At 64.9% G+C, this 56,482-nt stretch carries 48 protein-coding genes and 2 pseudogenes (2 of these 50 running past the window's edge); 21 read left to right on the top strand and 29 right to left on the bottom strand.

From position 1 onward, the window contains the following. A protein-coding gene (locus AC3RCP_RS13575; RefSeq protein WP_492569958.1) for a TRAP transporter small permease crosses the window boundary here: on the bottom strand, window positions 1-386 show its 5' portion. The gene continues 247 nt to the left of window position 1, outside the view; 386 of the gene's 633 nt are visible here — the first part of the coding sequence; the start codon lies at window positions 384-386; its stop codon lies off the left edge, out of view. A gap of 89 nt (window positions 387-475) precedes the next feature. After that, a complete protein-coding gene (dctP, locus tag AC3RCP_RS13570) occupies window positions 476-1,465 on the bottom strand; it encodes a C4-dicarboxylate TRAP substrate-binding protein DctP (RefSeq protein ID WP_492569956.1) in 990 nt (329 codons plus the stop codon). 251 nt (window positions 1,466-1,716) lie between these two features. On the opposite strand from dctP, the gene AC3RCP_RS13565 reads away from it, so the two are divergent. Both AC3RCP_RS13565 and AC3RCP_RS13560 read left to right on the top strand, forming a co-directional pair. Next, on the top strand, window positions 1,717-3,306 hold the full coding sequence (locus AC3RCP_RS13565) for a phospholipase effector Tle1 domain-containing protein (protein ID WP_492569954.1): 1,590 nt from the start codon (window positions 1,717-1,719) through the stop codon (window positions 3,304-3,306). Next, window positions 3,306-3,959, top strand: a complete 654-nt coding sequence (locus AC3RCP_RS13560; RefSeq protein WP_101337648.1) for a DUF2931 family protein — start codon at window positions 3,306-3,308, stop codon at window positions 3,957-3,959. The genes AC3RCP_RS13565 and AC3RCP_RS13560 overlap by 1 nt, the downstream gene beginning before the upstream one ends. A gap of 24 nt (window positions 3,960-3,983) precedes the next feature. On the opposite strand, the gene AC3RCP_RS13555 is transcribed toward AC3RCP_RS13560, so the two are convergent. From AC3RCP_RS13555 to AC3RCP_RS13535, 5 genes are all read right to left on the bottom strand, one after another. After that, entirely contained in the window at window positions 3,984-4,799 is an 816-nt protein-coding gene (locus AC3RCP_RS13555; RefSeq protein ID WP_492569952.1) for an HpcH/HpaI aldolase/citrate lyase family protein, read from the bottom strand. Between the two features lie 181 nt (window positions 4,800-4,980). Then, entirely contained in the window at window positions 4,981-6,186 is a 1,206-nt protein-coding gene (locus tag AC3RCP_RS13550; RefSeq protein WP_492569950.1) for a CaiB/BaiF CoA transferase family protein, read from the bottom strand. Between the two features lie 20 nt (window positions 6,187-6,206). Next, window positions 6,207-7,556 carry an MmgE/PrpD family protein gene (locus tag AC3RCP_RS13545; protein ID WP_492569949.1) on the bottom strand — a complete coding sequence of 450 codons (1,350 nt, stop codon included), beginning with the start codon at window positions 7,554-7,556 and terminating at the stop codon, window positions 6,207-6,209. Window positions 7,557-7,566: 10 nt separating this feature from the next. Next, complete coding sequence (locus tag AC3RCP_RS13540; protein WP_492569947.1) at window positions 7,567-8,730, bottom strand: acyl-CoA dehydrogenase family protein; 1,164 nt, start codon at window positions 8,728-8,730, stop codon at window positions 7,567-7,569. Between the two features lie 40 nt (window positions 8,731-8,770). Further along, entirely contained in the window at window positions 8,771-9,610 is an 840-nt protein-coding gene (locus tag AC3RCP_RS13535) for an HTD2 family dehydratase (RefSeq protein WP_492569945.1), read from the bottom strand. Window positions 9,611-9,747: 137 nt separating this feature from the next. Here AC3RCP_RS13535 and AC3RCP_RS13530 point away from each other — a divergent pair, with 137 nt between their 5' ends. Beyond that, the gene (locus AC3RCP_RS13530; RefSeq protein WP_007931251.1) at window positions 9,748-10,635 is read left to right on the top strand and encodes a LysR family transcriptional regulator; all 888 of its coding nucleotides are present in this window, start codon (window positions 9,748-9,750) and stop codon (window positions 10,633-10,635) included. A gap of 134 nt (window positions 10,636-10,769) precedes the next feature. Next, the gene (locus AC3RCP_RS13525; RefSeq protein WP_007931250.1) at window positions 10,770-11,336 is read left to right on the top strand and encodes a GNAT family N-acetyltransferase; all 567 of its coding nucleotides are present in this window, start codon (window positions 10,770-10,772) and stop codon (window positions 11,334-11,336) included. A 7-nt stretch (window positions 11,337-11,343) separates the two neighbouring features. Here the strand turns inward: AC3RCP_RS13525 and AC3RCP_RS13520 are convergent. After that, a pseudogene (locus tag AC3RCP_RS13520) lies at window positions 11,344-11,448 on the bottom strand (double zinc ribbon domain-containing protein); the annotation flags it as partial. Window positions 11,449-11,501: 53 nt separating this feature from the next. On the opposite strand from AC3RCP_RS13520, the gene AC3RCP_RS13515 reads away from it, so the two are divergent. From AC3RCP_RS13515 to AC3RCP_RS13505, 3 genes are all read left to right on the top strand, one after another. Then, entirely contained in the window at window positions 11,502-11,987 is a 486-nt protein-coding gene (locus AC3RCP_RS13515) for a GFA family protein (RefSeq protein WP_101337641.1), read from the top strand. Between the two features lie 104 nt (window positions 11,988-12,091). After that, window positions 12,092-12,337: a hypothetical protein gene (locus AC3RCP_RS13510; RefSeq protein ID WP_053260775.1), complete on the top strand. Its 246-nt coding sequence runs from the start codon at window positions 12,092-12,094 to the stop codon at window positions 12,335-12,337. 5 nt (window positions 12,338-12,342) lie between these two features. Next, a complete protein-coding gene (locus AC3RCP_RS13505) occupies window positions 12,343-13,158 on the top strand; it encodes a MipA/OmpV family protein (protein WP_492569942.1) in 816 nt (271 codons plus the stop codon). Window positions 13,159-13,202: 44 nt separating this feature from the next. Here AC3RCP_RS13505 and AC3RCP_RS13500 read toward each other — a convergent pair whose 3' ends face one another. The 3 genes from AC3RCP_RS13500 to AC3RCP_RS13490 form a co-directional block, all read right to left on the bottom strand. Further along, a complete protein-coding gene (locus AC3RCP_RS13500) occupies window positions 13,203-14,477 on the bottom strand; it encodes an ATP-binding protein (RefSeq protein ID WP_101337639.1) in 1,275 nt (424 codons plus the stop codon). Then, window positions 14,478-15,185, bottom strand: coding sequence for a winged helix-turn-helix domain-containing protein (locus tag AC3RCP_RS13495; RefSeq protein ID WP_007923858.1), 708 nt, complete (start codon window positions 15,183-15,185; stop codon window positions 14,478-14,480). A 172-nt stretch (window positions 15,186-15,357) separates the two neighbouring features. Beyond that, a complete protein-coding gene (locus AC3RCP_RS13490) occupies window positions 15,358-15,963 on the bottom strand; it encodes a MiaE family protein (RefSeq protein ID WP_007923860.1) in 606 nt (201 codons plus the stop codon). Window positions 15,964-16,202: 239 nt separating this feature from the next. Here AC3RCP_RS13490 and AC3RCP_RS13485 point away from each other — a divergent pair, with 239 nt between their 5' ends. Further along, window positions 16,203-17,066, top strand: coding sequence for a universal stress protein (locus AC3RCP_RS13485; RefSeq protein ID WP_007923862.1), 864 nt, complete (start codon window positions 16,203-16,205; stop codon window positions 17,064-17,066). 109 nt (window positions 17,067-17,175) lie between these two features. On the opposite strand, the gene AC3RCP_RS13480 is transcribed toward AC3RCP_RS13485, so the two are convergent. Beyond that, window positions 17,176-17,646, bottom strand: a complete 471-nt coding sequence (locus AC3RCP_RS13480) for a DUF1289 domain-containing protein (RefSeq protein ID WP_009043436.1) — start codon at window positions 17,644-17,646, stop codon at window positions 17,176-17,178. Window positions 17,647-18,320: 674 nt separating this feature from the next. Here AC3RCP_RS13480 and acnB point away from each other — a divergent pair. The 4 genes from acnB to AC3RCP_RS13460 all read left to right on the top strand — a co-directional run bounded on the left by acnB (window position 18,321) and on the right by AC3RCP_RS13460 (window position 23,280). After that, window positions 18,321-20,921, top strand: coding sequence for a bifunctional aconitate hydratase 2/2-methylisocitrate dehydratase (gene acnB / locus AC3RCP_RS13475; protein WP_007923866.1), 2,601 nt, complete (start codon window positions 18,321-18,323; stop codon window positions 20,919-20,921). 359 nt (window positions 20,922-21,280) lie between these two features. Then, on the top strand, window positions 21,281-21,523 hold the full coding sequence (locus AC3RCP_RS13470; RefSeq protein ID WP_492569939.1) for a hypothetical protein: 243 nt from the start codon (window positions 21,281-21,283) through the stop codon (window positions 21,521-21,523). 341 nt (window positions 21,524-21,864) lie between these two features. Continuing rightward, complete coding sequence (locus AC3RCP_RS13465; protein WP_087087868.1) at window positions 21,865-22,590, top strand: autoinducer binding domain-containing protein; 726 nt, start codon at window positions 21,865-21,867, stop codon at window positions 22,588-22,590. Between the two features lie 30 nt (window positions 22,591-22,620). After that, window positions 22,621-23,280 carry an acyl-homoserine-lactone synthase gene (locus tag AC3RCP_RS13460; RefSeq protein ID WP_492569937.1) on the top strand — a complete coding sequence of 220 codons (660 nt, stop codon included), beginning with the start codon at window positions 22,621-22,623 and terminating at the stop codon, window positions 23,278-23,280. On the opposite strand, the gene AC3RCP_RS13455 is transcribed toward AC3RCP_RS13460, so the two are convergent. The 5 genes from AC3RCP_RS13455 to AC3RCP_RS13435 form a co-directional block, all read right to left on the bottom strand. Further along, window positions 23,262-24,542, bottom strand: a complete 1,281-nt coding sequence (locus AC3RCP_RS13455) for a serine/threonine transporter (RefSeq protein ID WP_007923872.1) — start codon at window positions 24,540-24,542, stop codon at window positions 23,262-23,264. The two genes, AC3RCP_RS13460 and AC3RCP_RS13455, sit on opposite strands and share 19 nt — an antisense overlap. 386 nt (window positions 24,543-24,928) lie before the next feature. Continuing rightward, a complete protein-coding gene (locus AC3RCP_RS13450) occupies window positions 24,929-25,156 on the bottom strand; it encodes a formate dehydrogenase subunit delta (protein WP_007923873.1) in 228 nt (75 codons plus the stop codon). After that, window positions 25,153-28,029, bottom strand: coding sequence for a formate dehydrogenase subunit alpha (gene fdhF, locus AC3RCP_RS13445; protein ID WP_492569935.1), 2,877 nt, complete (start codon window positions 28,027-28,029; stop codon window positions 25,153-25,155). Before fdhF ends, AC3RCP_RS13450 begins: the two co-directional genes overlap by 4 nt. Beyond that, entirely contained in the window at window positions 28,026-29,585 is a 1,560-nt protein-coding gene (locus AC3RCP_RS13440) for a formate dehydrogenase beta subunit (RefSeq protein ID WP_101337635.1), read from the bottom strand. Before AC3RCP_RS13440 ends, fdhF begins: the two co-directional genes overlap by 4 nt. Further along, window positions 29,579-30,061 carry a formate dehydrogenase subunit gamma gene (locus AC3RCP_RS13435; RefSeq protein ID WP_038579753.1) on the bottom strand — a complete coding sequence of 161 codons (483 nt, stop codon included), beginning with the start codon at window positions 30,059-30,061 and terminating at the stop codon, window positions 29,579-29,581. Before AC3RCP_RS13435 ends, AC3RCP_RS13440 begins: the two co-directional genes overlap by 7 nt. 619 nt (window positions 30,062-30,680) lie before the next feature. Between AC3RCP_RS13435 and AC3RCP_RS13430 the strand changes: the two genes are divergently transcribed. From AC3RCP_RS13430 to AC3RCP_RS13405, 6 genes are all read left to right on the top strand, one after another. Continuing rightward, window positions 30,681-31,220 (top strand): cysteine hydrolase family protein, encoded by a 540-nt coding sequence (locus AC3RCP_RS13430; RefSeq protein ID WP_492569932.1) that lies wholly within the window; start codon window positions 30,681-30,683, stop codon window positions 31,218-31,220. A gap of 280 nt (window positions 31,221-31,500) precedes the next feature. Further along, window positions 31,501-32,451 (top strand): 2-hydroxyacid dehydrogenase, encoded by a 951-nt coding sequence (locus AC3RCP_RS13425; protein WP_007923879.1) that lies wholly within the window; start codon window positions 31,501-31,503, stop codon window positions 32,449-32,451. 253 nt (window positions 32,452-32,704) lie between these two features. Further along, a complete protein-coding gene (locus AC3RCP_RS13420) occupies window positions 32,705-33,772 on the top strand; it encodes a phosphotransferase family protein (RefSeq protein WP_009043417.1) in 1,068 nt (355 codons plus the stop codon). A gap of 37 nt (window positions 33,773-33,809) precedes the next feature. Then, window positions 33,810-34,577: an SDR family oxidoreductase gene (locus tag AC3RCP_RS13415; RefSeq protein ID WP_025809412.1), complete on the top strand. Its 768-nt coding sequence runs from the start codon at window positions 33,810-33,812 to the stop codon at window positions 34,575-34,577. Between the two features lie 503 nt (window positions 34,578-35,080). Continuing rightward, window positions 35,081-38,812 carry an autotransporter domain-containing protein gene (locus AC3RCP_RS13410; RefSeq protein WP_492569930.1) on the top strand — a complete coding sequence of 1,244 codons (3,732 nt, stop codon included), beginning with the start codon at window positions 35,081-35,083 and terminating at the stop codon, window positions 38,810-38,812. A gap of 197 nt (window positions 38,813-39,009) precedes the next feature. Continuing rightward, a complete protein-coding gene (locus tag AC3RCP_RS13405; protein WP_101337630.1) occupies window positions 39,010-40,116 on the top strand; it encodes a Gfo/Idh/MocA family protein in 1,107 nt (368 codons plus the stop codon). A gap of 106 nt (window positions 40,117-40,222) precedes the next feature. On the opposite strand, the gene AC3RCP_RS13400 is transcribed toward AC3RCP_RS13405, so the two are convergent. The 11 genes from AC3RCP_RS13400 to AC3RCP_RS13350 all read right to left on the bottom strand — a co-directional run bounded on the left by AC3RCP_RS13400 (window position 40,223) and on the right by AC3RCP_RS13350 (window position 51,518). Then, on the bottom strand, window positions 40,223-41,659 hold the full coding sequence (locus tag AC3RCP_RS13400; RefSeq protein ID WP_101337629.1) for an FAD/NAD(P)-binding protein: 1,437 nt from the start codon (window positions 41,657-41,659) through the stop codon (window positions 40,223-40,225). Window positions 41,660-41,673: 14 nt separating this feature from the next. Then, window positions 41,674-42,441 (bottom strand): ABC transporter ATP-binding protein, encoded by a 768-nt coding sequence (locus AC3RCP_RS13395; RefSeq protein WP_007923885.1) that lies wholly within the window; start codon window positions 42,439-42,441, stop codon window positions 41,674-41,676. 3 nt (window positions 42,442-42,444) lie between these two features. Beyond that, the gene (locus AC3RCP_RS13390) at window positions 42,445-43,785 is read right to left on the bottom strand and encodes an ABC transporter substrate-binding protein (protein ID WP_101337628.1); all 1,341 of its coding nucleotides are present in this window, start codon (window positions 43,783-43,785) and stop codon (window positions 42,445-42,447) included. Between the two features lie 25 nt (window positions 43,786-43,810). Continuing rightward, a complete protein-coding gene (locus tag AC3RCP_RS13385) occupies window positions 43,811-44,860 on the bottom strand; it encodes a branched-chain amino acid ABC transporter permease (protein ID WP_101337627.1) in 1,050 nt (349 codons plus the stop codon). Window positions 44,861-44,864: 4 nt separating this feature from the next. Then, window positions 44,865-45,746, bottom strand: a complete 882-nt coding sequence (locus tag AC3RCP_RS13380) for a branched-chain amino acid ABC transporter permease (RefSeq protein ID WP_087087895.1) — start codon at window positions 45,744-45,746, stop codon at window positions 44,865-44,867. Then, complete coding sequence (locus AC3RCP_RS13375; protein WP_102680094.1) at window positions 45,746-46,522, bottom strand: ABC transporter ATP-binding protein; 777 nt, start codon at window positions 46,520-46,522, stop codon at window positions 45,746-45,748. The genes AC3RCP_RS13380 and AC3RCP_RS13375 overlap by 1 nt, the downstream gene beginning before the upstream one ends. Next, a complete protein-coding gene (locus tag AC3RCP_RS13370) occupies window positions 46,519-47,508 on the bottom strand; it encodes an AMP-binding protein (protein WP_253363726.1) in 990 nt (329 codons plus the stop codon). Before AC3RCP_RS13370 ends, AC3RCP_RS13375 begins: the two co-directional genes overlap by 4 nt. 166 nt (window positions 47,509-47,674) lie before the next feature. Then, window positions 47,675-49,093: an LLM class flavin-dependent oxidoreductase gene (locus AC3RCP_RS13365; protein ID WP_053260751.1), complete on the bottom strand. Its 1,419-nt coding sequence runs from the start codon at window positions 49,091-49,093 to the stop codon at window positions 47,675-47,677. Next, the gene (locus AC3RCP_RS13360) at window positions 49,093-49,569 is read right to left on the bottom strand and encodes an acyl-CoA dehydrogenase (protein WP_101337623.1); all 477 of its coding nucleotides are present in this window, start codon (window positions 49,567-49,569) and stop codon (window positions 49,093-49,095) included. The genes AC3RCP_RS13365 and AC3RCP_RS13360 overlap by 1 nt, the downstream gene beginning before the upstream one ends. 10 nt (window positions 49,570-49,579) lie before the next feature. Then, window positions 49,580-50,782, bottom strand: coding sequence for an SfnB family sulfur acquisition oxidoreductase (locus AC3RCP_RS13355; protein ID WP_101337622.1), 1,203 nt, complete (start codon window positions 50,780-50,782; stop codon window positions 49,580-49,582). Window positions 50,783-50,954: 172 nt separating this feature from the next. After that, window positions 50,955-51,518, bottom strand: coding sequence for a helix-turn-helix domain-containing protein (locus AC3RCP_RS13350; protein WP_009043403.1), 564 nt, complete (start codon window positions 51,516-51,518; stop codon window positions 50,955-50,957). A gap of 15 nt (window positions 51,519-51,533) precedes the next feature. Here AC3RCP_RS13350 and AC3RCP_RS13345 point away from each other — a divergent pair. Then, a pseudogene (locus tag AC3RCP_RS13345) lies at window positions 51,534-52,551 on the top strand (DMT family transporter). Window positions 52,552-52,623: 72 nt separating this feature from the next. On the opposite strand, the gene AC3RCP_RS13340 reads toward AC3RCP_RS13345, so the two are convergent. Then, window positions 52,624-53,067 (bottom strand): hypothetical protein, encoded by a 444-nt coding sequence (locus AC3RCP_RS13340; protein ID WP_492569926.1) that lies wholly within the window; start codon window positions 53,065-53,067, stop codon window positions 52,624-52,626. Between the two features lie 245 nt (window positions 53,068-53,312). Here AC3RCP_RS13340 and AC3RCP_RS13335 point away from each other — a divergent pair, with 245 nt between their 5' ends. Next, window positions 53,313-56,216, top strand: coding sequence for a monovalent cation/H+ antiporter subunit A (locus tag AC3RCP_RS13335; protein WP_007932811.1), 2,904 nt, complete (start codon window positions 53,313-53,315; stop codon window positions 56,214-56,216). Then, window positions 56,216-56,482, top strand: the 5' portion of a protein-coding gene (locus AC3RCP_RS13330) for a Na+/H+ antiporter subunit C (RefSeq protein WP_003202835.1). Its footprint extends 78 nt past the window's final position; the window shows 267 of its 345 coding nt (coding positions 1-267); the start codon lies at window positions 56,216-56,218; the stop codon falls past the right edge of the window. The genes AC3RCP_RS13335 and AC3RCP_RS13330 overlap by 1 nt, the downstream gene beginning before the upstream one ends.

Here is a 56,482-nt window from a genome sequence, read left to right as displayed (position 1 = left end):
AACAGCCCGGCGTAGACCATGCAGCACAGGCAGGCGATCACCGCCAGCAGGCGCTGGGCCGGGCGCGAGGCCAGCTTGACCAGCGCGTCCACCCCCAGGTGCCCGGCGGTGCGCACGCCGTAGGAAATGCCGAAGAAGATCAGCCAGCCAAACAGCATCTTGGTCAGCGCCACGCTCCAGACCATGTCCTGGGCCAGCTCCATGAGGAAGTCGCCGATTCCCAGGAACAGCGCGCTGCCCCCTTCCCAGGCATCGCCGATGGCGTAGAACAGCGGGTAGAGGTTGTTGAGCACCACGTAGACGAAAGTCACCAGCGTCATGGCCGCCAGCAGGAAGGCGATGAACGCCTCTTCAAAATGTTCCCAGAACCGCCTCAGCCTGTGCATTGAGGTTCTCCGCGAAAGTGCCAGTGGAGTGCAGCCCGATAGCGGCTGCCGATGGGCCGCTGCGAGCGCAGCGGCCGGGATGCAGGTGGTTATTGCGCCTGGTTGGCGGCTTCGGCGGCCTGGATCAGGTCGGCGCCGATATCGCTCTCGAACTTCTTCCACACCGGGCGCATGGCCTCGCGCCACTCGTTGCGCTGCTCGGGAGTCAGGGCGACGATTTCGCTGGTCTTGGCGTCGATAATCTTCTGCCGGGACGTCTGGTTCAGGGCTTCGGCCTGCTTGTTCACTTCCACCGAGACCTCGGCCATGATTTTTTCCAGCTCGCCGCGCACATCCGCCGGCAGGCCGGTCCAGAACTTGGCGTTGGTGATCACCATGTAGTCGATCAGGCCGTGGTCGGTCTCGGTGAAGTACTTCTGCACCTCGTGGACCTTCTGGCTTTCATAGTTCGACCAGGTGTTCTCGGTGCCGTTGACCACGCCGGTCTGCAGGCCCTGGTAGACCTCGGCGAAGCTCATCTTGCGCGGGTTGGCGCGCACCGCCTTGAACTGCTCCTCAAGCACGCTGGAAGCCTGCACGCGGAACTTCAGGCCGCGGGCGTCCTTGGGTTCCACCAGTTTCTTGTTGGCCGACAGCTGCTTGAGGCCGTTGTGCCAATAGGCCAGGCCGAGGATGCCTTTGTCCTGCATGGCGGTCAGCAGCTGCTTGCCCTCGGCGTGCTGGAAGCGGTCGACGGCGGCGAGGTTGTCGAACAGGAATGGCAGGTCGTAGATCTGCACCTTCTTGGTGTACTGCTCGAACTTGGCCAGGGACGGCGCGAGCAACTGCACGTCGCCCAGCAGCAGCGCCTCCATTTCCTTGCCGTCGCCGAACAGCGAGGAGTTCGGATACACCTCGACCTTGACCCGGCCCGGCAGGCGCTCCTCGGCGAGCTTCTTGAACAGCAGGGCGCCCTGGCCCTTGGGGGTGTTTTCCGCCACCACGTGGGCGAACTTGATCACGATAGGGTCGGCGGCCTGCGCAAGACCGGCGCCCAGCAATGCGGCGGCACAGAACAACGCCCGGGAGAGCTTGAACATGGACTTCACCTTCTTATTGTTGTGGTTGATCGCAGAGTGCCTAAGGGCACGCGTATTGAGAATTTTGAATTTTTGATACCTGCGTTCGCCTGGGCCGAACGCCGCGCGCTACCGGCGATAGGCGCCTGAAGTTCCATCCCCCTACGATGGAATCAGCCGCAACCGAGCCTGTTGCAGATTCCTCCTAAATCCCTGCCCCTCCCTTCCCGGTACGGTTTTCAGCACCCTCTTCGACCGCACCAGGAACACCCATGGCCAACAACGGACCCGGGCCGATGCCCCGCCTTCTACGGCCCGCCATTCCCAATCAGAGCCCCAACCAACCACCCGTCGAACGCGCCGCCGAAACCGCACAGCCCGGCTACGGCGAACAGCTCTGGGCGCAGTACGAGAAGTACGCCAAGGAACCTGCGCCGCCGCCCGAAAAGGTTCAGGTAGCGCTGCGTATCGGGGTGTTCTTTGATGGCACCGGCAACAATGCCGGCAACTCGGCGATGGGTGAGTTGTGTGGGGCTCAGCATCCTGTTGAGGCATCTGATATCGATGGCAGTTGCAAACCGTATATGAGGGATCCGGAGAGTAGTTATGGGAATGGGGTGAGCAATATTAAAAAGCTGAGTGATCTGTATCACTCCGCTCAGCAAGCTGAGGGTGAGGGCCCGCAAAAGCGTGCCTTTCGTTCAATCTATGTCGAAGGTATTGGCACACGGACTGGCGAGAAGGACAGTCTGATTACTTCGGGGACAGGACGTGGCGGCACTGGAATCTCAGGGTGCGTGCAGAAAGCATTTCGTGCGATCGAGCAGCGTATCAATGAGGTCCTCGAAGAGTATCCGGAAACTGAAATCACCTCATTGACCTTCGATGCCTTCGGCTTTAGCCGAGGCGCGGCAGCGGCCCGGCATTTTGCCAATGAAGTCGTGCGCTGGCTTGGACCGCTGCAACTGATTTTTCACAGCCACTCCAAGGCCTTCAGCCCCAATTTCAACCGACAATACGGTCACGATGTCGATATGGGATTTATCGGCCTGTTCGATACGGTGCCGTCGGTTGCCGGGCTAAGCAATCTGGGTAATGTGCGCGGCGCCACTGCTCCGGGTATCAAGCTCCACCTCGACCGCCGCTACTTTCGCTCGGTGGTGCAACTGGTCGCCCGCGACGAGTACCGGGCTAACTTCGCGCTGAGCCGGGTCCAGCCCGATCATCTGGAAATCGCCCTGCCCGGCGCCCACTCGGATATCGGCGGTGGTTATCTGGATGAGGTGCAGGAGTGTGTACTCGTCAGTCCGATGCAAGCGCTGGAAGTCTCGATCAACACCGACGTGATCCACACCTCGATTTACCGGGATGCGGTCCAGGCAAGAACACGCTGGCTGGCCAAGGGTTGGCCCGCGCAGTGGCTGGAAATCGTCACACCGGAGCCGCTGTTGCTGCCCCAGGACCCACAGGACCGCCTCGTACCACGAAGAAAACGGGTGTATGCCGGCCTGCAACTCAAAAGGCCAATGACTAATAAGCTGGCGGGCGTGTATCTGCGCGTCATGTATGAGCAGGCCAAGCAGAACGGTGTGCGTTTTAACGTGATTGACGAACAGGACCCGGACTACGCACTCCCGCAAGAACTTCAAAGCCTTTGTGACAGGTTTGTCGCTGGGAACTACAGTACGACGCCAGCCGAAGAGACGATGCTCAAGCTGCGCTATATCCATCTCTCGGCCCACTGGAACCACCCGCTGGGCAAACAGGACGGCGGCAGCCTTAAAGTCGTCTATATCAATGCCCCCACGGCGGATGCCGTGCGTGTGCAACATCCTCACGTACCTGATTGGACGCTTTGGTAATGAGAATATTCATCGCCCTGCTGGGCGCCCTGCTATTAAGTGGCTGCTTAACCACGGACCCACTATCCGGAAAAAGCGACCCCAAAGATCCCTGGTGGGAAATGGGCTTCACCCAGCCGTACTACATGAAAGTCTGGGTCGAAGACACGGCTGTTGAAGACATCAACGGACGACTCTTCCGACATACCGGGCGTGGCTCCGCAGCAGATGGCGACCCGGGTTTGAAGAAGGAATGGGCTCGAGGCTGGAGCGGAGTTGGAGGCAATGGCAAGTCAGTGATAGGTGCCGACCTTCCCAAACGCATTTTCGTGCGCTGGCAGTCGGTCGTGGAACCACAGACTTATCGAGCCTGGGTAGATGTCCCGGAAGAAGCCCGGAAAATCATGACCACCTCGACGAATCGACGCTGCCCGGAAACTCCGCACCAGACTGCCCGCTATATGGCATCGGTCTATCTGGGCCTCGCTCCTGGCGGCATCGTACAAGTCTGGGTCAGGGACGAATGCCATCACCCGGTCAAAGTCGCCCGCGCCCAGGGTGAGATCGAGCCACTGGGCCCACACCTGGGCAAGTCCAACGGCCACTATTACCCCCTGTCCGAAAACTCCAAACGCTACATAGAGCAATACGGCATTCCCTATGGCAGTTGGTAACGCGCGCCTGCGCGATTGCAGTATTCAGGGACTCAGCGCCAGCAAGCGCTGGGCCCGCAGCAACACCGGCGCATCGACCATCTGGCCGTCGATCTGGTAGGCCCCGGCGCCGTGGCTGCCGGCGTCCACCACCCGTTGCGCCCAAGCCAGGTCTTCGGCGCTGGGGGCCAGGGCCTGGTGGATCACCGGCACCTGTTTCGGGTGAATGCACAAGGCGCCGGCAAAACCCATTTCATAGGCGTGGCGAATGGACTGGCGCAAACCCTCGGGGTCGTCGATGGCCGGGTGCACGCCATCCAATGGCGGCACCAGGCCGGCGGCGCGCGAGTGCAGGATCAGCGCCAGCCGCGCCTGGTCCAGGGCGAACTGCGCCGCCGCCGAACCGCTGCACAGGTTGAGGTCCAGCGCCAGGTCCAGGCCGCCGAAAGACAGGCGCTGCACCGCAGGAGCCCGGGCGATTTCCGCCAAAGCCAAGAGCCCGCGCGCGCTTTCGATGATCGGCCAGATCTGCTTGCCGGTGGCCGCCACGGTCGCCACCTGGGCGGCGCTTTCGACCTTGGGCAGCAGGATGCCGACCACCCCGGCCTGGGCTTTGCAGAACCCCAGGTCGGCGGCATGTTCGGCATGTTCCGGGGCATTGACCCGTACCCACAACCGCACTTGGGGCTGGCTGTTGAGGAACTGGCCGAGGTTGTCCCGGGCCTGGCGCTTGAGCGGCTCTTCCACGGCGTCCTCGAAGTCGACGATCACCACGTCGGCGCCGCTGGCCAGGGCCTTGCCGAAACGCTCGGGACGGCTGCCCGGGACAAACAAGGCAGAGCGGACAATAGGGTTGGGCATGTTGAATTCCTTGTAAGTGATGCGGGGTCCGCGGACCGGGGCACAGCAGATTTTTTTCTCTGTAGGAGCGAGGCTTGCCCGCGATGAGGCCCACAAGATCGATGCAAACCTCAAGGACCTCATCGCCAGCAATCGAGCGTCGACCGGCTGCTCCTACAGAAGCCGTGCAAGCCAGCTGACCTCAGATCACGCCGTCGGCCTGTAGCTGTTCGATGGCATCGCTGGACAGGCCCAGTTCGGCGAGGATCGCGCCGCTGTGCTGGCCCAGCCCGGGAACGCCGTCCATGCGCGGCTCGAACGCGGCATTGCGCGCCGGCGGCAGCAGCGACGGCAGCTTGCCGGCCGGGCTGTCGACCTCGCGCCAGCCGTCGCGGGCCTTGAGCTGCGGGTGCTGCCACACGCCCTGCATGTCGTTGACCCGGGCGCTGGCGATCTGCGCCTGCTCCAGCCGCTCGATCACCGCCTCCACCGTCAGCCGGGCGAAGCTGTCGACGATGATCTGCCGCAGCGCCTCGCGATTGGCCGAGCGCTTGAAGTTGGCCGAGAAGCGTTCGTCACCGGCCAGCTCCGGCATCAGCAGCACCTTGTCGCAGAACGCCGCCCACTCGCGTTCGTTCTGCAGGCCGAGCATCACCGTGCCGCCATCCCCCGCCGGGAACGGCCCGTAGGGGTAGATGGTCGAGTGCGCCGCGCCGGCCCGGGGCGGTGGCGGCGCGCCGTCGAAGGCGTAGTACATCGGGTAGCCCATCCACTCCACCAGGCTTTCCAGCATGCTCACGTCGATGCGGCTACCCTGCCCGGTCCTGCCGCGCAGCAACAGCGCCGAGAGGATGCCGCTGTAGGCGTACATGCCGGCGGCGATGTCGGCGATCGAGCAGCCGGCCTTGGCCAGTTGCTCCTCGCCCGGGCCGCCGGTCACCGACAGGAACCCGCCCTCGCTCTGGATCAGCAGGTCGTAGGCCTTTTTCTTCTCATAAGGGCCGCCCTCGCCATAACCGGAAATGTCACAGACGATCAGCCGCGGAAAGCGTTCATGCAGCGCCTCGAACGACAGGCCCATGCGCGCCGCCGCGCCCGGGGCGAGGTTCTGCACCAGCACGTCGGCCTGGGCCAGCAGGCGCTCGAGAATGTCGCCGGCGGCGTCCTGCTTGAGGTCCAGGGTCAGGCTTTCCTTGGAACGGTTGGTCCAGACGAAATGCGAGGCCAGGCCGCGCACGCGCTCGTCGTAGCCACGGGCAAAATCGCCGCTGCCGGGGCGTTCGACCTTGATCACCCGGGCGCCCAGGTCGGCCAGTTGGCGGGTGCAGAACGGCGCGGCGATGGCGTGTTCCAGGCTGACCACGGTGATGCCGTCCAGCGGCCGGGGTTGTGCGGTATTAAGTGTCATAAGGCGTCCTCGGGGCGGGCTCAGAGCAATTCGTTCAATTGCGCGGTGTCGCGCAGGTTCCACACCTGGCGGATCAGGGCCGCGCCCTGCTCCGCCGTGCGCGCGCCGGAGAAGCGCAGCAGGCGCTGGAACTTGTCCGCCAGCTCGGCCCGCGACAGGCCGTTGCCCGGATCGCCCTTGGGCTCGTCGATGGCACCGTGCAGGGTGCGGCCATCGTCGGTGCTGACCACTACACGGCCCAGCCAACGCTGCGGATAGGCACGATCCACCTCGGGGTCGAGGCGCATCGACACCTTGTCGCGAAACGCCGCCACCGCCGGGTCGTTCAGCGCCAGCTCCTGGAACTCCGGCAGCCCGGCCTTGCCATGCACGGCGATCAGGCCGAGCACGGTGCCCATGGAGAACTTGGCCTGGTGCACGGTCTGCGGCACCTTCACCCGCCCCAGCACATCGATGGCGCCCTGGTGCACGCGGGTTTCCACGCTGACGATCCGCTCATGGCTGAGGCCTTCGCGCTGCATCAGCGCCAGCAAGGCGTCGGCGGCCGGATGGGTGTGGCGGCAGGAGGCGTGGAACTTGAACGAGGTCTCCAACAAGGCCCAACGCAAACCGAGCCGATCGGACAGCCTGCTCGGCTCGGCATCCCAGGACATGCCCGCGGCCATTCCTTGCTCGCCTTCGAGAATATTGCGCGCGCCGGTCAGCCCGTCGCGGGTCAGGTAGGCGGCGAGCAGCCCGTCGGCCGCGGCCTTGGCCGTGTGCAACTGCTTGGAGTCCGCGGCGTCGCGCAGGAACTCCCAGAGCCCGGCGGCCTGGGTCCCGGCGCTGCCCAGCAGGTTGATGAACTGCGCCTGGTCGAAGTCCATCAACTTGCCCACCGCCACCGCCGCCGCGAGGGTGCCGACGGTGGCCGTGGTGTGGAAGATCCTGTAATGGGAACGGCCCATGAACTCGCCAATGCGAATCCCCGCCTCGTAGCCGGCCACCGCCGCCAGCAGCAGCTCCTGGCCGGACTTGCCCAGGTCCTGGGCCGCCGCCAACGCGGCCGGGAACACCACGGTGGCCGGGTGCAGCACCGAGCTGTTGTGCAGGTCGTCCTGCTCCACCAGATGGGAAGACGCGGCGTTCACCAGGGCGGCGAAATAGGCCGAGCTGCCGCGGCCGTTGACCAGGATCCGCGCCGGGCCATCGGCCGGGCCCATCTGCTCAGCGTAACGCTCGAACAACGGGATCGGATGCGCGCCCTGGCTGGCCAGGGCCGAGCCGAGCCAGTCGAGGAACAGTTCTTCGGTGCGCTCCAGCACGCTGTCGGGCAACTGCGGGTAACTCAGGCCGGCAAGGAACCCGGCCAAGGCTTGGGTATGGCTCATGCTCGGTTCCTCAGAAGCTGCGCGGCAGTTCGAGCAGGTGCTCGGCCACATAGGACAGGATCAGGTTGGTGGAGATTGGCGCCACCTGGTACAGGCGGGTTTCGCGGAACTTGCGCTCGACGTCGTATTCGCAGGCGAAGCCGAAACCGCCGTGGGTCTGCAGGCAGGCGTTGGCCGCTTCCCACGAGGCCTTGGCTGCCAGGTACTTGGCCATGTTGGCGCTGGCCCCGGCGTTAAGGCCGCTGTCGTATTCCTCGCAGGCGCGCCAGCGCATCAGGTCGGCGGCCTCGATCTCGACATGGGCTTCGGCGATGGGGAACTGCACGCCCTGGTTCTGCCCGATGGGCCGGCCGAACACCACGCGGTCGCGGGCGTACTGGCTGGCCTTGTCGATAAACCAGCGGCCGTCGCCGATGCACTCGGCGGCAATCAGCGTGCGCTCGGCGTTGAGGCCGTCGAGGATGTACCTGAAGCCCTTGCCCTCCTCGCCGATCAGGCTGTCGGCGGGGATTTCCAGGTTGTCGAAGAACAGCTCGTTGGTCTCGTGGTTGACCATGTTGGCGATCGGCTGCACGGTCAGGCCGTGGCCGATGGCCTCGCGCAGGTCGACCAGGAAGATCGACATGCCTTCGGATTTCTTCTTGACCTCGGCCAGCGGCGTGGTGCGCGCCAGCAGGATCATCAGGTCGGAATGCTGGATTCGCGAGATCCACACCTTCTGCCCGTTGATCACGTACTTGTCGCCACGCTTGATCGCGGTGGTCTTGATCTTGGTGGTGTCGGTGCCGGTGGTAGGCTCGGTGACGCCCATCGATTGCAGGCGCAGTTCGCCGCTGGCGAGCTTTGGCAGGTAGAAACGCTTCTGCGCTTCGCTGCCGTGCCGCAGCAGGGTGAACATGTTGTACATCTGCCCGTGCACGGTGCCGGAGTTGCCGCCGCAGCGGTTCACCTCCTCCAGGATCACCGAGGCTTCGGCCAGGCCCAGGCCGGAGCCGCCGTATTCGGCCGGGATCATCGCCGCCAGCCAGCCGGCGTCGGTCAGGGCCTTGACGAAGCGTTCCGGGAAACCTTTTTCTTCATCGATCTTGCGCCAGTAGGCGGCATCGAACTCGGCGCACAGGGCGCGCACGCCTTCACGGATGGCATTCAATTCTTCGTTGCTGTTGGGGTTCATCGAACGGCTCTCCGCCTGTGGTTATTGGGGTGGGATGGGGTCATTCCGGGATGGCGTCGAACAGCACTTCGCCGCGCTGGGCCAGGCCGGCGTCGTTGCCGGCCCAGAGCTCGGCGACGCCGGGGCGGACGATGCGCCCGCCGACCTCGAACGGCTGCGGCGCAATCAAGGGCCGCAGGCCGCGATAAGAAAACCGCCGCAGCCGGGCTCCGGGGTGGGCGCGGCAGAAGGCGCGCAGGCTGAGGGTGGCAATCAATGGGCCGTGGACCACCAGCCCCGGATAACCTTCGGTCGCGGTGACGTAGGGAAAGTCGTAGTGGATGCGATGGCCGTTGAAGGTCACCGCGCTGTAGCGGAACAACAGGGTCGGGCTGGGCTCGACGGTTTCGCGCCAGTCGCCCTGGATCAGCGGCTCGCCGCTGGCCTGCTTGGGCGGGGTCGGCTCCCGGTAGACGATGTCCTGTTCCTCGCGAATCGCCAGGCGACCGTCCTGGGAATACTCATGGCGCACAGTAACGAACAGCAGCGCGCCGCTGCGTCCGGTCTTTTCCTCGACCTGGCTGATGGTCGACACGCACTGCGCCTCGAACCCGGCGCGCAGCGGCTCGAAGAACTCCAGCCGGCCACCGGCCCACATGCGGTTGCGATTGGCCGCCGGCGGCAGGAAGCCGCCACGGGCCGGATGGCCGTCGCCACCCAGGGCGCTTTCGGCCAGGGGCTCCTGGAAAAAGCACCATTGCCACAGCGGCGGCAAGGCCGCGCCAGGGGCCGGCACGGGTTCGCCAAAGGTCGCGGCGATGCGCTTGAGCAGGTTGTCGCTGAGCAGGTCTCGGGCTTGCTGGCTACGGCCTGTCCAGGCGCTGGGGTCGGTCACGCTCATCGGGTCGGGTCCTGTTGCGGTGGTGGTGAGCCCGATCATGCAAGCCGCTGCGCGTTCTGAGAATTTGCATTTCAATAAACCGGCGTTCGGTTATGCTGAACGCCGCTTTGCCCCTCTTCCCTCCCAGGAGCCCGCCCATGCATTTCGATCTGGCCGACCTGCGCCTGTTTATCCATATCGCCGAATCGCCGAGCCTGACCCAGGGCGCCAAGCGCGCCTTTCTTTCGCCGGCGGCGGCCAGCGCGCGGATCAAGGCCCTGGAAAGCCAGCTCGAAACCCGCCTGCTGTACCGCGACAGCCGCGGCGTCGAAGTCACCCCGGCCGGCGAGCGGCTGTTGCAGCATGCGCGGCTGATCATGCGCCAGGTGGATTACCTGAAAAGCGAGTTCACCCAGTACGGCGGCGACTCCACCGGGCATATGCGCATCTTCGCCAACACCACGGCGGTGACCGAATTCCTCCCGGAGATCCTCGCCGGCTTTCTGTCGAAACGCCCGGGGGTCACGGTGGACCTGCAGGAACGCCTGTCCCGCGACATCGTGCGTGGCGTGCTCGACGGCACCGCCGACATGGGCATCATCGCCGGCCCGGTGGAAGCCAGTGGCCTGCAAGTCCTGCATTTCAGCACCGACCACCTGGTGCTGATCCTGCCGGTCGACCACCCGCTGGCGACGCAGCCGGCGGTGACCCTGGAGCAGACCCTGGCCTATCAACACATCGGCCTGCACGAAGGCAGCACCTTGCTGAGTTTTTTGCGCGAACACGTGGAGCGCACCGGCAAGCAGCTGTCGCTGCGGATCCAGGTGTCGAGCTTCGAAGCGATCTGCCGCATGGTCGAGGCCGGCGTGGGCATCGGCATCATTCCCGAATCGGCCGCGATCCGACACAGCCGCACCATGCAGCTGGTGACGGTGAAACTCGACGAGGCCTGGGCGGTGCGCGAGCGCAGCATCATTGTCCGTGAGCTGGAGGCCCTGCCCGGCACCGTGCGGGCGCTGATCGCCACCCTGATGCCCGAGGCCTGATCGCTCGGAGGCCAATCTGCCCCCTGGCGCAAAACCCTCTGCGACACCGCCGCCCGTTGACCTGAATCAAGGGCCCGGCGCCTGACAGGTGTGAATGTTCAGGCAAACCTCTGCACCTTCACGGAGACTTGCCCATGACCAGCACCGCCCTCCACACGCCTGCCCTGGCCGCCTTCGCCCGGTACAAAGGCGAACACTGGATAGACGCCCTCAACGACGGCAGCCCGGTGCTGATCCGCCCGTTGCGCGCCGAAGACCGCGAGCGGGAAAAGGCCTTTATCGAGAACCTTTCGCCGACCACCCGGCACCACCGCTTCCTGGGCGAAGTGAAGGAAGTCGGCGAGGCCCTGCTCAGCCAGTTGATGGATGTCGATGGCTGCGAGCGCGTGGCTTACGTGGCCCTGGTCCACGACAACGGCTCGCTGCGGGAAATCGGCATCAGCCGCTATGCCACCATCGGCACCGACGCGGACACCTGTGAGTTCGCCGTCACCGTGGCCGACGAATGGCAGCACAAGGGCCTGGACGCCTTGCTGATGCACCATCTGGTCGACCGGGCCAAGGGCCAGGGCTTCAAGCAGATGTACTCCCTTGATTGCCCGGCCAATCACCGCATGCGCGAACTGGCCGCGACCCTGGGTTTCCACCGCGCCATCGACCCGGACGACGCGACCCAGGTCCGTTACCACCTGGCGCTGTAGGCCGGCCTCAGCCCGCCGCCCCGCCACACTGCGCGCAAAACCGCACGCCGGTGGCCAGCGTGTTGCCGCACTGGCGGCACGCGGCGGGCTGCAGCGAGGTCCCGCACTGCTGGCAAAAACGCGACTAGGCTGTCGCTCATGCCCCATGGATCGTCGGAGGTCGTCATGCAACTCGAAGGTTCCTGCCATTGCGGCGCTGTCCACTTCAGCCTGGACAGCGCCCACCCTTACCCCTATCAACGCTGCTACTGCTCGATCTGCCGCAAGACCCAGGGCGGCGGCGGGTATGCGATCAACCTCGGCGGCGACGCCGCCAGCCTGAAAGTCCGCGGCCGCCAGCACATCTCGATCTACCACGCGCTGCTCAGGGAACCCGGCAAACGTGCCCGGCGCAGCAGCGCCGAACGGCATTTCTGCAGCCGCTGCGGCTCCGGGTTGTGGCTGTTCAGCCCAGAGTGGCCGGAACTGATCCATCCCTTCGCCTCGGCCATCGACACGCCGTTGCCGATACCGCCGGAACACACCCACCTGATGCTCGACTCCAGGGCGTCCTGGGTGGAAATCGACTGGCATCCCCATGACCTGCAATTCGCCCACTACCCCGAGGAATCTATTGCTCAGTGGCATGAGCGCCTGGACCTGCAACGCTAAGCGCCGGGCATTCACAGTCTTTGACAGTTTTGCGACAAAGCTGCCAAAGATTGCCCGCACCCGCGTCCCTAGCATGAGCGCATCCATTTCCCCACGGGTGCGCCATGTACGGTCGATTCTTCACGCTCTTCATTGGTGTGCTGCTCGGCGGCCTCAGCTGCCAGGGCACGCCGCCCCCGAAGCCCAGCGTCGAACCGCCGCCTGAAATCGCCACGCCACCCGAGACCGCCCTCCGCGCCAAGCCGGCCCCTGTCGCCCCGGCGCGCAAGGTCGCCCAGCGCCCGCGCGATGGCCTGGGCAGTTCCTATTCCAAAGCCAACGACCACTCCCACACCCTGCTGAGTTTCTAGCCGCGATGAAGACCTCGATCCGTCCGAAAACCTTGTGCCTGTCCCTTGCGTCGCTACCTCTGGCTTCGCTGTGCCTGCTGACGCCCTGCGGCCCGCTCTACGCCGCGGACTGGCAGTACCAGCTGCAAGCCGGCGTGGCCAGCCTGCCGCGCTACAGCGGCAGCGACGAACACAGCGTCGTCCCGATCCTGGGCGGCGAAATCGTCAGCCCCTACGGGGTGTTTCTCAACACCGAACAGGGCCTTGGCTGGGGCCATGAATGGGGCGACCTGGCGTTCAGCACCTGGGTCGGCCCCAGCGAAGCACGCAAGGACCGCAAGAGCGGCTACAAGGGCTCGGACCATCTGGCCGGCATGGGCTCGATCAAGTCCCGCGCGCAGTTTGGCGCCCACCTGGGCTACACCCTGGGCACCGTGGAGCTCGGGGCCACGCTGCAGCATGCGCTGAAGAAGAACGACGACCCGGACACCGGCTCGGCCTACAACCACCTGCAACTGAGCATCGGCAGCACGCTGTATGAGGGCCGGTACGGGCGCCTCGAGGGCAGCCTCAACAGCCAGTTCGGCGACGGCGACTACCTGCGCACCTGGTATGGCGTCAGCAACGCCCAGGCTGGCAGGACCCGCTTCGGCGCCTATCGGCCCAAGGGTGGTTTTCTCAGCCGGGGCGGCGACCTGACCTGGACCGTGCCGGTCAGTGAACAGATGAACGTATCGACGGTGCTGGCGCTGCAGTACCTGGGGCGGGAGGCGGCGGACAGCCCGATTGTCGAGCGGCGGCTGCAGACGTCGCTGGCGACCACGCTGGAGTACAGCTTTTAAGCGGTGTTGACCGTTCTGACGTTATCGCGCGCAAGCTGCCTGGGCTATTCGAGCTGCGCCCAGGTCATGCGAAACGACGCGCCGCCCCACTGCGAATCCGTCACCTCGACCTGGCCGCCGTGGGACTGCGACACCCGCCGCACCAGCGCCAGGCCAAGGCCGAAACCGCCGGTGCGGCGGTCGCGGCTGGCGTCGAGCCGGGAGAACGGCTCGAAGATCTTCGCCCGCCCTGCCACCGGCACGCCCGGGCCGTCGTCGTTGACCTGGACCTCATAACCCTGCCCAACCTGCACCAGGGACACCTCGACGCGCCGTTCGGCGTAGCGAATGGCATTGCGCAGCAGGTTGATCACCGCCCGCGCCATGAACCGCGGTTCGATGCTGATGTACTCGACCTCACAGGCCCGGATCGCCATCTGCACCCCCGCCGCCTCCGCCTCCAGGGCGACACTGCCGACCACGCTGTCGAGCCAGTTGCGGGCCTGGATGGTCTCGCGGTTGATCACCGTGGCGCCGTGTTCCAGGCTGGCGTAGGTCAGCAGTTCGGAAACCATTTCCTCCAGCTCGCCGAGGTCGGCGTACATGTCGGCGATCAGCTCGCGGCTCTGCCGCGGGTCGGACTGCTTGAGCTGGTCAAGCTCGAACGACAAGCGGGCGATGGGCGTGCGCAACTCATGGGACACCGCGTTGGTCAGCTCGCGCTGATTGGCGATCAGGCCTTCGATGCGGCTGGCCATCTGGTTGAAGTGCTGCGCCAGGTCGCGCACGCTGGAGCGCCGCGGCAGGCGGATGCGCGAGCCCAGGTCGTTATTGCCGAAGCGCTGGGCCGCCAGGCGGATCAGCTCCAGGTCGCGCCAATGCGGGCGTACCCAGAAATACAGGACCAGCGCCAGGCTGGCCCCGAGAAAGGCATAGGCCCAGAAATACAGCCACTTGGGCTCTTCCGGCAGGCGGATGCTCAGCAACTGCGGGCCGCCGTCGAGGTTGGCGATGAACTCGCTGAAGTCGCCACGCACCACCAGTTTGTTCTCGGCCAGCAGTTGGCGCTCGCGCTCGGACAGGTCCAGCTCATCCGCCTGCAACAGCCTCAGGCGCATGCCGTAGTGTTGTTGCAGCTCGGCCAGCCGCTGCTCGCGCGCCGCTCCCGTGACCGGCGACAGTTGGTTGACCAGGCTGTATCCCGGCCCGCGCATGGCCTCGCGGTTGTAGGTTTCGTTGGCGTCCGGCAACAGCTCGGAAAAGGTGTAGTTGACCGCCCAGATGGCCCCCGCCAGCCCCAGGGCCAGGATGATGTACAGACGCAGAAACAGCCGCAGCATCTAGAGCTCCCAGGCGAACGGATTGAACAGATAGCCCTTGCCCCAGATGGTCTTGATGCACACCGGCTCGCGAGGGTTGTCCTGGAGTTTGCCGCGCAGCTTGCTGATGTAGACATCGACGCTGCGGTTGAGGCCGTCGAAGGCGATGCCGCGCATGCGGTTGAGGATGTCGTCGCGGGAGAGGATTTTGCCCGCCGAGCTGGCCAGCAGCCACAGCAGCTCGAACTCCATGGTGGTCAACTCGATCAGCTCGCCGGCCAGGCGCACTTCCCGGCAACTGCGGTCGAGGGTCAGGCTGCCGAACTCCAGCGCGCCGCGCACCGTCGGCTCCGGCACCTGGCGCCGTTGCAGGGCGCGCAGGCGGGCCAGCAGCACCGGCGGCTTGATCGGTTTGATCACGTAGTCGTCGGCGCCGGACTCAAGACCGAGGATATGGTCCAGGTCGTCTTCCTTGGCGGTGAGAATGACGATGGGCGTGTCCGCCACGTTGCGGATCTCCCGGCACACGTGCAGGCCGCTCTGGCCCGGCAGCATCAGGTCGAGGACGACGATTTTCGGCTTGAACTCGAGAAAGGCCGCCAGCGCCACATCGCCACGATGTACCGTCAGGACCTCGAAACCGTGTTGGGACAGGAAGTGCGCGATCAGCCCGGCGAGCTTCTCGTCATCTTCCACCAGCAATACTTTGCCAAGACCCGGGTTATCCATAAATACCAGTCTGAGTGCGCACAATTGGGGCGCGCATTATAGGCGGCATCGGATAAGTCTGAGACCAGGGCAGACAGCAAAAACCGGCCCAGATGGCCGGTTTTCAATGATGTTTCATGCTTTTAAGAGTTTTTTACAATTTGCCCGTAGTTTTGAACCGACTTGGGCCGTTTTACAGAGTAGGCACGCCGCTGTGGAAGCGGAACTCCACGTCCGGCGACTCGATCAGTTCGCGCTCGGCGGCGCGCACCTTCTCGATCACCTGGGCGATGTCCTTGGCGTCGCCGTACTGATAGGCCAGCTTCAGGTAACCCTGGAAGTGCCGGGCCTCGCTTTTCAGCAGGCCGAAGTAGAACTTGCCCAGTTCTTCGTCCAGGTGCGGCACCAGCGCCTCGAAACGCTCGCAGCTGCGGGCCTCGATAAAGGCGCCGACCACCAGGGTGTCCACCAGCTTCACCGGTTCGTGGCTGCGCACCACCTTGCGCAGGCCCGAGGCATAACGCCCGGCCGACAACTGGCGCAGTTCGATCTTGCGCCGTTTCATCAGGCGCATGACCTGTTCGTGGTGCACCAGCTCTTCCCGGGCCAGGCGCGACATCATGTTGATCAGATCGACATGGGAGTGGTACTTGGCGATCAGGCTCAGGGCCGTGCTGGCCGCCTTGAACTCGCAGTTCTTGTGGTCGATCAGCAGGGTTTCCTGATCCGCCAGGGCCGCCTGGACCCAGGCATCCGGCGTGGGGCAGCCGAGGAACTCGTGAATTTCCGGCAGGTTCATGGTCGTTCGTCCTTCAGGGCAGCCTTCAAGGAAATGAGCGCGCAAGGCAGGACGGTGGCGACTTCAGGGATCGATAACATGGGGCTCACGGCATAAGGGTTCACGGCGAAGGGCGCCGATTATACCGGCCGCGCCACAGACCACCAGCCGCGGCGCTTGATGTGCGTCAACAGCCACGGCGACGCGCAGCAACTATAGTTGTGCAACATAGCCTTCATCCCTCTCTGGAGATCCCGACCATGCAAGCCATCCGCAGCATCCTGGTGGTCATCGAGCCCGAGCATTCCGAAAGCCTCGCGCTCAAGCGCGCCAAGCTGATCGCCGGGGTGACCCAGGCCCATCTGCACCTGCTGGTGTGCGACAAGAAGCACGAGCATTCGGCGCTGTTGAGCGTGCTCAAGAGCAGCCTGCTGAGCGAGGGCTACAGCGTGACCACCGAGCAGGCCTGGAACGACAGCCTGCACAGCACCATCATCGACGTGCAGCAGGCCGAAGGCTGTGGCCTGGTGATCAAGCAGCACTTTGCCGACAACCCGCTGAAAAAGGCCCTGCTCACCCCCGCCGACTGGAAACTGCTGCGCTATTGCCCAAGCCCGGTGCTGCTGGTGAAAACCGCCAAGCCCTGGACCGGCGGCGTGATCCTGGCGGCCATCGATGTCGGCAACACCGACGGCGAGCACCGTACCCTGCATGCCAGCATCATCGACCATGGTTTCGACATCGCCAGCCTGGCCAAGGCGCAGTTGCATGTGATCAGCGCCCATCCGTCGCCGATGCTGTCGGCGTCCGACCCGGTGTTCCAGCTCAAGGAAACCATCGAGGCGCGCTACCGCGAGCAGTGCAAAGCGTTCCAGGCCGAGTTCGACATCGACGATACCCACCTGCATATAGAGGAAGGCCCGGCGGACGTGCTGATCCCGCACACCGCCCATGAGCTGCAGGCGGCGCTGACCATCATCGGCACCGTGGCGCGCACCGGGATTTCCGGGGCGCTGATCGGCAATACCGCGGAAGTGGTGCTCGATGCCCTGGAAAGCGACGTGCTGGTGCTCAAGCCGGAGGACATCATGGACCACCTGGAAGAGGTGGCCGGCAAGCATTGAGGGATGGGTTGACTGATAGAACGCCATCGCGAGCAAGCTCGCTCCTACAGAAACCCACCTTTGTAGGAGCAGCCGGTCGACGCTCGATTGCCCGCGATGCTTTTAGCAGTCAGGCGCCAAAGGCGTCCTTGAGGAACCCCGGGGCGATATAACGCTGGTAGTGGGCTTCCGACAGGAGGAAAAACTCCCGATCGATGGCATCGCGCAATTCCGGCAGTTCCCAGTCGCGAAACTCCGGCAGCAACACCATCCCATAGGCTTCCAGCTGGTTGATCACCCGCGCCCCGCGGGCGATCAGCTGATAGGCCCAGCAATATTCCGACTGGTGCGGCACGAAGCGGATCTTGCGCTGCTCCAGTTGCTCGCGCAGCCGCTGGGGGTCGAAGACTTCCAGCTTGGCCGCCATCACCTGCACCAGCAATTGCTCGAGACGCAGCCACACCGCGTGCTTTTCTTCCTCGTTGTAGCCGTTCCAGTGGATCACTTCGTGGTGGAAACGCTTGCAGCCACGGCACACCAGGTCACCGTAGACAGTGGAGCAAAGGCCGACGCAGGGGGTCTTGATGGTCTGATTGGGCATAAGTAGGCAATTGGCGGAAAAAAGCGAAACAGGCCCGCATGTTAGCCCTTTGTCTAACATTGATCACCCCTCAAACTTCGGGGCATCAGGGTCTATTGGACTTTGGTGGCGGCCGCGACGGATGCCCGCTTGGTGCAGGGCAAGGCGCGAGGAACGCAGTTTGGTTGTTCCAAATAAGTTCCGAGCAACGCAGCCCTGCACCAAGCGGGCCCCGTCCCTTCGGGTTGCGTGCCAACGTGTGCGAGGCTGCGTTGCGGGATTTGCCAAGGGAACAACCATTGGCGGCATCCCGCGCCTTGCCTCGCACACGTTGGCCCAGCAACGCGGCTCGCCACCAAAGTCCAATAGACCCTGCCTTACCTTAATTTTTTTTTTGCCGTAGAATCAGCCAGCCTTTTTAGGCGCCAATGTCCGTTAGAAGCTGTTTTCAAAGCGTCACGAGCACAGTCGTTCCTTCAGAGCGGTGTTGGCGATGGGTCTTTCCAGCGGGGAAAGCCCAGCGCCAACCCTCATCAGCTCCCGTTCTGCAGGCGTAAAACTTTGAAAGCAGCTTCTGTAAGGAATTGCCGGTAATTCTGGCTAAGCGACCCACAACGTCACGCAGCGCATGAGTACGGCAATTTCGGGATGAGCGTCCCGGACACCCATTTGGGACCACTGATGAGGGTAATACTGTGCTTGAAGCCTACCGCAAACATATCGAAGAGCGTGCAGCCCTGGGTATCGTTCCCCAGCCGCTAAACGCCGAACAAACTGCAGGCCTGGTCGAGCTGCTGAAGAATCCCCCCGCTGGCGAAGAAGCCTTCCTCGTTGACCTGATCACCAATCGCGTTCCGCCAGGAGTCGACGAAGCCGCCTATGTGAAGGCCGGTTTCCTCTCCGCGCTGGCCAAAGGCGAAGCCAAATCCCCTCTGCTGGACAAGAAGCGCGCCGTTGAACTGCTGGGCACCATGCAGGGCGGCTACAACATCGTGACCCTGGTCGAGTTGCTGGACGACGCCGAGCTGGCGCCGGTCGCGGCCGCACAGCTCAAGCACACCCTGCTGATGTTCGATGCCTTCCACGACGTCGCGGAAAAAGCCAAGAACGGCAACGTTCACGCCCAGGGCGTACTGCAATCCTGGGCCGACGGCGAGTGGTTCAAGAACCGCCCGGTACTGGCCGACAAGATCAGCCTGCGCGTGTTCAAGGTGACGGGCGAAACCAACACCGACGACCTGTCCCCTGCCCCGGATGCCTGGTCCCGTCCTGACATCCCGCTGCACGCCCTGGCCATGCTGAAAATGGCCCGTGACGGCATCGTTCCGGACGAGCAAGGCAAGACCGGCCCGATGAAGCAGATCGAGGAAATGCGCGGCCAGGGCTTCCCGATCGCCTACGTCGGCGACGTGGTCGGCACCGGTTCGTCCCGTAAATCGGCAACCAACTCCGTGCTGTGGTTCTTCGGCGACGACGTTCCTTACGTGCCGAACAAGCGCGCAGGCGGCTTCTGCTTCGGCAGCAAGATCGCACCGATCTTCTACAACACCATGGAAGACGCCGGCGCCCTGCCGATCGAATTCGACGTGTCGAAGATGAACATGGGCGACGTGATCGACCTGTACCCGCACGCCGGTAAAGTCACCAAGCACAACAGCGACGAAGTCCTGGCCACCTTCGAAATGAAGACCCCGGTCCTGCTCGACGAAGTCCGTGCCGGCGGCCGTATCCCGCTGATCATCGGCCGTGGCCTGACCGAGAAGGCCCGTACCGAACTGGGCCTGCCGCCTTCGGACCTGTTCAAGAAGCCGGAAGCGCCGGCCGAAAGCACCAAGGGCTTCACCCTGGCGCAGAAAATGGTCGGCAAGGCGTGCGGCGTGACTGGCGTGCGTCCAGGCACCTACTGCGAACCGAAGATGACCACCGTCGGCTCCCAGGACACCACTGGCCCGATGACCCGTGACGAACTGAAGGACCTGGCTTGCCTGGGCTTCTCCACCGATCTGGTGATGCAGTCGTTCTGCCACACCGCGGCCTATCCGAAGCCGATCGACGTCACCACCCACCACACCCTGCCTGACTTCATCATGACCCGTGGCGGCGTGTCCCTGCGTCCGGGCGACGGCATCATCCACAGCTGGCTGAACCGCATGCTGCTGCCGGACACCGTCGGCACCGGTGGCGACTCCCACACCCGTTTCCCGATCGGCATCTCGTTCCCGGCCGGTTCCGGCCTGGTGGCCTTCGCCGCCGCCACTGGCGTCATGCCGCTGGACATGCCGGAATCGATCCTGGTCCGTTTCAAGGGCAAGCTGCAGCCTGGCGTCACCCTGCGTGACCTGGTCCATGCCATCCCTTACTACGCGATCCAGAAAGGCCTGCTGACCGTCGAGAAGAAAGGCAAGAAGAACGCCTTCTCCGGCCGCATCCTGGAGATCGAAGGTCTGGAAACCCTGACCGTCGAGCAAGCCTTCGAACTGTCCGACGCCTCGGCCGAACGTTCGGCTGCCGGTTGCACCATCAAGCTGTCCAAAGAGTCGATCGCCGAATACCTGCAGTCGAACATCACCCTGCTGCGCTGGATGATCGGCGAAGGCTACGGCGATGCCCGCACCCTGGAGCGTCGCGCCCAGGCGATGGAAGCCTGGCTGGCCAACCCTGAGCTGCTGGAAGCCGACAAGGACGCCGAATACGCCGAAGTCATCGAGATCGACCTGGCCGACGTCAAGGAGCCTGTGCTCTGCGCGCCGAACGATCCGGACGACGCTCGCCTGCTCTCCAGCGTCGCTGGCGAGAAGATCGACGAAGTGTTCATCGGTTCCTGCATGACCAACATCGGTCACTTCCGCGCTGCCGGCAAGCTGCTGGATCAGGTCAAGGGCCAGCTGCCAACCCGTCTGTGGCTGTCGCCGCCGACCAAAATGGACGCTCACCAACTGACCGAAGAAGGCTACTACGGCATCTACGGCAAGGCTGGCGCGCGCATGGAAATGCCGGGCTGCTCGCTGTGCATGGGTAACCAGGCCCGCGTCGAACCGAACTCCACCGTGGTTTCGACTTCGACCCGTAACTTCCCGAACCGTCTGGGTGACGGCGCGAACGTCTACCTGGCTTCGGCCGAGCTGGCGTCCGTTGCGTCCATCCTGGGTCGCCTGCCGACCGTCGAGGAGTACATGGAATACGCCGGCAAGATCGACAGCATGGCAGCGGACGTGTACCGCTACCTGAGCTTCGACCAGATCGCCGAGTTCCGTGAGGCTGCCGCGAACGCCAAGATTCCGGTGGTTCAAGCCTAAGGCTGCAAGGCAATGAAGAACGCCGCGTATCCCACGACGATACGCGGCGTTTTTTTTATCCCGGCGATCCGCTCGCTAGTCGCTCTGGCGGCAGAACGCCAGGCGTCTTTACCTACCAGATCTGGTAGTTGTTAGCCCTCCCCCGCCCTTGCTAAAAATCACGCCACTGCCAATGGCGCCCGACGCTCGCCCGAATGTCGAACGCTGCCTGCTTGCCACGGCCTTGGGATGACAGCTGTCAACCCGCGCCGATCGTTCGAAGCGCTCACACGACTATAAAAACATTCCGCGCACGACAGCTGGATCTCAGCTGCCGCGGATTCTTTCGCCCCGTCAAAAGCAACAAATGGAGGTGTGCTATGTGGCGTAACCATTGTGTGATCGAGAACGCGTTCAACGACTACCCCGGGCACGTCGAACAACCGGGCAACGACCCGCAGCGCAAGACTCATGTGCGCGATCGCAGCTTCGCGGCGATCGAGGGCAGCGGGCATTTTCTCGACCTGGAATCGAGAACCGCCGCCAACGGCGTGCATCGCGCCTGCGCAGCCCGCGAGCCAGCCACCGCTGTGGAACCCATCACCCGCCTGCGCTTTGCCTGAAGCTGTCCCCTGCCCCTTGGCCAGAGACGGCCAGAACACTCAAGGAAAAGAGTTATGCGCATGCTCGCCAGCGGTTTTGCCGGGGACGTCTTTTGCCCTTATCGGCCAGGCCAGTACCTTTGCAGCACCCCGCCACATAGTGACATAGCACCGCAGGCCAGCCTTGGCCATGAGCCCCCTCCACGCCTACCACCGCCCCAATTGCCGGCCCCGCACCCGGGTGCCCTGGTGCAAAGCGCCGGATCAGGACAACTGCGGGGTTTTCTATGAATTTCATGAATGTTGACAGCGTATTGCCCTGGACTAGATTCCCTGACGTGCAAGGAATCAAGGCGAACGCCATGGAGAAACGACAGGATTTCATGCACTGGTGGAACGACCTGCGCATGGAGATGCTCAAGCAACAGGAGAGCGCACAGGTCTTTGCGCTGCTGGAACGGGAGGTCCGGTCCCTGGGGTTTGATTTTTACGCTTACGGAGTCAGGCATTCGATCCCCTTCACCCGCCCGAAAATCGACATCTATGGCTCTTATCCGCAAGCCTGGGTGGAGCGTTACCAGCAACAGAACTACGCCGCGATCGACCCGACGATCCTCAACGGCCTGCGCTCCACGGAAATGGTGGTCTGGAGCGACGCCTTGTTCGGCAAAGGCTCGGTGTTGTGGGGCGAGGCCCGGGAATGGGGCTTGCGGGTGGGCGCCACCTTGCCCATCCACACGCCCGACAGCGCCCTGAGCGTGTTGTCGGTGGCCCGTGAATGCACGGCGATCAGCGCCGTGGAACTGGAAGAAATCCGCCTGCGCCTGCGCTGCATCATCGAACTGGCGACCGTGCGCCTCGGCGAACTCGGGCACCCCAGCAGCCAGGCCGAACAGCTGGAACTGAGCGCGCGCGAGCGGGAAATCCTGCAATGGACGGCCGACGGCAAGAGTTCCGGGGAGATTGCCCTGATCCTGGGCATCTCGGTGAATACCGTGAATTTCCACCTCAAGGTCATCCAGAAGAAGTTCGGCGCGGCCAACAAGACCCTGGCCGCCGCCTACGCCGCCGTCCTGGGGCTGATCTGACGCTTCACCCGACGATAAGGATATCGCCCCATGATCACTGTGATTTCACGGCATGAAAGCCAGCTTTCGCCGGCCCTGCGCGACGACCTCGGCCGCTATCGCCATGCGGTCTTCATCAAGCAATTGGGTTGGCGACTGCCCTCCAGCGCCAGCCAGTGCGGGCAGGAGCTCGATCAGTTCGACCACGCCGACACCCGCTACACCCTGGCACTGGACAGCGAGGAAAAGATCCACGGCTGCGCCCGCTTGCTGCCGACCACCCAGCCCTATCTGCTGGCGGACGTGTTCGGTTTTCTCTGCGACCGACCCTTGCCGCGCCAGCACGACACCTGGGAAATCTCGCGCTTCGCCGCCTCGGCGCTGGAAGGCGGCAAGCTGCCGATGCGGGTGTTCTGGCACACCCTGCACACCGCCTGGACCCTGGGGGCGAACTCGGTGGTGGCGGTGACCACGCCGGCGCTGGAGCGTTATTTCCTGCGCCATGGCGTGGCGCTGAGCCGGCTCGGCCAGCCGCAACGGGTCAACCGCGACCACTTGCTGGCCCTGGACTTTGCGGCCTACCAGAAAAACGGCCGCGCCGCGCTTTATACGCAGTCAGCGGCCGTGGCTTCGCTGAATCAGGCATTTCTGCGCGGCAACCCACCGCCAACGCGCGGTGGGCCGCCGGCGGGTCAGGCGCTCAGGGAGTAGACCAGCGCGGTGATGGCCACCAGGCCGACCAGGGTGACGAACACGTTGGAGGCCTGGCCACGGTAGCGGGCCATGGCCGGCACCTTGCGGATGGCGTACATCGGCATCAGGAACAGGATGGCCGCGATGATCGGGCCGCCCAGGGTTTCGATCATCCCGAGGATGCTCGGGTTGAGCGTGGCGACTATCCAGCACACCACCAGCATGAAGGCCGCGGTCATGCGGTCCAGGGCCTTGGCGCCCGGGCGGCGGCCGCTTTTCACGATCAGCCCCTTGAGGCCTTCGCTGGCGCCGATGTAGTGGCCCAGGAACGACTTGGCGATGGCCACGAACGCGATCAACGGCGCGGCGAAAGCGATGGTCGGGTTGCTGAAGTGGTTGGCCAGGTACGACAGGATCGACAGATTCTGCGCCTTGGCTTCGGCCAGCTGGGCCGGCGACAGAGTCAGCACGCAGCTGAAGACGAAGAACAGCACCATCGCCACCATCAGCAGGTGGGCGCGGGACAGGATCTGCGAGCTGCGCTCTTCGGCGTGGGCGCCATACCGGCGCTTCTGGTCCACGGCGAAGGCCGAGATGATCGGCGAGTGGTTGAACGAGAACACCATGACCGGGATCGCCAGCCACAAGGTGTGCAGGAACGCCGAAGGTTCAGGCAGGGTACTGGCGGTGCTGAGGATGCCGCCGTTCCAGTGCGGAATCAGGAACACCGCGAGGAACAGCAAGGCGACGATGAACGGGTAGACCATCAGGCTCATGGCCTTGACGATCACCTGCTCGCCGCAGCGCACCACGGCCAGCAGGCCGAGGATCAGCACCAGCGACAGCACGGCGCGCGGCGGCGGCATGATGTGCAGCTGGTGCTCCATGAAGCTGCCCACGGTGTTGGTCAGGGCCACGCTGTAGATCAGCAGGATCGGGAAGATGGCGAAGAAGTACAGCAAGGTGATCAGGGCGCCGGCCTTGATCCCGAAATGCTCTTCCACTACTTCCGTGATGTCCGCGCCGTCACGCCCGGAAAGCACGAAGCGGGTCAGGCCACGGTGGGCGAAGAAGGTCATCGGAAAGGCCAGCAGCGCCAGGACCAGCAGCGGCCAGAAGCCGCCCAGGCCGGCGTTGATCGGTAAAAACAGGGTGCCCGCGCCGATGGCGGTGCCGAACAGGCCCAGCATCCAGGTAGTGTCTTGGCGATTCCAGCTAGCTAGGGTCGCTGGGGCTGCCGCTTCAAAGCGTTGATCAACGCTGTTGGCCTGATCATTCATCCGGTGGGATCTCCACATTCCGGTCATTTGCCACTCGGCCAGGGCGCGTCGGAGTACCCGACAGACAGAGCCCTCGCCGAAACAGGGGCGCGATTGTCCGGGATTACTCACCAGAAGCAAAGACTTAGCTGAGGAACGGTTTGCCAGTACAGATGTCTGGAGCGCGGTTTTGCGGGGTCGGGCACAAGGTTTCATTGATCTGTGGCAAGCGCTGGCCCCGGGTTTCGGCCGGCCTGCGTGCCGGGCGCGCGGATCATCATCCCCATCGGCATGCCCCTGAAGACAGCAGGTGTGCCCATCAAACGCAGAAGCCAGGGCAAGGCCCTGGCTTCTGGTTGGTTGCAACGAGGCGGTCCGGTTCAAGGTGTGCCCGCCATCGGCAAACGCTAGGTCTGCCCTTGCGCTTCCTCTTCCTTCAACGCCGCCTGCACCAGGGGGTGCAGCACCGCGCCGGGGTGTGTCACCTCCCAGGCGGTCAACTCTCTGCGCATGGCCGGCGTCCAGAAGCTTTTCAGGTGCTGACGCACGCTACGCACTGCCTGGGCCTTGTCCGGTTCGCTGGCGAAGAACTGGGCAATCTGGTTGGCCATCTTGATCAGGCTTTCGCTGCTCATCGGCGCACCTCGGCTTTCTCGGCATGACGACGCTCCCGCAGCAGGCGCCCCTGTTCATCACTGAACGCCTGATAACGCTTCTGCCATTCGGAAGGCTGGTTGACCCGCACCACCTCTACCGCCGTCACCTTGTATTCCGGGCAGTTGGTGGCCCAGTCGGAGTTGTCGGTGGTGATCACGTTGGCGCCCGATTCCGGGAAGTGGAAGGTGGTGTAGACCACCCCCGGTGCCACCCGCTCGCTGACCCTGGCCCGCAGCACTGTCTGCCCGGCGCGACTGCCGATGCCGACCCAGTCGCCATCGACGATGCCGCGGTTCTCGGCGTCGGTCGGGTGGATTTCCAGGCGGTCCTCCTCGTGCCAGGCCACGTTGTCGGTGCGCCGGGTCTGGGCGCCGACGTTGTACTGGCTGAGGATGCGCCCGGTGGTCAGCAGCAACGGGTAGCGGCTGTTGACCTTCTCCTCGGTGGGCACGTAGCCGGTGAGCATGAAGCGGCCCTTGCCGCGCACGAATTCATCGATGTGCATGGTCGGCGTGCCGTCCGGCGCGGCATCGTTGCACGGCCATTGCAGGCTGCCGTGCCGATCCAGCTCGGTGTAACTGACGCGGTGGAAGGTCGGCGTCAGGCGCGCGATCTCATCCATGATCTCCGATGGGTGGTTGTACTGCATTTTGTAGCCCAGGGCCTCGGCCAGGGCGATGGTGGCCTCCCAGTCGGCCTTGCCGGCCAGGGGCTCCATCACCTTGCGCACCCGGGAAATGCGGCGCTCGGCGTTGGTGAAGGTGCCGTCCTTCTCGAGGAAGGAGCTGCCCGGCAGGAACACATGGGCGAACTTGGCCGTCTCGTTGAGGAAGATGTCCTGCACCACCACGCACTCCATGGCCGTCAGGGCGGCGGTCACGTGCTGGGTGTTGGGGTCGCTCTGGGCGATGTCCTCGCCCTGGCAGTAGAGCGCCTTGAAGGTGCCGTCCAGGGCCGCCTCGAACATATTGGGGATGCGCAGGCCCGGGTCGGGTTGCAAGGTCACGTTCCAGGCCTGTTCGAACTCGGCGCGCACCGCCTCGTTGGAAATATGCCGATAGCCAGGCAGCTCGTGGGGGAAGGAACCCATGTCGCAGGAGCCCTGGACGTTGTTCTGCCCGCGCAGCGGGTTGACCCCGACACCCTCGCGGCCGATGTTGCCGGTGACCATCGCCAGGTTGGCGATGCCCATCACCGAGGTGCTGCCCTGGCTGTGCTCGGTAACGCCCAGGCCGTAGTAGATGGCCGCGTTGCCCCCGGTGGCGTAAAGCCGCGCGGCGTCGCGGATCTGCCTGGCGGGCACGCCGCAGATCGGCCCCAGGACCTCGGGGGAGTTTTCCGCCAGGCTGACGAAATCGCGCCAGCGGGCGAAGTCCGCCGCTTCGCAGCGCTGATCGACGAAAGGCTGGTTGACCAGGCCCTCGGTGACGATCACATGGGCCAATGCGTTGAGCATCGCCACGTTGGTGCCCGGACGCAGCTGCAAATGCAGGTCGGCACGGGCATGGGGCGAATCCACCAGGTCGATGCGCCGCGGGTCGATGACGATCAGCCGCGCGCCCTGGCGCAGGCGGCGCTTGAGCTGGGAACCGAATACCGGGTGGGCGTCGGTGGGGTTGGCGCCCATCACCAGGATGACGTCGGCCTGCATCACCGAGTCGAAACTCTGGGTGCCGGCGGATTCGCCCAGCGTCTGCTTGAGGCCGTAGCCGGTGGGCGAATGGCAGACCCGGGCGCAGGTGTCGACGTTGTTGTTGCCAAAGGCGGTGCGCACCAGCTTCTGCACCAGGTAGGTCTCTTCGTTGGTGCAACGGCTGGAGGTGATGCCGCCGATCGAGTCGCGCCCGTATTTCAGCTGGATGCGGCGCAACTCGCTGGCCGCGTAGGTGACCGCCTCTTCCCAGCTGACTTCCTGCCACGGATCGCTGATGTGCTTGCGGATCATCGGCTTGGTGATGCGGTCCGGGTGGGTGGCGTAGCCCCAGGCGAAGCGGCCCTTGACGCAGGAATGGCCGTGGTTGGCCTGGCCGTTCTTGTCCGGGACCATGCGCACCAGCTGCTCGCCTTTCATTTCCGCGCGGAAAGAGCAGCCCACGCCGCAGTAGGCGCAGGTGGTGATGACACTGCGCTCGGGCTGGCCGATTTCCACCACGCTCTTTTCCATCAGGGTGGCGGTCGGGCAGGCCTGCACGCAGGCGCCGCAGGACACGCACTCGGAGTCGAGGAAATTGTCGCCGCCGGCCGCCGCCACCCGGGAATCGAAGCCGCGCCCGCTGATGGTCAGGGCAAAGGTGCCCTGGGTTTCCTCGCAGGCACGCACGCAGCGGTTGCAGACGATGCACTTGCTCGGATCGTAGTCGAAATAGGGGTTGGAGACGTCCTTCTGTTCGTCCAGGTGGTTGGCGCCCTCATAGCCGTAGCGCACTTCCCGCAGGCCCACCTGCCCCGCCACCGTCTGCAACTCGCAGTTGCCGTTGGCCGAGCAGGTCAGGCAGTCCAGAGGGTGGTCGGAGATGTACAGCTCCATCACGTTGCGCCGCAGGCTGGCGAGCTTGGAAGTCTGGGTGTGGACGACCATGCCCTCGGTCACAGGCGTGGTGCAGGAGGCCGGATAGCCGCGCATGCCCTCGATCTCCACCAGGCACATGCGGCAGGAGCCAAAGGCTTCCAGGCTGTCGGTGGCGCAGAGTTTGGGGATAGTGGTGCCGAGCAACGCCGCGGCGCGCATCACCGAGGTGCCGGAAGCGACGCTGATTTCCCGGCCGTCGATGGTCAGGCTGACCTGTACCGCGCTTTCGCGGGCCGGGGTGCCGAGGTCGATATCACTGGTAGGGTCGAAGATATTGATCATTGGTCGGCCTCCGTGGTCGCCAGACCGAAGTCGGCGGGAAAGTGCTTGAGGGCGCTGGCGACGGGGTAGGAAGTCATCCCGCCCAGGGCACAGAGCGAGCCGTATTGCAGGGTGTCGCAAAGGTCTTGCAGCAGCAGCGCCTGTTCCTCACGGGCCGCGGCGTCGGTGCTGGCGATCAAGCGGTCCACCACCTCCACTCCACGGGTCGAGCCAATCCGGCACGGCGTGCACTTGCCGCAGGACTCCTCGGCGCAGAACTGCAAGGCGAAACGGGCCATGTGGGCCATGTCCAGGCTGTCGTCGGCGACCACCACGCCACCGTGGCCGAGCATCGCGCCCATGGCGGCGAACGCCTCGTAGTCCAGCGGCGTATCGAACTGCGCGGGGGGCACCCAGGCCCCCAGCGGCCCACCCACTTGCACCGCCTTCAGTGGCCGGCCGCTGGCGGTACCGCCGCCATAACCTTCCACCAGCTCGCGCAGGCTCAGGCCGAAGGCGCGTTCCACCAGGCCCGCCTGGCGGACGTTGCCGGCCAGCTGGAACGGCATGGTGCCCAGGGAACGCCCCATGCCGAAGTCGCGATAGAACGACGCGCCCTTCTCCAGGATGATCGGCACCGAGGCCAGGGTCAGCACGTTGTGCACCAGCGTTGGCAAGCCGAACAGGCCCTGCAGGGCCGGCAGCGGCGGCTTGGCGCGAACCGTGCCGCGCTTGCCTTCGAGGGACTCCAGCAGCGCCGTTTCCTCACCGCAGATGTAGGCCCCGGCCCCCACCCGCACGTCCAGGTCGAAGGGGCGGCCGCTACCGCCCACGTTCGCCCCCAGGTAACCGGCCTCGCGGGCGATGCGCAGGGCCTCGTTCAGGGTGCCGATGGCGTCCGGGTATTCCGAGCGCACGTAGATATAGCCCTTGCTGGCCCCCACCGCGATACCGGCGATGATCATGCCTTCGATCAGCAGGAAGGGGTCGCCTTCCATCAGCATGCGGTCGGCGAAGGTGCCGGAGTCGCCTTCATCGGCGTTACAGACCACGTATTTCTGGGCACCCGCGGCTTCGCGCACGGTGCGCCACTTGATCCCCGCCGGAAAGGCCGCGCCCCCCCGGCCGCGCAGGCCGGAGTCGAGCACGCTGGCGACCACCTGCGCGCCCTCCATCTGGATGGCCCGGGCCAGGCCCTGGAAACCGCCCTGGGCGCGGTAGTCGTCCAGGGACAGCGGTTGAGTGATACCGGCCCGAGCGAACAGCAGGCGCTGCTGGCTCTGCAGATAAGGGATCTGCTCCACCGGCCCCAGGGCCAACGGATGGCTGCCGGGGTCGCCCGTCAGGGCGTCGAGCAGGCTCGGCACGTCCTCCGGAGTGAGGGGGCCGAAACCCAGGCGGCCGTCGGCGCTGTCCACTTCAAGCAGCGGCTCCAGCCAATAAAGGCCACGGGAACTGGTGCGGCACAGCTCCAACGGCAATTGTCGACGCTCGGCCTCACGCACCAGCGCAACGGCCACCTTGTCCGCGCCCACGGCACGGGCCACCGAATCGCGGGGGATATAGAGCTTCAGCATGCGCCATCCTCCAGGCAGCCACTCACCAGCTGGCGCAGGCGCTCGGGGGTGATCCGGGCGTGCAGTTCGCCGTCCAGTTCCAGGGCCGGCGAACAGGCGCAGGCCCCCAGGCAATAGACCGGTCGCAGGTTGATACTGCCGTCGGCCGTGGTGCCATGGTCGTCCAGCAACAGTTGTTCGCGCAGTTGCGCAGCCAGGCCTTCGGCGCCCCGGCTCTGGCAGGACTCGGCCCGGCACAGGCGCAGGGTATGGCGTGCGGGCGGCGTGGTACGGAAATCGTGGTAGAAGCTGATCACGCCGTGCACTTCAGCCAGGCTGAGGTTGAGGGCATGGGCGATCTCGGGGATGGCGGTGTCGGGAATGTACCCGCAACCGTCCTGAATGGCGTGGAGAATGGGCAACAAGGCACCGGGAGTGTCCTTTTCGCGCTCCAACACGCTGTGAATCAGAGGCAGGTGAAGCGTGTCATCAGACATAAACGTACCTCGGCATCTCGAACGACATCGCTACATAGCGGTAGCCGTCCGGAGTCTTCGGCTGCAGCGCCCGGCCACGTCACGGAGGCGTGGATCCTCGGTCGCCATTCTTGCTCTCCGGCCAAGTGTCTTGGCGCACCGGGTCCGGGGCATCCTGGAAGCTTGCCCATCGCCATGGTCCGGCGATTGCACCCAGGCGACCCATCGTGTCCTGAAAGCGACCTGCTGGTCGGGAGCGCTGACCCTCCCCCGTTCAAGACACTCAAGCAAGCTCAGCGTAGTCCACAGGCCCCATCGATTACCCGCCCGGCTCGCTGATGCAGCGCTGCAAAACGCGGCACCAGGCCTTCAGCGCCCTCGCCCGACGGCTGAAAACCGCCAATGCCCGGACACTCAAACCAGCATCCTTCTCGGATTGACAGTGCGCGAACCCCGGCCCCATGATCGGCGCCATGAATCCTTTCCCGCGCCACCTCACCCGCACGACCACCACGACCGCTTCCGGCGGGTCGTGTGGTCGCTGCATGAGCTGATAACAGCGCAGTCGAACCCAAGGCCCCGCCAGCAATGGACGGGGCCTTTTGTTTCTCCGTCCAGCTGGCTCACAAGGAGAAACACCATGCCGTCACCCCAGGCCCAGCGCCCCGCCCTGCTGATCGTCGACATGCAGGTCGGCCTGTTTCACGGACCAGAGCAGCCCTTCGAGGGGCAGCGCGTACTCGACAACATCAACCAACTGATCCACCGCGCCCGGCAGGCCGGCGCGCCGGTGATCGCCATGCGCCATACCGGCCCGCAAGGTTCGCCCATCGCCGCCGGCAGCGCGCCGTGGCAACTGCTGCCGCAATTGCAGCTCGAGGCCAGCGACCGGCGGCTGGACAAAACCCGCCCCAATTGTTTTGTCGGCACCGGGCTGGCCGAACACCTGCGGGCGGCGCAGGTCGATGAGCTGGTGATCGTCGGCATGAAAACCCAGTACTGCATCGACGCCACCTGCCGCGCCGCCCTGGACCTGGGGTTCGCCGCCGTGCTGGCGGAGGATGCCCATACCTGCATGGACACCCCGGCGCTCCCGGCCCGGGCGATCATCGACCACCACAATGCGACCCTGGACGGCGCCTTTGTCCGGCGAGTGAAAACCGCCGATATCCGCTTCTGAATGCCCTCTCTGCAGAAGCCATGTCAGGCGCAAGACCGTGATCGCCGCTGCTTCTGTAGGAGCCAAGCTTGCTGGCGATCAGGCTCTTGAATGCGGCGCCGCTCTCCAGGCCGCGGTCGCGGGAAAAACCCGCGACCGCGCCTTGCCAAAGCGCCCTGCAATCCGCAATCTTGAGCCCTTGAGTGGTTTATCACGGTACAGCAGCTCCCTGAGCCGTACGCCGGTTGCCATCGCTGCGCCGTACGCCGTCCGTCCCTCTTCAGTCCTTCAGGAGACACGCATGCCCGCCACCGTTCTGGTCCTCGTCGAAACCATCAATGACTACCTGTGGATTCTGGAAAACCAGGGCTTCCACCTGATCCTCGCGCCGACGCCCAGCGAACGAGCGGCCGCCATCAAGGCCCATGCCGGGCAGATCAACGCGGTGCTCACCCGTGGTCCGCTGGGCCTGAGCGCCGAAGAAATCGCTGCCTTGCCGCACCTGGAAATCATCTGTGTGATCGGCGCCGGCTACGAGCAGGTCGACCTGCAGGCGGCGAGCAACCGTGGCATAGCGGTGAGCAACGGCGCCGGGGTCAACGCCTCGTCGGTGGCCGACCACGCCATGGCCCTGTTGCTGTCCCTGGTGCGTGACATTCCCCGTGCCGATGCCGCCGTGCGGCGCGGCGAATGGCCGAAAGTCATGCGCCCTTCCCTGGCCGGCAAGCGCCTGGGTGTCCTCGGCCTCGGCGCCGTCGGCCTGGCCATCGCCAAACGCTGCGCCAATGGCTTCGACATGAGCGTCAGCTACCACAACCGGCAGATCCGCAGCGACGTGCCCTACAGTTTCTGCCCGACCCCGACCGAACTGGCGCGGCACTCGGACTTCCTGGTGGTCGCCACGCCTGGCGGCATAGGCACTCGCCAGCTGATCGACAAAGCCGTGCTGCAGGCCCTGGGGCCGGAGGGTTTCCTGGTGAACATCGCCCGCGCCAGCGTGGTGAACAGCGCCGACCTGCTGCAGGCCCTGGAGCAACGCAGCATCGCCGGCGCGGCCCTGGACGTATTCGACGACGAACCGCGGGTGCCGGATGCCTTGAAGACCCTGAACAATGTGGTGCTGACACCCCACGTCGCCGGGCTGTCGCCGGAAGCGACCCAGGCCACCGTGGAGCTGGTGGGCAAGAACCTCGTCGCCCACTTCAGCGGCCAGCCGCTGTTGACCCCCATCGCCCTGCCTGCCCCGAACTGAACCCGGCGCGCTACGAAAGGCGCCTGCGGCGCTGCGCGCAAACAGGTTGATGCGCGAGCCCGGTCGAAATGCTCATTCAGGCCCGGCGAACTGGACTAGAGTGAAGCCGGGCCCATTCAAACGCTTGTATCAAAAGCAATGATTGCCCGGCAACACGCTCACCTATAAAGGCCTGCGGCGATTGTGGCGCTCAGGTGGGCACATTAGATTAGCCAATAATCTCTGGCCTCCAGAATAAGCAGAAGGGATAAGCATGGCGCTTACTGACCAGTCCACCCGTACTCGCTCCGGCGAGGAACTCGATGCCAACCTGATCGATCCGTACCTCAAGGCGCATATTCCGGGCCTGACCGGCACCCCGCAGATCAGCCAGTTTCCGGGCGGCGCTTCGAACCTGACCTACCTGCTGGAATACCCGGGACAGGAATTCGTCCTGCGCCGCCCGCCCTTCGGCCACAAGGCCAAGTCGGCCCACGACATGGGCCGCGAATACCGCATCCTCAACCAGCTCAAGGACGGCTTTCCGTATTGCCCGAAAGCCTATGTGCACTGCACCGACGAATCGGTGATCGGCGCCGAGTTCTATGTGATGGAGCGGGTCAAGGGCATCATCCTGCGCTCCGACCTGCCGCCGGAGCTGGGTTTCGACGCGGCCAGGACCGAGGCCCTGTGCAAGAGCTTCATCGACAAGTTCGTCGAGCTGCACCGTGTCGACTACAAGGCCTGCGGCCTGAGCGACCTGGGCAAGCCCGAAGGTTATGTGCAACGCCAGATCAAGGGCTGGAGCGACCGCTACGAGAAAGCCCTGACCCCGGATGCGCCCAAGTGGGAAGCGGTCAAGGCCTGGCTCAACGACAAGATGCCGGCCGATCACCCGACCTCCAGCATCGTGCACAACGACTACCGCTTCGACAACGTGATCCTCGACCCGGCCAACCCGATGCAGATCATCGGCGTGCTGGACTGGGAGCTGACCACCCTCGGCGATCCGCTGATGGACCTGGGCAACACCCTGGCCTACTGGATCGAAGCGGGCGACCCGGCGCCGGTGCAACTGATGCGCCGCCAGCCGAGCAACGCCCCGGGCATGCTGACTCGCCAGCAGTTCGTCGACTACTACGCCGAACGCGCCGGCATCCAGATCGGCAATTTCGACTTCTACTACACCTACGGCCTGTTCCGCCTGGCCGGCATCGTGCAGCAGATCTACTACCGCTTCTTCCATGGCCAGACCCAGGACAAACGCTTCGCGCAGTTCATTCACATGAACAAGCTGCTGGAGCAGATGAGCCTGCAGGTCATCAAGAAATCCAGCCTCTGATCGTCCCGACGCGCCAGGCACACAATAAGGAAAAACCATGTCCAAGACCCAGTTGTTCGACCTCGACGGCAAGATCGCTTTCGTCTCCGGCGCCAGCCGCGGCATCGGTGAAGCCATCGCCAAGCTGCTGGCCCAGCAAGGCGCCCATGTGATCGTCTCGAGCCGCAAGCTCGAAGGCTGCCAGCATGTGGCCGATGCCATCGTCGCCGCTGGCGGCAAGGCCACCGCCATCGCCTGCCATATCGGTGAGATGGAGCAGATCAGCCAGGTGTTCGCCGGCATCCGCGAACAGTTCGGGCGCCTGGACATCCTGGTCAACAACGCTGCCACCAACCCGCAGTTCTGCAACGTGCTGGACACTGACCTGAGCGCCTTCCAGAAAACCGTCGACGTCAACATCCGCGGCTACTTCTTCATGTCGGTGGAAGCCGGCAAGCTGATGCGCGACAACGGCGGCGGCAGCATCATCAACGTGGCCTCGATCAACGGCGTGTCCCCCGGCATCTTCCAGGGCATCTACTCGGTGACCAAGGCCGCGGTGATCAACATGACCAAGGTCTTCGCCAAGGAATGCGCGCAGTTCGGCATCCGCTGCAACGCCCTGCTGCCGGGCCTGACCGACACCAAGTTCGCCTCGGCGCTGGTGAAGAACGACGCGATCCTCAAGACCGCCCTGGCGCAGATCCCCCTCAAGCGCGTGGCCGACCCGAGCGAAATGGCCGGCGCCGTGCTCTACCTGGCCAGCGACGCCTCGAGCTACACCACGGGCGTATCGCTGAATGTGGACGGCGGTTTCCTGTCCTGATCGACCTTCGCCGTACAACAAAGGCAGCCTGCGGGCTGCCTTTTTATTGCCCGGCACCCACACCTCGCCCCCAACCTTTCTCAAACAGAAAACCAAACCTGTCACAGTTCTGGTATCAAGCTCGTAGCACTCTATAAATATTTTGTTACAAGCTCATTTGTCATGCTATAACCCTCTCGCAGTTATTTTTCTGCAACACCACTCATATGAAAAACCATTGTTTGAAAACAGCGGAGGTCGATGTGTGTCTTAAAGAAAAACAACTTGAGGATCAACAACTGACCATTCGTTGATTGTCGACTTCTTAATATGTACCACCTAGTGAGTATCAAGCGATACAGTAACGATAACCGAGACTGAACTCGCTATTGCTCAGTAAAAACAATAAACACACCACGTGCTTCTAAACAGCACCTTTGTTTCAGCCCGTCATTTAAACCCTGCCTATTACAAGAGATCGAAACATCAGTTTCGACCAAGGACATATCTCAAGGAAAAGGAACATGGACGTAGCAGGTATCGATTCAGACAAACGCAGCAACCGCTTAAAACCAGCTTCCCTGAGCCCTGTCGCAATGGCCATCGCCTTGTGGCTGGGTCAGGGCCAGATGGCTCTGGCAGATAATCCGCCCACCGGCTCGCCCTATACACCCCAGGTCTTGGAGGCTGCGTTCAGGAAAGCCGCTGCGTCATTCGCGCCGGGTACCGCCGTGTATACCAACTTGCGTTTTGGTGTAGGCAATACCCTGGACCTGGCAGCCAAAGAGTTTGCCGCACAATCGACAAAGTTCGACTCGTTGCTCCAGCAGAACTACGAGTTGCAGACGGAAAACCTGTCGATCAGTGCAATGCTCGGCGATACGAGCAAGCCACTTGATTACAACAACAATCTGGATCGCTATAAAAGCCGCCTGTTCAGCAACTCCGGCCGTTATACCCAGAACATATTCGACTTCGCCAAAGCAATCATTGCCAACCTGCCGGCAGCCCAACCTTATACCTATATAGAGCCGGGCGTGGCCACGGACCTGCACAAACAACTCAATACCGGACAGTCATGGTCCGCCGCGACCGGCAACTGGAGCAATAACGCGCAAACCTGGAAGACTCCGGAAGCTCAGGTCAACTCCGGCCTGGACCGGACCAACGCCTATTACGCCTATGCCCTGGGTATCACCGGGAAAGGGGTAAACGTCGGCGTGCTGGACTCGGGCATCCTCAGTGAACATTCGGAGTTCCAGGGCAAGAACGCCGCAGGCGAAAACCGTGTGCAGGCGGTCACCTCTACCGGCGAATACTACGCAACCCATCCGCGCTATCGGTTGGAGGTGCCGGCCGGTGAGTTCCACAAAGGTGAGCACTTCAGTATTGCGGGTGAGTACGACCCGAGCTTCAACGACGGCCACGGCACGGAAATGTCCGGAGTACTGGCGGCCAGTCGCAATGGTACCGGCATGCACGGCATCGCCTTCGACGCCAATCTGTTCGTGGCCAACACCGGCGGCAGCGACAACGACCGTTATCAAGGCTCCAACGACCTCGACTACAACGCCTTCATGGCCAGCTACGACGCGCTGGCGGCGAAAAAAGTGTCGATCGTCAACCAGAGCTGGGGGCAGAACTCGCGTAATGACGTAGAGAACCACTTCGGCACTGTCGGCGACAGCCCGCAGGCTATCCTCAGGGACATGACCGCCGCCTACCGGCCGTTCTGGGACAAGGCCCACGCGGGCCAGAAGACCTGGATGGATGCCATGGTCGACGCCGGCCGGCAGTACTCGTTCATCCAGATCATCTCCGCCGGCAACGACAGTCATGGCGCCAACCCGGACACCAACGCCAACCTCCCCTATTTCAAGCCGGACCTGGAATCCAAGTGGCTGTCCATCACCGGTTATGACGAGAGCGGCGCCCAGGTCTACAACCGCTGCGGCACCTCCAAGTGGTGGTGTGTCATGGGGGTTTCCGGCATTCCGTCCGCAGGACCGGAAGGCGAGATCATCCCCAACGCCAACGGCACCTCGGCGGCCGCCCCCAGCGTTTCCGGCGCCCTGGCCCTGGTGATCCAGCGCTTTCCCTACATGACCGCGAGCCAGGCCCGCGATGTCTTGCTGACCACCTCCACCCTGCAAACCCCGGACGGCCCCGACACCCCGGTCGGCGACCGGACGGGCGGACGCACCTACGACAACCTGCAACCGGTGCACGACGCCGCTCCCGGCACCCCGCAGGTGCCAGGGGTGGTCAACGGCTGGGGCCTGCCCAACCTGAAAAAGGCCATGCAGGGCCCGGGACAGTTCGTCGGTGCACTGGCCGTGGCGCTGCCCGCCGGCACCCGCGATATCTGGGCCAACGACATCTCCGACGAAGCGATCCGTGCCCGACGCAGCGAAGACGCCGCCGAACAGGCCACCTGGAGCGCGATCAAGCAGCACAAAGGCTGGGTCAACGGTCTACCGGCCGGGGCCTCGGCGGACGATCAATTCCAGTACCAGATCGGCATGGCCCGGGAACAGGCAACGCTGACCCGCGGCCTGGACCCGCTGACCGGCCAGACCTATGTCGGCAGCCTGACAAAGTCCGGGGATGGGGAACTGGTACTCGACGGTCAGAGCAGCTATTCGGGCAGTACCTGGGTCCGTGGCGGCAAGCTCTCGGTGGACGGCAGATTGACCTCCAGCGTGACGGTCGATGGCAGCGCCGTGGGCACCGTAGATGCCAATAACCAGGTGGTCACCCGTCTCGGCGGCACCCTGGCGGGTAACGGCAGCATCGGCACCCTGCTGGTGAACAACGGCGGTACCGTGGCCCCCGGCCATTCGGTCGGCACCCTGCACACCGGCGACGTCACGTTCAACCCGGGCTCGGTGTACGCGGTGGAAGTCGCCGCCAACGGGCAGACCGACACCCTCCAGAGCACGGGCGTGGCTACTCTCAACGGCGGACAGGTCACCCTCTCCATGGAAAACAGCCCCAACCTGCTGTCTGCGGCCCAGGCCAGCAGCTACCTGGGCCAGCAGTTCAACATCCTCAGCGCCAGCCAGGGTATCAACGGCCAGTTCGCTTCCGTCGCCCCCAGTTTCTTGTTCCTCGACACCCGCCTGAACTACCAGCCGAACCAGCTGAACCTGGGCATCTACCGCAACCAGACCGCGTTCGCCAGCGTAGCCTTGACCCGTAACGAGCGTGCCGTCGCCAGCGCCATCGACACATTGAGCGCAGGTAATCCGGTGTACGAGAGCATCCTGGCCTCCGACTCGGCGGAACTGGCGCGACAAGCCTTCAACCAGCTCGATGGCCAGGTGCACTCCGACATCGCCGCTGCGCAGATCGCTGACAGCCGTTACCTGCGTGACGCAGTCAACGGCCGCCTGCAACAGGCTCAGGCCCTGGATACCGATATGGATATCCAGGCCAGCAGCAATGGTGGCTGGGTGCAATTGCTCGGCGGCCACAGGCAAGTCGACGCCGATCACAACGCCACGCGCTACAGCACTTCCACCACCGGCGTCCTGCTCGGTTTGGACACCGACGTCGGCGATGGCTGGCGCGTCGGTGCGGCAACCGGCTACACCAGGACCGATCTGAACGGAGCCTCCAGGACTTCCGCCGACAGCGACAACTATCACCTGTCGATCTATGGCGGCAAACGTTTCGACAGCATCGCCCTGCGCCTCGGCGGAGCCACCATCTGGCACCGCTTCGACACTTCCCGTGACGTGACGTACGGCAACCAGTCGAGCCATGAAAAAGCCAACTACAACGCGCGTACCGATCAGGTGTTCGGCGAAATCGGCTACACCCGGTGGGCGGCTTTCGAGCCCTTCGCCAACCTCAGCTACATCAACTTCCAGAACGACTCGTTCAAGGAACGCGGCGGGGCAGCAGCCTTGCATGGCAGCAAGCAAAGCCAGGACGCCACGCTCTCGACCCTTGGCCTGCGAGGTCATACGCAATTGCCGGTGAGCGCCACCCGCTCGGTGACCTTGCGTGGCGAGCTGGGCTGGGAACACCAGTACGGCGACCTGGATCGTGAAACCTCATTGAAATTTGCCGGCAGTGCGGCGGCCTTTGCGGTGAACGGCGTGCCGGTGTCTCGCGATGGCGCGGTGGTCAAGGCCGCTGCGGAAATGGCCATGAGCAAAGACACCCTGGTGTCGCTGAACTACACCGGGCTGGTGTCCGGCCATGGCGGTGGCAGCTCGGTCAACCTGGGGTTCACCTTCCAGTTCTGACCCTGCCCAGGTGATCGGCCCATGGGTGCAATGACTGTTCATTGCACCCTTTTTTATTTGCGCCCTTCGGCTTTCCCCGGCCGGGTTGCCGAGCAGCAGCGGCGCGCTGCTGAAAATTTATTCCATAGATTGCAATTACGGAATTTTTATTCCATAAAGAGCATTCCTTACAACAACAATTCTGCAAGGGGTCGGCGATGGGTGAACTGGGAATAGGCTTGATCGGCACGGGCTTCATGGGCCGGGCCCATGCGCTGGCGTTCCGTAATGTCAGCGCGGTATTCGAATTGCCGGTGCGCCTGCACCTGGCGGCGCTGGCCGATGCCGACCGCCAGCGCGCCGAGCACTGCGCGGCGGCCTGGGGTTTTGCCCAGGCCCACGGCGACTGGCAACGGCTGATCGACGACCCCAGGGTCGACCTGGTGGCGATCACCACCCCCAATCACCTGCACTTCCCCATGGCCATGGCCGCCCTGAAGGCCGGCAAGGCGGTGTATTGCGAAAAGCCCCTGGCGGTCAGCGTCGAACAGGCGCAGCAAATGCAGCACGCGGCCCAGGCCGCCGGGGTGGTCACCCGGGTCGGCTACAACTACCAGCACAACCCGATGATCGTGCAGGCCAAGGCGCTGATCGACAGCGGCGAACTGGGGCAGATCGTCAGCTTCCAGGGCGAGTTCAGCGAAGACTTCATGGCCGACCCGGCCTCGCCCTTCTCCTGGCGCTGCGATCCGCAGCACGCCGGTGGCGCCCTGGCCGACCTGGGCAGCCACCTGCTGGCCATGGCGCGTTATCTGCTGGGCGAGGTCGAGGCGGTCTGCGCCGACAGCCAGACCGTGCACCACCAACGCCCGGCCAGCGCCGGCAGCCAGGAGCAGCGCCCGATCGCCGTGGACGACCAGGCCCATGCTCTGCTGCGTTTCGCCAGCGGTGCCCGCGGTACGTTCAGCAGCAGCTGGCTCAAGCACGGCTACAAGAACCACCTGAGTTTCGAGATCAGCGGCACTCGCGGCACCCTGGCCTTCGACCAGGAACGTCTCAATGAACTGCGCCTGTACCGTGCCGGTGATAGCGGCTTCCAGCGCCTGCTGGCCGGGCCTGCCCTGCCCGGCTACGCCGCCTTCAGCCCGGCCCCGGGGCATCAACTGGGCTACAACGAGCTCAAGACCCTGGAGGTCCATGAGCTGATCATGGCGCTGGGCGGCCAGGGGCAAGGCGGGACGGATTTCGCCGAGGCCTGGCAGGTCGAGCGCCTGGCGGCGGCGATTCGCCTTGCCGCCGCCGAACAGCGCTGGGTGACCCTGTAGCCGCTGCTGAGCCAAGGCGAAGCTGCGAAAAGGTCCGCAGGACCTTGCTTGGCGGCCTCAGGATCGCGGCGTCTGCTGCGCAGCCGTTCGCAGCCTGCGGCAGCGGCTACAAGGGTAATGCCGCCAGGCGTGCGGCCAGAGCCTTGGCCTGGCTGGCCACGTCGGTCACCGCGGTGCTTTCCCACCACATGCCGCGCAACGGCGGGCCCATGGCGAACAGCCGGCGGGCAACCTGCCCTTCGCCATCCACCACCGCGCCAGCGGCGTCGGCCCAAATTCCCAGGGCCAGCGGCCCCGGCGTGATCAGGCCACGGGCCAGCAGCTGCTGCGGCAACGGCCGGGCGACCCGGCGCCAGTCGTATTCGATGCCGCTGGAGTTGATCAGCGCATCCCCCGCGACCCAGCGGGTTTGCGCTTCGCCGCGGCGACGGATGCCAATCGCCAGGCGCCCATCCGCCGAAGGCTCCAGGCCCTTGAACGAGGCCGCCTGGATGCGCAACCGCCCTTCCCCGTGCAAACGCGCCACCAGCTCGGCGCTCAGCGGCGGCGAACGGTGGTGATGGCTTTCCCACCACGGCCGCACATGGCGCACGAACTGCCGGCGCTGCACGTCCGTGGCCTGGCTCCACAAGCGCCCGATATGGGCGCGCACCGTGTCCAGCGGCGCCTGCCAGTCCACGCCATCCGCCAGCGCCTGGCGACATTGCCGACGCAGCTCGCGCAGCAACTGGCGCGGGCTGCGCAGGCTGGGATCCTCGGCGAGGAAGTCGACCCAGGCCGGTGGCTGGCGCCGCACATGGGGCAACAGGCCGTGGCGCGAGAACACCTCGATCGGCCCGCGATGCCCGGCCTGCTCCAGGGACACCACGGCGTCGACCATGGTCAGCCCGGAGCCAATGATCAGCACCGTGGCCTGCGGGTCGAGCCGGCTCATGGCCGAAACGTCCCAGGGATCCAGCGCGGCGGCGTTGAGACCGCTGGATTGAGTCTGCGGCGTGCGTGCCGCCGGGAACATGCCGGTGGCCAGCACGGCAAAGGCGCCGCGTAGTTGCTGGCCGTCGTTGAGGGTCAGCCAGGCACCCTCGGCGTCGGCCTGCAAGTCCACCACCTCGGCGCGCACATGCGCCACCGTCGAACCCTGCGAGGCGCCAATCGCCTGGGCCTCGGCCAGCCGCTGCTGGACATACAGGCCGAAGATTCCGCGCGGAGGAAACAGCTCGCTGATGGGCACAGGCTGCTGCTTCGATTCCGGCCAGCCGCCGGCGGCGATGTAATCGCTCAGCCATTGAGTCAGGTCGTCGGCGTTGTCTGGGTCGACGCTCATGCGCGCGGCGTTGCCGTTCAGGGTGTGGCCCAGCTCGACAGCGCTGTAGGCCTCGCCGCGCCCCAGCTCGCTGCGCGGCTCGATCACCAGCACCTGGCGCCGGCCCGGCAGGCGCAGCAGTTGGGCGGCGAGCAAGGCGCCACTCAGGCCGCCGCCGACGATCAGCACATCGGCATCACGGGTGGCGCCGCTCGCCTGTCCGTTGGGTGTTTGGCTCATGGGGTTCTCACGGTTCAGTGCCTGCCTAGGTAGAAGTCCTGCAGATCGCCCCGGGCCAGCAGTTCATCGGTGGTGCCGGACCAGGCCACGCGCCCGGTGTCGAGCACGTAGGCCCTGGAGGCGTACTTGAGCGCCACATTAATGTTTTGTTCGGCGATCAGGAAGCTCACCCGCGCCTCGCGATTGAGTTGCGCGACGATTTCGAAAATCTCCTGGACGATGATCGGCGCCAGGCCCATGGACGGCTCGTCCAGCAGCACCAGGCGCGGCCGGGTCATCAGCGCGCGGCCGAGGGCGACCATCTGCTGCTCGCCGCCCGAAGTCAGGCCGGCGCGGGTGCCGCGCCTGGTCTTCAGGCGCGGGAACCAGGCGTAGATGCGTTCCAGGTCGGCGGCCAGTTCCCGGCGGCTCAAGCCACGGACAAAACCGCCGCTGCGCAGGTTGTCCTCCACCGTCAGCTGCGGGAACACATGGCGCCCCTCCAGCACATGGACCATGCCCTGGCGCACCCGCTGGCTGGGATCGACGCCGGCGCTGTCCTGGCCGAGAAAGGCGATCGAGCCCCGGCTGACCTCGGCCCGCTCGGCGCGCAGCAGCCCGGAGATCGCCTTGAGGCTGGTGCTCTTGCCGGCGCCGTTGGCCCCCAGCAAGGCGACTATGCCGCCCTCGGGCACGCTCAGGGAGACCCCGGCCACCGCGAGAATCGCACCGTCGTAGATCACCTCGATATCGCGCACCTGCAACAGGTCGTCGGCCGTGGCGGCCGGAGCGGTCTGGCTCATGCTTCATTCATCCCCGGTGCAGCTGCGTGGCGTGAGGTTCTTCTCCTTGGCGAAGGCCGCTGACTTCTCGTCGATCAGCGGCCGCAGCAAGGCGCGGTCGGCGGCGATCCAGTCGCTGATCAGGGTCCAGTGGGCGCCGTCCCACTGCTGCACCCGCGCCGAACCGCCGCCCTCGTGATCGCGGCAGGACAGCTTGAGGTTCTGCATCAACCCCAGGTAACCCATGTCCTTGAGCCGGGCGTCGTCGATGTTCAGGTGCTCCAGGCCCCAGCGGCCTTCTTCGCCATTGAGCGGGCGCTGGCCGAACTTGCCCTGGGCGGTGCGGATCGCCTCGACCGCCACCGCGGCGTTCACCAGCCCGGAGTTGTAGTACACGCTGCCGAAGTTCTTCAGGTCCGCAAGGTCGCTCTTGCCCTGGTCGAGGATGTGTTGCTTGAGGCGTCGGTGGATGTCGAAATCGCTTCCCGCCGGATAAGGCGTCAGCGCCAGGTAGCCTTTGGCCGCCGCGCCGGCCGGCAATACGTCTTCGCTGGAGCTGGCCCAGATGTCGCCGATGATGTGGTCCACCGGGAAGCCGAAGCGCGCGGCGGTCTTCACCGCCACCGGGGTCGAGACGCCCCAGGTGCGCAGGAACACCCAGTCGGGGTTCTGCTGGCGCACCTGGCGCCATTGCGCCGACTGCTCGTTACCCGGATCGGCCACCGGGATCTGGATGTTCTCGAAGCCGTATTTTTCCGCCAGCAGCTTCAGCGGGCCGAGGGTTTCCCGGCCATAGGCCGAATCGTGGTAGACCGTGGCGATCTTCTTGCCCTTGAGCTTGTCGAAGCCGCCCTCGCGCTCGGCGATGTAGTTCACCAGGGTCGACGCCTCGCTGTAGAAGGTCAGCATCACCGGAAAGTTATAGGGAAACACCGTGCCGTCGGTGGCTTCGGTACGGCCGTAACCCAGGGTGATCAGCGGGATCTTGTCGACCTCGGCGCGCTCGCTCAGGGCATAGGCCGCCGGTGCGCCGTTGGGCTGGTAGACCGCCACCGGTGCGCCATCCAGGCCGTTCTTGAAGCGCTCGTAGCACTCAATGCCCTTCTCCGCCGTCCACTCGGTCTCGCACTCCTGCCAGACCAGCTTGACCCCGTTGATCCCGCCTTCCACCTGATTGATGTAGTTCAGGTAGTCGATCATGCCGGCCCACACCTGCACCCCGCTGGAGGCATAGGCGCCGACCCGGTAAGTGGCCAGCGGAAAGAACTGCTGGTCCGCCGCGGCCTGCGCCACGGGCGCCGCGCCGCCGAGGATCGCCAGCGCCACCGCGACGCCGGCCAGGGAACGTTTCAAGGATGCACGCATATTTTTCTCTACTCAGGAGTGGAATTCAGAAACGCAGCGGCCAGTGGCCCAGCCGTTGCCGGAGATTGCCCAGCAGGCGGACCAGGCCCTCCGGCTCCTTGATCAGGAACAGGATGATCAGCACGCCGAAGATGATTTTCTGCAGGTTCTGCAACTGCCCGGCATCCACCGCACCGCCCGACAGGGCTTGTCCGGCGTGGCTCAACAGGATCGGCAGCAGGCTGATAAAGGCCGCGCCGACGAAGTTGCCAGCCACGCTGCCCATGCCGCCGATAATGATGATGAACAGGATCTGGAACGAACGATTGATATCGAAGCTGCTGGCGCTGGCGGTGCCCAGGTAGGCGAAGGCCCACAGGGCGCCGGCGATGCCCAGGTAGAAGGAACTGACGGCGAACGCCAGGCGCTTGTAGCGCGCCACCGGAATGCCGATCACCGCCGCCGCGGTGTCCATGTCGCGAATCGCCATCCAGTTGCGCCCGACCTGGCTGCGCACCAGGTTCAATGCGACCCAGGTCAACAGCAGCACGCAGGCCAGGGTCAGCAGGTAACGCCCGACCGGGGTATTGAGGTCATGGCCGAACAGGCTCAGGCGGGGCGCCGAAATGGTCCCGGAGGAGCCGTAGTTGTAGAACCAGGGAAACTTGACGAACAGCCACTCCAGGAAGAACTGCGCCGCCAGGGTGGTGACCATCAGGTAGAAGCCCTTGATCCGCGAACTGGGCAGGCCGAACAGCCAGCCCACCGCCGCGCTGATCAAGCCACCGCCGAGCAGCGCCAGGGGCAGGCCCAGCTCCGGCAGGCGCAGCAGGAACCCGTAGGTGGCGAAGGCTCCGACCGCCATGAAGCCGGCGGCGCCGACCGAGGTCTGGCCGGTGTAGCCGGTGAGCAGGTTGAGGCCGAGCCCTGCCAGGGACAGCACCAGGAACGGGATCAGAATGGCGTTGAGCCAATAGTCGTTGCCCACCAGGGGCACGCCGACCAGGGCCAGCAACAGCAGGCCGCCCAGGCCCCAGGGCAGGCGGCGCGGGATCAACAGCACAGGCGCGGTGGCCTGGCTCAGGGGGATGGACATGGGTTCAGACTCGCTCGATGGCGCGCTCGCCGAACAGGCCGGCGGGACGGATATAAAGGAAGGCCAGGGCCAGCACATAGGCGAACCAGGGGGTGATGCCGCCGCCGATCAGCGGGCCGATGTAGACCTCGGCCAGATTCTCCGCGGCGCCGACGATCAGCCCGCCGACTATCGCCCCGCCGATCGAGGTGAAGCCGCCGATGATCAGCACCGGCAAAGCCTTGAGCACCACCAGCGACAGCGAGAACTGCACGCCCTGGCGCGCGCCCCAGAGCAGCCCGGCCACCAGCCCAACGATGCCGGCCACCGCCCAGACGATCTGCCAGATGCGGTTGAGGTTGATGCCGATCGACAGCGCGGCCGTGGTGTCGTCCGCCACCGCCCGCAGCGACACGCCGATCCGGGTCTTGTTGAACAGCAGCGCCAGCACCGTCACCAGCACCACCGCCGTGGCCGCGGCGATCAGGTCGAACTGGCTGAGCATCAATGGCCCGAGCAACAGCGGCACGTCGTCGATGCCCAGGTCCAGCGCCCTGACCTGGGAGCCCATCAGCCCCTGGGCCAGGCCTTCGATGATGAACGACAGGCCCAGGGTGGCCATGAACAGGGTGATCTGCGAACGATTGACCAACGGCCGCAGCACCAGCCGCTCGATCAGCCAGGCGCCGGCGATCATCACCAGCACCGTCGCCAGCAGCGCCAGGACAAAGGGCACGCCTTGGTCGTGCAGGCTGACGAAGGTCAGCGCGGCGAACAGCAACATCGCGCCCTGGGCGAAATTGAACACGCCGCTGGCCTTGTAGATCAGCACGAAGCCGATGGCCACCAGCGAATACAGGGTGCCGGCCAGCAGGCCGCCCAGCAGGGTTTCGAAGAAAAAGCTCATCAGTGCACCGCCCCCAGGTAGGCGGCGATCACCTCGGGGTCGGCCTGCACTTCGGCCGGGGTGCCGTCGCCGACCTTGCGCCCGTAGTCCAGCACCACCACATGGTCGGACAGGTCCATGACCACGTTCATATCGTGCTCGATCAGCACCACCGTGGTGCCGAGGTCGCGGTTGATGTCGGCGATGAAACGCGCCATGTCCTGTTTTTCCTCGGCGTTCATCCCGGCCATGGGCTCGTCCAGCAGCAACAGGCTGGGCCCGGCGATCAGGGCCCGGCCCAGCTCGACGCGCTTTTGCAGGCCGTAGGCCAGGTTGCCCACCGGCACATCGCGCTGCGCCTGCAACTCGAGGAACTCGAGAATGCCCTGGGCCAGTTGCCGATGGGCCTCGGCCTCGCGCCGCGCCCGGGGCAGCCCCAGGGCCTGTTCGATAAAGCGGGCGCGGGTGTGCCGCGACAGGCCGCTGAGCAGGTTGTCGATCACGCTCATCTTCTTGAACAGCGCGTTGTTCTGGAAGGTGCGGCCGATGCCTCGGCGCGCGGCCTGCAAGGGGTCGATGCGCTGGAACGCCTCGCGGTCGAAGACAATCGAGCCGGCGTCGAAGCGATAGACGCCGTTGAGGATATTGAGCAAGGAGCTCTTGCCGGCGCCGTTGGGCCCGATCAGCGCGCAGATCTCGCCGCGCGCGACCGCGAAGGACAGCTGGTTGATCGCCTTCACCCCCTTGAACGACAGGGAGATGGCATTGACTTGCAGGATGGGGTCGGCGGCGCTCATGCGATATTCCGTTTGAAGTCGGCCAGCCACACCGGCGCCGAAGGTGTCGAGGGGTTGCCGGGGGCCTGCCAGATGTAATCCAGGCGCTGGAACCCCAGGAGCCGGCGCACCCGGTTCTTCAGCAGCCGTTGCAGGGGGCGGTGCGGCTGGGCAATGGCCCAGTCGCACAGGCGGCGGCGCCAACTGCCCACGGGCGCCAGGCGGCTTTCGATGTCGTCGGCCAGGCGTTGCAGGCAAGGGCCCGAGAGCAGCAGGCCGCTGGGGGCGACATCGCGGCGGTCGCGGCCGGCCGAACCGCGGCTTTCCGGGAAGGCCAGGCTATGGCCGCTGTGCAGCCACTGGTGCAGCAAGACCCTCAGGCCTTCCGGCCATTGCGTGCCCTCCTCGCTCCACAGCTGCGCGGCATGGGCCGGATGCCGCCAGTGGTTCTGGCGCTGGGGCTTTTCCCGGCTGCCGAGCAGGTCGCTGAAGGCCAGCACCGGCTGGCGCGAACCTTCCGGCAGGCGCGGAACAGGTTGATGGGCAATCAACAATTGCGGGGCCATGCTGCTTTCGCCGGCGGCGACCCAGCGCAGCAGTTGCTGGCGCGAATGCACGAAGGCATGGCTGGGGCGCAGGTTCCACAGGGCCTGGCGCAGGGCTTGCGGGTCGAGCTCGTCGCTCAGGGTCAGCACCTGGCCGCCCACCCGTTGCGCGGCCAGGGCCAGGAGCAGCAGGTTGGGCTCGAACAGGCCGCTCAACGCCAGTCGCGAGCCTTCGTCGAAACCCTGTTGGCGCAGGCCGTCGGCCAGGCGCTCGACATCCCGCGCGGCATCGATCCAGCGCCAGTTGTACCAATGGCCGTGGCGCTTGTGACGCAACGCGCTGGCCAGCGGGCTGACCTGCGCCCAGTGCTGCAACAGCTCCAGGGCCGCGGGCAGCAGCACAGTGTTTTCCGGTGTTCGCGCGTCCGCCGGGGGCGAACGCTTGAGTTCATGCACGCTCATGGACTGACCTCGATTCCTTGGGCAAAAGCGTGCGGTGGTCCGCTGGCCGGTTTTTGGGTTTGCACTGCACCTGTAGCCGCTGCCGCAGGCTGCGATCGACCGACAGGTCGTGACGATCACACTGACGCTGAAGGTCCTTCGGACCTATCGCAGCCTTCGGCAGCGGCTACAGGGACGGTATCCGGATGGAGGCCACCTGCTGCTCCTGGCGATGCCAGGCCGCCAGGTCGCGATAGGCGCTGCCCGGATGGTTCTGCGGCAAGCGTGGCCCGGCGCCGAACAGCTTCTCGCGCAAGGTGCCGGGGGCGTATTCGGTCTTGTACACGCCGCGCTTCTGCAACTCGGGGACCAGCAGTTCGACGGCATCGACAAAGGTCTCGTGGGTCAGCGCGTAGGCCAGGTTGAAGCCGTCCACATCGGTGTCCTCGACCCACTCCTGGAGCAGGTCGGCCACGGTTTCCGGGCTGCCGACGAACAGCGGGCCAAAGCCGCCGATGCCGACCCAGTCCGCCAGCTCATGGGGCGTCCAGACCTTGTTCGGGTCGGCGGTGGAGAAGGCCTCCACCGCCGACTGGATGGCGTTGGTGTGCACATGCTTGAGCGGCTCATCAGGCTTGAACTGGCTGAAGTCGATGCCGGTCCAGCCGGAAATCAGCGCCATGGCGCCCTCGTAGCTGACCCAGGACTTGTACTCCTCGAACTTGGCCCTGGCCTTGGCGTCGGTCTCGCCGAGGATCACCGTCTGCAGGTTGAAGATCAGGATCTGCGCCGGATCGCGCCCGGCCTCGGCGGCCCGGCGGCGGATATCGGCCACGGTCTTTTTCAGCAGCACCTTGGAGGGCGCGGCGACGAACACGCACTCGGCCTGCTCGGCGGCGAACTGCTTGCCACGGCTCGACGCCCCGGCCTGGTAGAGCACCGGGGTGCGTTGCGGCGAAGGTTCGCAGAGGTGGATGCCCGGCACCTGGAAGTGTGGGCCGACGTGGCGGATCTCATGGATCTTGCTCGGGTCGCTGAAGATCCGCCGCTCCCGGTCGCGCAGCACCGCGCCCTCTTCCCAACTGCCTTCCCAGAGCTTGTAGCAAACCTCCAGGTATTCCTCGGCGTAGTCGTAGCGGGCGTCGTGCTCGGTCTGGGCTTTCTGCCCGAGGTTCTTCGCCCCACTTTCCAGGTAGGAGGTGACGATGTTCCAGCCGGCCCGGCCGCGGGTCAGGTGGTCGAGTGTCGAAAGACGCCGGGCGAAGGGATAGGGATGCTCGAACGACAGCGACGCGGTCAGGCCGAAGCCCAGGTGCTCGGTGACCAGGGCCATGGGCGGGATCAGTTGCAGCGGGTCGTTGACCGGCACCTGGGCCGCCTGGCGGATCGCCGCCTCGCCGTTGCCCTGGTAGACGTCGTAGATGCCCAGCACATCGGCGATAAACAGGCCGTCGAACTTGCCGCGTTCGAGGATCCGTGCCAGGTCGGTCCAGTATTCGAGGTCCTTGTATTGCCAGGAGCGATCCCGGGGGTGGGCCCACAGGCCCGGCGACTGGTGGCCGACACAGTTCATGTCGAACGCGTTGAGACGGATTTCCCGGGCCATCAAACCGCACTCCTGAAACTGGGCGGCACCACGCCGTTGAGACGGTAGTTGCCGATCAACGGGTATTTCCAGCGCAAGGGTTCACCCTGCGCGGCGGGCAGCGGGCTGCGCTGGCCGGTCAGCTCGAACTCGGCGTTGCTCACCGCGAGCAAGGCCTCGCGGCTGGCGATGGCCGCCTCGGCCTGGGCCACGCCGATTTCGGCGACGTCGTGCTCCCTGGCGAGCAGCGATTGCGCCCGTTCCTGCAAGGCGGCGGCGACTTCGATACGGATCAGCAGGTCGCCAAAGCGGCTGATCACATAAGGGTCGTCGCTGACTCGGGCCAGGCCGCTGCCGGGCCAGGGCTTGGCCTGTTCACGGACAAAGGTGAGGGTCGATTGCAGCAGCTCGCGGGCGCGGCGCAGGTCGTGGTGGCTGTGCTCGACCTGTTCATCGGCGGGTGTTTCATGGGTGGTGGCTTGGCTCAATGCGTTCATGGGCGGTTCCTCAGTTCCAGGCGTGGCGGGCCGGCTTGACGCCGTTGAGCAGGAAGTTGCCGATCAGGTGGTATTTCCAGCGCGCCGGGTCGTGCAGGGTGTGGGTCCGTGCGTTGCGCCAGTAGCGGTCGAGGTTGTACTTGCCCAGCACCGAGCGGGTGCCGGCCAGTTCGAACAGCTTGCTGCTGGCGAGCAAGGCGCTTTGTGCCGACAGCACCTTGGCTTGCGCCACCACCACCGAGGCCTGGGCCACGCTGTCTTCGTTGGGTTCGCGCAGTGCCTGGTCGATGGCCAGGCCAGCTTTTTCCAGGATCGCCTCGGTGCCGTGCACCCGCCATTCCAGGTCGCCGATGGCGGCGATAGTGAACGGGTCCTGCCAGCCATGATCCTGGCCACTGTCGATCCAGGGGCGCGACTGGCGCGCATGGCGCTTGGCTTCTTCCAGGGCGCCGACTGCCAGGCCGGTGTCCACCGCCGCCTGGATGATCTGCGAGATCGGCCCGTCGGCGGTGGGCTCGTCGAATGCGCGATGGGCCGGGATCACCGCACTCAGCGGCACCTGCACCGCGTCGAGGGTGACCCCGCCACTGGCCGTGGTGCGCTGGCCGAAACCGTCCCAGCTGTCGATCACGGTCAGGCCGGGGTTGTCCCGCTCGATAAAGGCGATGAACGCCTTGTTCTGCTCGTCGACCGCCACCGCCGGCACGATGTGGGCGAACAAGGCGCCGGTGCAGTAGAACTTCTCGCCGTCGATCCGCGCGCCGTCGGCGTTGAAACGAATGCGGGTCTCGAAGGCGCCGGCATGCTTGCTGCCGGCTTCGGAGAAGGCGTTGCCGAAGCGATAACCCTGCAACACCTTGGCGAAGTAATAGCGCTTCTGCTCCTCGCTGGCGGTCTGCAGCAGGATGTCGAGCACGCCCAGGTGGTTCTGCGGCAGCTGGCCGAGGGACGAGTCGGCGGCGGAAATGATCTTGATCACCTCCGCCACCGTCACGTAAGACACCCCGGCGCCCCCATAGGCCTTGGGAATGGTGATGCCCCACAAGCCGCTGGCGGAGAACTCGTCCAGCTCGGCGAACGGCAGGCGCCGCTCGCGATCGCGCACGCTGGCTTCGACGGCGAAACGCTCGGCCAGGGTCCGGGCGACGGCGATGGCCTCGGCGTCGGAGTGGATGATGTGGGCGGTTCGGGTGGGTTGAGCAGTGGCTGTCATGGCCGACTCCAGGTCCTGTCGAATGCGGAAGATCCGTTCTGACCTGGAGATTGCAGAAGTCGTGCCTAAGACTATAAGTCTTACAAATCAGTAAGTTGATTGATATTTATAAGAAACAGCATCAATTGAAAACAGGCAAAATGTTCAAGCACTGTTGCCCAGGCAACAGTGCTCAGATCACCACGTTGCGCACAAAACGCACCGCCACCGCCCCATCGTTGCGATAGGCATGCGGCAGGTTGCTGGCGAACATGAAGAACTCGCCGCTGTCCAGGCGCCGCTCCTGCTCGCCCAGGACCAGGGTCAGGCAACCCTCGAAGACATACAGCTGCTCGCTCCAGCCTTCGGCGTCCGGTTCCGACAGGTATTGCTCGCCCGGCTCCAGGCGCCACTCCCACAGCTCCACTTCGCGGCAGGCGTTGGCCTTGGCCAGCAGCACCGCCTTGCTCCCGGGAATCAGCCCGGCCCAGGCCAGCTCGTTGATCCGGCTCGGGTCGCGGGCATCGGGGGCCTGGATCAGGTCGCTGAAGGCCACGTCCAGGGCTTCGGCCACCCGGTCCAGGGTGCTGAGGCTGACATTCTTCTCACCGGCCTCGATGGCCACCAGCATGCGCCGGCTGACCCCGGACTTTTCCGCCAGGGCGCTCTGGCTCAGCTCGGCGGCGTGGCGCAGGCGCCGGACGTTGTGACTGACATGCTGCAGCACGGAAGCGCGCTGCCCAGGATCTTTGTGCACTATATTGCTCACTGTATGGGTTTGCGCAGTATACTGCCCAACTTCGCGGCGCATTGTGCGGCCGCCCCGGGTAGCACGCAAGGGCATGACGTCGGTGAACTCCTGCAAATCTTCTTCCTTCTTCCTCAAACTGAGCAAAGCCGAGTGCGTGCTGGTGCTGATCACCATGGTCTGGGGCGGCACCTTTCTCACGGTGCAGCACGCCATGACCGTCAGCGGCCCGATGTTCTTCGTCGGCCTGCGGTTCGCCGCGGCGGCCTGCATCGTCGGGCTGTTCTCCCTGCGCAGCCTGCGCGGGCTGACCTTGTTCGAACTCAAGGCCGGGGTCTTCATCGGCACCGCCATCATGCTCGGCTACGGCCTGCAGACCGTGGGCCTGCAAACCATTCCCAGCAGCCAGTCGGCCTTTATCACCGCGCTGTACGTACCCTTCGTGCCGCTGCTGCAATGGCTGTTCATGGGCAAGCGCCCGGGGCTGATGCCGAGCATCGGCATCATGCTGGCCTTCACCGGCCTGATGCTGCTCTCCGGGCCCAGCGGCGCCGCGCTGGACTTCAGCCCGGGAGAAATCGCCACTTTGATCAGCACTGTGGCCATCGCCGCGGAAATCATCCTGATCAGCACCTACGCCGGCCAGGTCGATGTGCGCCGGGTCACAGTAGTACAACTGGCCGCAACCTCGGTGCTGTCGTTCCTGATGGTGGTGCCGACCCAGGAAGCCATCCCGGACTTTTCCTGGCTGCTGCTGGCCAGCGCCCTGGGCCTGGGCGCCGCCAGCGCGGCGATCCAGGTGGCGATGAACTGGGCGCAGAAAAGCGTCTCGCCGACCCGCGCCACCCTGATCTACGCCGGCGAACCGGTATGGGCCGGGCTGGTCGGGCGCATCGCCGGCGAACGCCTGCCGGCCCTGGCCCTGCTGGGCGGCGCGCTGATCGTCGCGGCGGTGATCGTCAGCGAGTTGAAGACCAAGGGTAAAGGTGGCGAGGTGATAGAGGCGGATCGGCTGGATGAGACCGCGGACTCGCAACGCTGAGCCTGTTTTTAACGCAGCATGGCCTGCGTAGCGCCGAAGGCGCCCAGTGCGCAGCCACTTTTCGTACAGAGCCTAGCGCGGCAACGACTCGACAATGGCCGCCAGCTCCTGCCGGGACAACTGGCCGGCCTGTACCGCAGCGACAATGTCCTCTCGCGTCATGGTCTTCTCCGGGACCTGCTCGGGATCGATATTCCACAACCACAAGGGGCTGATCTGCTCCTGCCCCGGCCAGAAGGCCCTGGGCAAGGCTTCCTGGGCGATGACACCCTTGTGATAGAAGTACGCCAGGTAACGGCCATGGCCCTCGGCAAAGCCGGTGTCGTAATAGAGCACGGTGCCGACGGGCAAGGCCGCCGCTGTTTGCCCCTCGATCGACAAGGGTTCCAGGGTCTTGAAGCGGCTCATGCCGGCAGTGGGCCCGGCCAGGGTCAGCCACAGCCAGACGATCCAGCCGCCGAGGGCCATCAGCAGCAGGCTGGCGAGGGTTTTGCGGGTAAAGGGTCCGAGGGTCATAAAGGGCCTGTCTGCTTCCTTTCAAGCGGGTCCGTTGCCGAGGGGCGCGACCATAACACCGCGCGCAGCGCTTTGTTGTCATTCACCCGGGGCAAACTGCCATGATTTTCGCACCAGCCGGCTTTTTGTCCCCTGCCTTGAACGCTGGCCGAAGGGGTTTTGTAGGATCCTGCCACAGCTTCAAGGTTGGTGATCACAGAGTCGGCACGTATGATGCATCACAATTTCCCGCAGATTAGAAGCCTATGTCCCTGATAGTTCTACTGCTTCTGCCTTTTATCGGCAGCTGTCTGGCGGCCTTGCTGCCGCACAACGCGCGTAACACCGAGTCCCTGCTGGCAGGCCTGGTCGCCTTGGCCGGTAGCGTGGCGGTGGCCTCGATGTACCCGCAGATCGCCCATGGCGGCGTGATCCGTGAAGAGTTCAACTGGCTGCCCAGCCTGGGCCTGAACTTCGTCCTGCGCATGGATGGCTTCGCCTGGCTGTTCTCCATGCTGGTGCTGGCCATCGGTACCCTGGTGTCGCTGTACGCGCGTTACTACATGTCGCCGGAAGACCCGGTGCCGCGCTTCTTCGCGTTTTTCCTGGCCTTCATGGGCGCCATGCTCGGCCTGGTGATTTCCGGCAACCTGATCCAGATCGTGTTCTTCTGGGAACTGACCAGCCTGTTCTCCTTCCTGTTGATCGGCTACTGGCACCACCGCTCCGATGCCCGGCGCGGGGCCTACATGGCGCTGATGGTCACCGGTGCAGGGGGCTTGTGCCTGCTGGCGGGGGTCATGCTGCTCGGCCATGTGGTCGGCAGCTACGACCTGGACCAGGTCCTGGCTGCCGGAGATCTCATCCGAGCCCATGCCCTCTACCCCATTCTCCTGCCGCTGATCCTGATCGGCGCCCTCAGCAAAAGCGCGCAATTCCCCTTCCATTTCTGGCTGCCCCACGCCATGGCCGCGCCGACACCGGTCTCGGCCTACCTGCACTCGGCGACCATGGTCAAGGCCGGGGTGTTCCTCCTCGCCCGCCTCTGGCCGTCGCTGTCCGGCAGCGAGGAATGGTTCTGGATCGTCGGCGGTGCCGGGGCCGCGACCCTGGTGCTGGGCGCCTACTGTGCAATGTTCCAGAACGACCTCAAGGGCCTGCTGGCCTACTCGACCATCAGCCACCTGGGCCTGATCACCCTGCTGCTGGGCCTGAACAGCCCGCTGGCCGCGGTGGCCGCGGTGTTCCATATCCTCAACCACGCCACCTTCAAGGCCTCGCTGTTCATGGCCGCCGGCATCATCGACCACGAAAGCGGCACCCGCGACATCCGCAAGCTCAACGGCCTGATCAAGCTGATGCCGTTCACCGCGACCCTGGCCATGGTTGCCAGCGCCTCCATGGCCGGCGTGCCGCTGCTCAACGGCTTCCTGTCGAAAGAGATGTTCTTCGCCGAGACGGTGTTCATCAATTCCACCGCCTGGGTCGAGGCCGCCCTGCCGGTGATCGCCACCATCGCCGGGACCTTCAGCGTCGCCTACTCCCTGCGCTTCACCGTGGATGTGTTCTTCGGCAAGCCGGCCGAAGACCTGCCGCACACGCCCCACGAGCCGCCACGCTGGATGCGCGCGCCGGTGGAGCTGCTGGTGTTCACCTGCCTGCTGGTGGGGATCTTCCCGGCGCAGATGGTCGGCCCGCTGCTGGCCGCGGCCGCCCAGCCGGTGGTCGGCGGCACCCTGCCGGAGTACAGCCTGGCGATCTGGCACGGCCTGAATGCGCCGATGATCATGAGCCTGATCGCCATGTCCTGCGGCATCGTGCTCTACCTGCTATTGCGTGCCCCGCTGGTGCGCGGTGATTTTGCCTATCCGCCGCTGATCGGCCGCTTCAACGGCAAGCGCCTGTTCGAGCGCAGCCTGGTGAGGATGATGCGCCTGGCCCGTCGCCTGGAGCGCTACATCAGCACCCAGCGCCTGCAGACCCAGCTGTTCCTGCTGGTGCTGGTGGCGGTGCTGGCCGGCCTGATCCCGATGCTCTACAGCAGCCTGAGCTGGGGCGACCGGCCGAAGATCCCGGGCTCCATCGTCTTCGTCACCCTCTGGCTGCTGGCCATCGCCTGCGCCCTGGGCGCCGCCTGGCAAGCCAAGTACCACCGCCTGGCGGCCCTGACCATGGTCAGCGTCTGCGGGCTGATGACCTGCGTGACCTTCGTCTGGTTCTCCGCGCCGGACCTGGCCCTGACCCAGCTGGTGGTGGAAGTGGTGACCACGGTGCTGATCCTGCTCGGCCTGCGCTGGCTGCCCCGGCGGATCGAGGATGTTTCGCCGCTGCCCAGCAGCCTGCCCAAGGCCCGTGCCCGCCGCCTGCGCGACCTGCTGCTGTCGATCGCCGTCGGCCTGGGCATGGCCGTGCTGTCCTACGCCATGCTGACCCGCCAGACCCCCAACGACATTTCCTCGTTCTACCTCAGCCGCGCCCTGCCGGAAGGCGGCGGCAGCAATGTGGTGAATGTGATGCTGGTGGACTTCCGCGGCTTCGACACCCTGGGCGAGATCACCGTGCTGGTGGCCGTGGCCCTGACCGTGTTCGCCCTGCTGCGACGCTTCCGCCCGCCCAAGGAAAGCATGCAGCTGCCGGCCCAGCAGCGCCTGCTGGCGCCCGATGTGGTCACCGACCTGGTCAACCCGCGCCAGGCCAGCGACACCGCCCTGGGCTTCATGATGGTGCCGGCGGTGCTGGTGCGCCTGCTGCTGCCGATCGCCCTGGTAGTGTCGTTCTACCTGTTCATGCGCGGCCACAACCTGCCGGGCGGCGGTTTCGTCGCCGGCCTGGTGATGTCGGTGGCGTTCATCCTGCAATACATGGTCGCCGGCACCCAGTGGGTCGAGGCCCAGATGAGCCTGCGGCCGCTGCGCTGGATGGGCACCGGCCTGCTGTTCGCCACCCTGACCGGGCTCGGCGCCCTGGCGTTCGGCTACCCGTTCCTGACCACCCATACCCTGCACCTGGACCTGCCGCTGCTGGGTGATATCCATATCGCCAGCGCGCTGTTCTTCGACATCGGCGTGTACGCCGTGGTGGTCGGCTCGACCCTGCTGATCCTCACCGCGCTGGCGCACCAGTCGGTGCGTGCCCAAGTCAAACCCCAAGCCAAGCCAGGAGCCGCCTGATGGAAGAAGTCATTGCAATCGCCATTGGTGTGCTGGCGGCCTCCGGCGTCTGGCTGGTGCTGCGGCCACGGACCTTCCAGGTGGTGATGGGCCTGTGCCTGCTGTCCTACGGGGTCAACCTGTTCATCTTCAGCATGGGCAGCCTGTTCATCGGCAAGGAGCCGATCATCAAGGACGGCGTGCCCCAGGACCTGCTGCACTACACCGACCCGCTGCCCCAGGCGCTGGTACTCACGGCGATCGTCATCAGCTTCGCCATGACCGCG

The sequence above is a fragment of the Pseudomonas sp. GW822-FHT05A08 genome (assembly GCF_058800485.1).
Note: the sequence above shows the minus strand (reverse complement) of the source record. Positions and strands in the feature narration are given on the sequence as shown.

Coding starts and splice junctions, on each gene's coding strand:
- dctP (WP_492569956.1), bottom strand. CDS start 1,465: ATGTTCAAGCTCTCCCGGGCGTTGTTCTGTGCCGCCGCATTGCTGGGC.
- AC3RCP_RS13565 (WP_492569954.1), top strand. CDS start 1,717: ATGGCCAACAACGGACCCGGGCCGATGCCCCGCCTTCTACGGCCCGCC.
- AC3RCP_RS13560 (WP_101337648.1), top strand. CDS start 3,306: ATGAGAATATTCATCGCCCTGCTGGGCGCCCTGCTATTAAGTGGCTGC.
- AC3RCP_RS13555 (WP_492569952.1), bottom strand. CDS start 4,799: ATGCCCAACCCTATTGTCCGCTCTGCCTTGTTTGTCCCGGGCAGCCGT.
- AC3RCP_RS13550 (WP_492569950.1), bottom strand. CDS start 6,186: ATGACACTTAATACCGCACAACCCCGGCCGCTGGACGGCATCACCGTG.
- AC3RCP_RS13545 (WP_492569949.1), bottom strand. CDS start 7,556: ATGAGCCATACCCAAGCCTTGGCCGGGTTCCTTGCCGGCCTGAGTTAC.
- AC3RCP_RS13540 (WP_492569947.1), bottom strand. CDS start 8,730: ATGAACCCCAACAGCAACGAAGAATTGAATGCCATCCGTGAAGGCGTG.
- AC3RCP_RS13535 (WP_492569945.1), bottom strand. CDS start 9,610: ATGAGCGTGACCGACCCCAGCGCCTGGACAGGCCGTAGCCAGCAAGCC.
- AC3RCP_RS13530 (WP_007931251.1), top strand. CDS start 9,748: ATGCATTTCGATCTGGCCGACCTGCGCCTGTTTATCCATATCGCCGAA.
- AC3RCP_RS13525 (WP_007931250.1), top strand. CDS start 10,770: ATGACCAGCACCGCCCTCCACACGCCTGCCCTGGCCGCCTTCGCCCGG.
- AC3RCP_RS13515 (WP_101337641.1), top strand. CDS start 11,502: ATGCAACTCGAAGGTTCCTGCCATTGCGGCGCTGTCCACTTCAGCCTG.
- AC3RCP_RS13510 (WP_053260775.1), top strand. CDS start 12,092: ATGTACGGTCGATTCTTCACGCTCTTCATTGGTGTGCTGCTCGGCGGC.
- AC3RCP_RS13505 (WP_492569942.1), top strand. CDS start 12,343: ATGAAGACCTCGATCCGTCCGAAAACCTTGTGCCTGTCCCTTGCGTCG.
- AC3RCP_RS13500 (WP_101337639.1), bottom strand. CDS start 14,477: ATGCTGCGGCTGTTTCTGCGTCTGTACATCATCCTGGCCCTGGGGCTG.
- AC3RCP_RS13495 (WP_007923858.1), bottom strand. CDS start 15,185: ATGGATAACCCGGGTCTTGGCAAAGTATTGCTGGTGGAAGATGACGAG.
- AC3RCP_RS13490 (WP_007923860.1), bottom strand. CDS start 15,963: ATGAACCTGCCGGAAATTCACGAGTTCCTCGGCTGCCCCACGCCGGAT.
- AC3RCP_RS13485 (WP_007923862.1), top strand. CDS start 16,203: ATGCAAGCCATCCGCAGCATCCTGGTGGTCATCGAGCCCGAGCATTCC.
- AC3RCP_RS13480 (WP_009043436.1), bottom strand. CDS start 17,646: ATGCCCAATCAGACCATCAAGACCCCCTGCGTCGGCCTTTGCTCCACT.
- AC3RCP_RS13470 (WP_492569939.1), top strand. CDS start 21,281: ATGTGGCGTAACCATTGTGTGATCGAGAACGCGTTCAACGACTACCCC.
- AC3RCP_RS13465 (WP_087087868.1), top strand. CDS start 21,865: ATGGAGAAACGACAGGATTTCATGCACTGGTGGAACGACCTGCGCATG.
- AC3RCP_RS13460 (WP_492569937.1), top strand. CDS start 22,621: ATGATCACTGTGATTTCACGGCATGAAAGCCAGCTTTCGCCGGCCCTG.
- AC3RCP_RS13455 (WP_007923872.1), bottom strand. CDS start 24,542: ATGAATGATCAGGCCAACAGCGTTGATCAACGCTTTGAAGCGGCAGCC.
- AC3RCP_RS13450 (WP_007923873.1), bottom strand. CDS start 25,156: ATGAGCAGCGAAAGCCTGATCAAGATGGCCAACCAGATTGCCCAGTTC.
- fdhF (WP_492569935.1), bottom strand. CDS start 28,029: ATGATCAATATCTTCGACCCTACCAGTGATATCGACCTCGGCACCCCG.
- AC3RCP_RS13440 (WP_101337635.1), bottom strand. CDS start 29,585: ATGCTGAAGCTCTATATCCCCCGCGATTCGGTGGCCCGTGCCGTGGGC.
- AC3RCP_RS13435 (WP_038579753.1), bottom strand. CDS start 30,061: ATGTCTGATGACACGCTTCACCTGCCTCTGATTCACAGCGTGTTGGAG.
- AC3RCP_RS13430 (WP_492569932.1), top strand. CDS start 30,681: ATGCCGTCACCCCAGGCCCAGCGCCCCGCCCTGCTGATCGTCGACATG.
- AC3RCP_RS13425 (WP_007923879.1), top strand. CDS start 31,501: ATGCCCGCCACCGTTCTGGTCCTCGTCGAAACCATCAATGACTACCTG.
- AC3RCP_RS13420 (WP_009043417.1), top strand. CDS start 32,705: ATGGCGCTTACTGACCAGTCCACCCGTACTCGCTCCGGCGAGGAACTC.
- AC3RCP_RS13415 (WP_025809412.1), top strand. CDS start 33,810: ATGTCCAAGACCCAGTTGTTCGACCTCGACGGCAAGATCGCTTTCGTC.
- AC3RCP_RS13410 (WP_492569930.1), top strand. CDS start 35,081: ATGGACGTAGCAGGTATCGATTCAGACAAACGCAGCAACCGCTTAAAA.
- AC3RCP_RS13405 (WP_101337630.1), top strand. CDS start 39,010: ATGGGTGAACTGGGAATAGGCTTGATCGGCACGGGCTTCATGGGCCGG.
- AC3RCP_RS13400 (WP_101337629.1), bottom strand. CDS start 41,659: ATGAGCCAAACACCCAACGGACAGGCGAGCGGCGCCACCCGTGATGCC.
- AC3RCP_RS13395 (WP_007923885.1), bottom strand. CDS start 42,441: ATGAGCCAGACCGCTCCGGCCGCCACGGCCGACGACCTGTTGCAGGTG.
- AC3RCP_RS13390 (WP_101337628.1), bottom strand. CDS start 43,785: ATGCGTGCATCCTTGAAACGTTCCCTGGCCGGCGTCGCGGTGGCGCTG.
- AC3RCP_RS13385 (WP_101337627.1), bottom strand. CDS start 44,860: ATGTCCATCCCCCTGAGCCAGGCCACCGCGCCTGTGCTGTTGATCCCG.
- AC3RCP_RS13380 (WP_087087895.1), bottom strand. CDS start 45,746: ATGAGCTTTTTCTTCGAAACCCTGCTGGGCGGCCTGCTGGCCGGCACC.
- AC3RCP_RS13375 (WP_102680094.1), bottom strand. CDS start 46,522: ATGAGCGCCGCCGACCCCATCCTGCAAGTCAATGCCATCTCCCTGTCG.
- AC3RCP_RS13370 (WP_253363726.1), bottom strand. CDS start 47,508: ATGAGCGTGCATGAACTCAAGCGTTCGCCCCCGGCGGACGCGCGAACA.
- AC3RCP_RS13365 (WP_053260751.1), bottom strand. CDS start 49,093: ATGGCCCGGGAAATCCGTCTCAACGCGTTCGACATGAACTGTGTCGGC.
- AC3RCP_RS13360 (WP_101337623.1), bottom strand. CDS start 49,569: ATGAACGCATTGAGCCAAGCCACCACCCATGAAACACCCGCCGATGAA.
- AC3RCP_RS13355 (WP_101337622.1), bottom strand. CDS start 50,782: ATGACAGCCACTGCTCAACCCACCCGAACCGCCCACATCATCCACTCC.
- AC3RCP_RS13340 (WP_492569926.1), bottom strand. CDS start 53,067: ATGACCCTCGGACCCTTTACCCGCAAAACCCTCGCCAGCCTGCTGCTG.
- AC3RCP_RS13335 (WP_007932811.1), top strand. CDS start 53,313: ATGTCCCTGATAGTTCTACTGCTTCTGCCTTTTATCGGCAGCTGTCTG.